The sequence below is a fragment of the Pseudoalteromonas shioyasakiensis genome, assembly GCF_001550135.1.
Taxonomy (GTDB): domain Bacteria; phylum Pseudomonadota; class Gammaproteobacteria; order Enterobacterales; family Alteromonadaceae; genus Pseudoalteromonas; species Pseudoalteromonas shioyasakiensis.
The window spans coordinates 57,672-115,342 of record NZ_LRUE01000014.1 but is presented as its reverse complement, the minus strand read 5'-3'; the positions used below and the strand labels follow the sequence as shown (position 1 = coordinate 115,342).

56 protein-coding genes and 1 tRNA gene (2 of these 57 cut by a window edge) are annotated in these 57,671 nt (G+C 41.1%); 24 read left to right on the top strand and 33 right to left on the bottom strand.

Features of this window, described 5'->3' with window-relative positions:
* Together PASHI_RS07800 and PASHI_RS07795 are read right to left on the bottom strand one after the other, a co-directional pair.
* On the bottom strand, window positions 1-1,417 hold the 5' portion of the coding sequence (locus tag PASHI_RS07800; RefSeq protein ID WP_062565176.1) for an ABC transporter permease. It extends 1,085 nt beyond the left edge of the window; only the first 1,417 of its 2,502 coding nucleotides appear in the window; the start codon lies at window positions 1,415-1,417; the stop codon falls past the left edge of the window.
* Window positions 1,407-2,126 carry an ABC transporter ATP-binding protein gene (locus PASHI_RS07795; protein WP_054553007.1) on the bottom strand — a complete coding sequence of 240 codons (720 nt, stop codon included), beginning with the start codon at window positions 2,124-2,126 and terminating at the stop codon, window positions 1,407-1,409. Before PASHI_RS07795 ends, PASHI_RS07800 begins: the two co-directional genes overlap by 11 nt.
* On the opposite strand from PASHI_RS07795, the gene PASHI_RS07790 reads away from it, so the two are divergent.
* The 3 genes from PASHI_RS07790 (at window position 2,127) to PASHI_RS07780 (ending at window position 3,719) form a co-directional block, all read left to right on the top strand.
* Window positions 2,127-2,744: an arylesterase gene (locus PASHI_RS07790; RefSeq protein WP_062565175.1), complete on the top strand. Its 618-nt coding sequence runs from the start codon at window positions 2,127-2,129 to the stop codon at window positions 2,742-2,744.
* A gap of 105 nt (window positions 2,745-2,849) precedes the next feature.
* Window positions 2,850-2,926 (top strand) — tRNA-Pro (locus tag PASHI_RS07785).
* 193 nt (window positions 2,927-3,119) lie between these two features.
* Window positions 3,120-3,719, top strand: a complete 600-nt coding sequence (locus PASHI_RS07780) for a hypothetical protein (protein WP_062565174.1) — start codon at window positions 3,120-3,122, stop codon at window positions 3,717-3,719.
* A gap of 538 nt (window positions 3,720-4,257) precedes the next feature.
* Here the strand turns inward: PASHI_RS07780 and PASHI_RS07775 are convergent.
* The 12 genes from PASHI_RS07775 to lrp all read right to left on the bottom strand — a co-directional run bounded on the left by PASHI_RS07775 (window position 4,258) and on the right by lrp (window position 18,787).
* The gene (locus PASHI_RS07775; protein ID WP_062565173.1) at window positions 4,258-5,010 is read right to left on the bottom strand and encodes a hypothetical protein; all 753 of its coding nucleotides are present in this window, start codon (window positions 5,008-5,010) and stop codon (window positions 4,258-4,260) included.
* 76 nt (window positions 5,011-5,086) lie between these two features.
* A complete protein-coding gene (locus tag PASHI_RS07770; protein WP_062565172.1) occupies window positions 5,087-5,560 on the bottom strand; it encodes a Mov34/MPN/PAD-1 family protein in 474 nt (157 codons plus the stop codon).
* Window positions 5,560-7,371 carry an E2/UBC family protein gene (locus PASHI_RS07765; protein WP_082710889.1) on the bottom strand — a complete coding sequence of 604 codons (1,812 nt, stop codon included), beginning with the start codon at window positions 7,369-7,371 and terminating at the stop codon, window positions 5,560-5,562. Before PASHI_RS07765 ends, PASHI_RS07770 begins: the two co-directional genes overlap by 1 nt.
* Entirely contained in the window at window positions 7,349-8,515 is a 1,167-nt protein-coding gene (locus PASHI_RS07760) for a ComEC/Rec2 family competence protein (RefSeq protein WP_062565170.1), read from the bottom strand. Before PASHI_RS07760 ends, PASHI_RS07765 begins: the two co-directional genes overlap by 23 nt.
* 278 nt (window positions 8,516-8,793) lie before the next feature.
* Entirely contained in the window at window positions 8,794-10,116 is a 1,323-nt protein-coding gene (locus PASHI_RS07755; RefSeq protein ID WP_062565169.1) for an ABC1 kinase family protein, read from the bottom strand.
* Window positions 10,117-10,295: 179 nt separating this feature from the next.
* Entirely contained in the window at window positions 10,296-11,840 is a 1,545-nt protein-coding gene (locus PASHI_RS07750; RefSeq protein ID WP_062565168.1) for an arylsulfatase, read from the bottom strand.
* Between the two features lie 173 nt (window positions 11,841-12,013).
* Window positions 12,014-13,318, bottom strand: a complete 1,305-nt coding sequence (gene serS / locus PASHI_RS07745) for a serine--tRNA ligase (protein ID WP_062565167.1) — start codon at window positions 13,316-13,318, stop codon at window positions 12,014-12,016.
* A gap of 9 nt (window positions 13,319-13,327) precedes the next feature.
* Window positions 13,328-13,714: a fluoride efflux transporter CrcB gene (gene crcB, locus PASHI_RS07740; protein ID WP_082389253.1), complete on the bottom strand. Its 387-nt coding sequence runs from the start codon at window positions 13,712-13,714 to the stop codon at window positions 13,328-13,330.
* Window positions 13,707-15,044: a replication-associated recombination protein A gene (locus PASHI_RS07735; RefSeq protein WP_062565166.1), complete on the bottom strand. Its 1,338-nt coding sequence runs from the start codon at window positions 15,042-15,044 to the stop codon at window positions 13,707-13,709. The genes crcB and PASHI_RS07735 overlap by 8 nt, the downstream gene beginning before the upstream one ends.
* Window positions 15,045-15,047: 3 nt before the next feature.
* Window positions 15,048-15,674 (bottom strand): outer membrane lipoprotein periplasmic chaperone LolA, encoded by a 627-nt coding sequence (gene lolA, locus PASHI_RS07730; protein ID WP_062565165.1) that lies wholly within the window; start codon window positions 15,672-15,674, stop codon window positions 15,048-15,050.
* Window positions 15,674-18,166, bottom strand: a complete 2,493-nt coding sequence (locus PASHI_RS07725; RefSeq protein ID WP_062565164.1) for a DNA translocase FtsK — start codon at window positions 18,164-18,166, stop codon at window positions 15,674-15,676. The genes lolA and PASHI_RS07725 overlap by 1 nt, the downstream gene beginning before the upstream one ends.
* A 141-nt stretch (window positions 18,167-18,307) precedes the next feature.
* The gene (lrp, locus tag PASHI_RS07720) at window positions 18,308-18,787 is read right to left on the bottom strand and encodes a leucine-responsive transcriptional regulator Lrp (RefSeq protein WP_054552971.1); all 480 of its coding nucleotides are present in this window, start codon (window positions 18,785-18,787) and stop codon (window positions 18,308-18,310) included.
* Window positions 18,788-18,929: 142 nt separating this feature from the next.
* Between lrp and ald the strand changes: the two genes are divergently transcribed.
* On the top strand, window positions 18,930-20,051 hold the full coding sequence (gene ald / locus PASHI_RS07715; protein ID WP_062565163.1) for an alanine dehydrogenase: 1,122 nt from the start codon (window positions 18,930-18,932) through the stop codon (window positions 20,049-20,051).
* A 95-nt stretch (window positions 20,052-20,146) separates the two neighbouring features.
* Here the strand turns inward: ald and rluB are convergent, their stop codons facing one another.
* The 4 genes from rluB to PASHI_RS07695 form a co-directional block, all read right to left on the bottom strand.
* Entirely contained in the window at window positions 20,147-21,019 is an 873-nt protein-coding gene (rluB, locus tag PASHI_RS07710) for a 23S rRNA pseudouridine(2605) synthase RluB (protein WP_055198703.1), read from the bottom strand.
* The gene (scpB, locus tag PASHI_RS07705) at window positions 21,016-21,606 is read right to left on the bottom strand and encodes an SMC-Scp complex subunit ScpB (protein WP_062565162.1); all 591 of its coding nucleotides are present in this window, start codon (window positions 21,604-21,606) and stop codon (window positions 21,016-21,018) included. The genes rluB and scpB overlap by 4 nt, the downstream gene beginning before the upstream one ends.
* A 130-nt stretch (window positions 21,607-21,736) precedes the next feature.
* The gene (locus PASHI_RS07700) at window positions 21,737-22,258 is read right to left on the bottom strand and encodes an EF-hand domain-containing protein (protein ID WP_062565161.1); all 522 of its coding nucleotides are present in this window, start codon (window positions 22,256-22,258) and stop codon (window positions 21,737-21,739) included.
* A 206-nt stretch (window positions 22,259-22,464) separates the two neighbouring features.
* Window positions 22,465-22,896: a hypothetical protein gene (locus tag PASHI_RS07695; protein ID WP_054561271.1), complete on the bottom strand. Its 432-nt coding sequence runs from the start codon at window positions 22,894-22,896 to the stop codon at window positions 22,465-22,467.
* A 243-nt stretch (window positions 22,897-23,139) separates the two neighbouring features.
* Between PASHI_RS07695 and xthA the strand changes: the two genes are divergently transcribed.
* The 3 genes from xthA to PASHI_RS07680 are packed head-to-tail and all read left to right on the top strand — an operon-like array spanning window position 23,140 to window position 25,390.
* Window positions 23,140-23,949 carry an exodeoxyribonuclease III gene (gene xthA, locus PASHI_RS07690; RefSeq protein ID WP_054552965.1) on the top strand — a complete coding sequence of 270 codons (810 nt, stop codon included), beginning with the start codon at window positions 23,140-23,142 and terminating at the stop codon, window positions 23,947-23,949.
* Window positions 23,946-24,596, top strand: a complete 651-nt coding sequence (locus PASHI_RS07685; protein ID WP_152996508.1) for an energy-coupling factor ABC transporter permease — start codon at window positions 23,946-23,948, stop codon at window positions 24,594-24,596. Before xthA ends, PASHI_RS07685 begins: the two co-directional genes overlap by 4 nt.
* Window positions 24,593-25,390 carry a putative RNA methyltransferase gene (locus PASHI_RS07680; protein WP_062565160.1) on the top strand — a complete coding sequence of 266 codons (798 nt, stop codon included), beginning with the start codon at window positions 24,593-24,595 and terminating at the stop codon, window positions 25,388-25,390. Before PASHI_RS07685 ends, PASHI_RS07680 begins: the two co-directional genes overlap by 4 nt.
* Here PASHI_RS07680 and yfbV read toward each other — a convergent pair.
* Window positions 25,387-25,833, bottom strand: coding sequence for a terminus macrodomain insulation protein YfbV (gene yfbV / locus PASHI_RS07675; protein ID WP_054552963.1), 447 nt, complete (start codon window positions 25,831-25,833; stop codon window positions 25,387-25,389). The genes PASHI_RS07680 and yfbV overlap by 4 nt on opposite strands.
* Before the next feature lie 290 nt (window positions 25,834-26,123).
* Between yfbV and PASHI_RS07670 the strand changes: the two genes are divergently transcribed.
* The 7 genes from PASHI_RS07670 to PASHI_RS07640 all read left to right on the top strand — a co-directional run bounded on the left by PASHI_RS07670 (window position 26,124) and on the right by PASHI_RS07640 (window position 32,759).
* Entirely contained in the window at window positions 26,124-27,338 is a 1,215-nt protein-coding gene (locus PASHI_RS07670) for an acetate kinase (RefSeq protein ID WP_062565159.1), read from the top strand.
* A 4-nt stretch (window positions 27,339-27,342) separates the two neighbouring features.
* Window positions 27,343-29,499 carry a phosphate acetyltransferase gene (gene pta, locus PASHI_RS07665; RefSeq protein ID WP_062565158.1) on the top strand — a complete coding sequence of 719 codons (2,157 nt, stop codon included), beginning with the start codon at window positions 27,343-27,345 and terminating at the stop codon, window positions 29,497-29,499.
* A 209-nt stretch (window positions 29,500-29,708) separates the two neighbouring features.
* Window positions 29,709-30,101: an ACT domain-containing protein gene (locus PASHI_RS07660; protein ID WP_054552960.1), complete on the top strand. Its 393-nt coding sequence runs from the start codon at window positions 29,709-29,711 to the stop codon at window positions 30,099-30,101.
* Between the two features lie 3 nt (window positions 30,102-30,104).
* Entirely contained in the window at window positions 30,105-30,602 is a 498-nt protein-coding gene (locus PASHI_RS07655; protein WP_062565157.1) for a PTS glucose transporter subunit IIA, read from the top strand.
* A 5-nt stretch (window positions 30,603-30,607) separates the two neighbouring features.
* Window positions 30,608-30,952, top strand: a complete 345-nt coding sequence (locus tag PASHI_RS07650) for an ArsC family reductase (RefSeq protein WP_062565156.1) — start codon at window positions 30,608-30,610, stop codon at window positions 30,950-30,952.
* On the top strand, window positions 30,952-32,082 hold the full coding sequence (gene dapE / locus PASHI_RS07645; protein ID WP_062565155.1) for a succinyl-diaminopimelate desuccinylase: 1,131 nt from the start codon (window positions 30,952-30,954) through the stop codon (window positions 32,080-32,082). The genes PASHI_RS07650 and dapE overlap by 1 nt, the downstream gene beginning before the upstream one ends.
* A complete protein-coding gene (locus tag PASHI_RS07640) occupies window positions 32,079-32,759 on the top strand; it encodes a M15 family metallopeptidase (RefSeq protein WP_062565154.1) in 681 nt (226 codons plus the stop codon). Before dapE ends, PASHI_RS07640 begins: the two co-directional genes overlap by 4 nt.
* Here PASHI_RS07640 and PASHI_RS07635 read toward each other — a convergent pair.
* Window positions 32,746-33,615 carry a DMT family transporter gene (locus PASHI_RS07635; RefSeq protein ID WP_062565369.1) on the bottom strand — a complete coding sequence of 290 codons (870 nt, stop codon included), beginning with the start codon at window positions 33,613-33,615 and terminating at the stop codon, window positions 32,746-32,748. The two genes, PASHI_RS07640 and PASHI_RS07635, sit on opposite strands and share 14 nt — an antisense overlap.
* A 137-nt stretch (window positions 33,616-33,752) precedes the next feature.
* On the opposite strand from PASHI_RS07635, the gene PASHI_RS07630 reads away from it, so the two are divergent.
* The 4 genes from PASHI_RS07630 to PASHI_RS07615 are packed head-to-tail and all read left to right on the top strand — an operon-like array spanning window position 33,753 to window position 36,653.
* Window positions 33,753-35,117 carry a COG3014 family protein gene (locus tag PASHI_RS07630; RefSeq protein ID WP_062565153.1) on the top strand — a complete coding sequence of 455 codons (1,365 nt, stop codon included), beginning with the start codon at window positions 33,753-33,755 and terminating at the stop codon, window positions 35,115-35,117.
* An 8-nt stretch (window positions 35,118-35,125) separates the two neighbouring features.
* On the top strand, window positions 35,126-35,551 hold the full coding sequence (locus tag PASHI_RS07625; protein WP_054552954.1) for a YcfL family putative periplasmic lipoprotein: 426 nt from the start codon (window positions 35,126-35,128) through the stop codon (window positions 35,549-35,551).
* A gap of 10 nt (window positions 35,552-35,561) precedes the next feature.
* On the top strand, window positions 35,562-36,173 hold the full coding sequence (lpoB, locus tag PASHI_RS07620) for a penicillin-binding protein activator LpoB (protein ID WP_054561262.1): 612 nt from the start codon (window positions 35,562-35,564) through the stop codon (window positions 36,171-36,173).
* Between the two features lie 12 nt (window positions 36,174-36,185).
* The gene (locus PASHI_RS07615) at window positions 36,186-36,653 is read left to right on the top strand and encodes an outer membrane lipoprotein (RefSeq protein ID WP_055021127.1); all 468 of its coding nucleotides are present in this window, start codon (window positions 36,186-36,188) and stop codon (window positions 36,651-36,653) included.
* 25 nt (window positions 36,654-36,678) lie between these two features.
* Here the strand turns inward: PASHI_RS07615 and PASHI_RS07610 are convergent, their stop codons facing one another.
* Both PASHI_RS07610 and PASHI_RS07605 read right to left on the bottom strand, forming a co-directional pair.
* Complete coding sequence (locus tag PASHI_RS07610) at window positions 36,679-37,896, bottom strand: pyridoxal phosphate-dependent aminotransferase (protein WP_062565152.1); 1,218 nt, start codon at window positions 37,894-37,896, stop codon at window positions 36,679-36,681.
* Window positions 37,897-37,989: 93 nt separating this feature from the next.
* Entirely contained in the window at window positions 37,990-38,334 is a 345-nt protein-coding gene (locus PASHI_RS07605) for an Hpt domain-containing protein (RefSeq protein ID WP_058584795.1), read from the bottom strand.
* A gap of 129 nt (window positions 38,335-38,463) precedes the next feature.
* Between PASHI_RS07605 and PASHI_RS07600 the strand changes: the two genes are divergently transcribed.
* Together PASHI_RS07600 and PASHI_RS07595 are read left to right on the top strand one after the other, a co-directional pair.
* Window positions 38,464-39,063, top strand: coding sequence for a tRNA-uridine aminocarboxypropyltransferase (locus PASHI_RS07600; protein WP_062565151.1), 600 nt, complete (start codon window positions 38,464-38,466; stop codon window positions 39,061-39,063).
* The gene (locus PASHI_RS07595) at window positions 39,063-39,839 is read left to right on the top strand and encodes a CLCA_X family protein (RefSeq protein WP_062565150.1); all 777 of its coding nucleotides are present in this window, start codon (window positions 39,063-39,065) and stop codon (window positions 39,837-39,839) included. Before PASHI_RS07600 ends, PASHI_RS07595 begins: the two co-directional genes overlap by 1 nt.
* Here PASHI_RS07595 and PASHI_RS07590 read toward each other — a convergent pair.
* On the bottom strand, window positions 39,805-42,141 hold the full coding sequence (locus PASHI_RS07590) for an EAL domain-containing protein (protein WP_167542016.1): 2,337 nt from the start codon (window positions 42,139-42,141) through the stop codon (window positions 39,805-39,807). The two genes, PASHI_RS07595 and PASHI_RS07590, sit on opposite strands and share 35 nt — an antisense overlap.
* Before the next feature lie 292 nt (window positions 42,142-42,433).
* The gene (dcd, locus tag PASHI_RS07585; RefSeq protein ID WP_062565148.1) at window positions 42,434-43,021 is read right to left on the bottom strand and encodes a dCTP deaminase; all 588 of its coding nucleotides are present in this window, start codon (window positions 43,019-43,021) and stop codon (window positions 42,434-42,436) included.
* Between the two features lie 281 nt (window positions 43,022-43,302).
* On the opposite strand from dcd, the gene PASHI_RS07580 reads away from it, so the two are divergent.
* Window positions 43,303-43,629 (top strand): hypothetical protein, encoded by a 327-nt coding sequence (locus PASHI_RS07580; protein WP_062565147.1) that lies wholly within the window; start codon window positions 43,303-43,305, stop codon window positions 43,627-43,629.
* Between the two features lie 73 nt (window positions 43,630-43,702).
* On the opposite strand, the gene PASHI_RS07575 is transcribed toward PASHI_RS07580, so the two are convergent.
* The 3 genes from PASHI_RS07575 to apbC all read right to left on the bottom strand — a co-directional run bounded on the left by PASHI_RS07575 (window position 43,703) and on the right by apbC (window position 50,782).
* On the bottom strand, window positions 43,703-46,654 hold the full coding sequence (locus PASHI_RS07575; protein WP_062565146.1) for a TonB-dependent receptor: 2,952 nt from the start codon (window positions 46,652-46,654) through the stop codon (window positions 43,703-43,705).
* A 78-nt stretch (window positions 46,655-46,732) separates the two neighbouring features.
* Window positions 46,733-49,384 (bottom strand): glycoside hydrolase family 16 protein, encoded by a 2,652-nt coding sequence (locus tag PASHI_RS07570; protein ID WP_062565368.1) that lies wholly within the window; start codon window positions 49,382-49,384, stop codon window positions 46,733-46,735.
* Window positions 49,385-49,702: 318 nt separating this feature from the next.
* Entirely contained in the window at window positions 49,703-50,782 is a 1,080-nt protein-coding gene (gene apbC / locus PASHI_RS07565; RefSeq protein WP_062565145.1) for an iron-sulfur cluster carrier protein ApbC, read from the bottom strand.
* Window positions 50,783-50,960: 178 nt separating this feature from the next.
* Here apbC and metG point away from each other — a divergent pair, with 178 nt between their 5' ends.
* Window positions 50,961-52,985, top strand: coding sequence for a methionine--tRNA ligase (metG, locus tag PASHI_RS07560; RefSeq protein WP_062565144.1), 2,025 nt, complete (start codon window positions 50,961-50,963; stop codon window positions 52,983-52,985).
* Between the two features lie 93 nt (window positions 52,986-53,078).
* Here the strand turns inward: metG and PASHI_RS07555 are convergent, their stop codons facing one another.
* Both PASHI_RS07555 and lepB read right to left on the bottom strand, forming a co-directional pair.
* Window positions 53,079-53,894, bottom strand: coding sequence for a hypothetical protein (locus PASHI_RS07555; RefSeq protein ID WP_062565143.1), 816 nt, complete (start codon window positions 53,892-53,894; stop codon window positions 53,079-53,081).
* Between the two features lie 83 nt (window positions 53,895-53,977).
* Window positions 53,978-54,637, bottom strand: a complete 660-nt coding sequence (lepB, locus tag PASHI_RS07550) for a signal peptidase I (protein ID WP_062565142.1) — start codon at window positions 54,635-54,637, stop codon at window positions 53,978-53,980.
* 184 nt (window positions 54,638-54,821) lie between these two features.
* Here lepB and PASHI_RS07545 point away from each other — a divergent pair, with 184 nt between their 5' ends.
* Together PASHI_RS07545 and PASHI_RS07540 are read left to right on the top strand one after the other, a co-directional pair.
* A complete protein-coding gene (locus PASHI_RS07545) occupies window positions 54,822-55,280 on the top strand; it encodes a hypothetical protein (RefSeq protein ID WP_062565141.1) in 459 nt (152 codons plus the stop codon).
* Complete coding sequence (locus tag PASHI_RS07540) at window positions 55,281-55,487, top strand: helix-turn-helix transcriptional regulator (RefSeq protein ID WP_054552938.1); 207 nt, start codon at window positions 55,281-55,283, stop codon at window positions 55,485-55,487.
* 58 nt (window positions 55,488-55,545) lie between these two features.
* On the opposite strand, the gene PASHI_RS07535 is transcribed toward PASHI_RS07540, so the two are convergent.
* The 4 genes in view from PASHI_RS07535 to aceK are tightly spaced (at most 53 nt apart) and all read right to left on the bottom strand, a layout consistent with a single transcriptional unit that may run on beyond the window.
* Window positions 55,546-55,806, bottom strand: a complete 261-nt coding sequence (locus PASHI_RS07535; RefSeq protein ID WP_062565140.1) for a DUF2999 family protein — start codon at window positions 55,804-55,806, stop codon at window positions 55,546-55,548.
* A gap of 53 nt (window positions 55,807-55,859) precedes the next feature.
* A complete protein-coding gene (locus PASHI_RS07530; protein ID WP_062565139.1) occupies window positions 55,860-56,822 on the bottom strand; it encodes a zinc-binding dehydrogenase in 963 nt (320 codons plus the stop codon).
* A gap of 8 nt (window positions 56,823-56,830) precedes the next feature.
* Entirely contained in the window at window positions 56,831-57,223 is a 393-nt protein-coding gene (locus PASHI_RS07525) for a hypothetical protein (RefSeq protein ID WP_062565367.1), read from the bottom strand.
* A gap of 52 nt (window positions 57,224-57,275) precedes the next feature.
* Window positions 57,276-57,671, bottom strand: the 3' portion of a protein-coding gene (aceK, locus tag PASHI_RS07520) for a bifunctional isocitrate dehydrogenase kinase/phosphatase (protein ID WP_062565138.1). 1,434 nt of this gene lie beyond the right edge of the window; the window shows 396 of its 1,830 coding nt (coding positions 1,435-1,830); its start codon lies off the right edge, out of view; the stop codon is at window positions 57,276-57,278.

Genomic DNA, 57,671 nt, shown 5'->3' with positions numbered 1-57,671 from the left:
AGCTAATTAATTGTACCGCATTCACATTGGCACGCTTTTGAATTGACGCAATCGCCAATGACCAACTGTTACCTGGGCTTAAACCGAGTTTGCGGCCACCACCAAAAATAACCTTTGATAAGCCAAATAACACCGCAATTAAAAATGCCGTCGAAAGGAACAAAATTGCACTAATTTTGATATTGTTACTAAATAACCACATCAGTAAAAACACAGTAAGTGCCGACATAGTAAGATGCACTTGACTTACCAATAAACGGTCGCCTAAGTTACGGCGAAGTACACGCAGCGGCGGAATATCAAATAAATCGAGTAGCGGTTTAATTGAAAACATAACTGCACAAATCACACCCGTGCTAATCGCAATGATCCAAGGTTTTGCCGATGCGCTCGGCAGTGCTGTGCCCATGGTTTGTGCTAAATAATCCGTCGCAACCGCTTGTAAACCATAACCAATCAGTAAACCGACAATCACCGACATTGAACATACAAGGCTCAAATGTAATAAATAGATTTTACGGATCATAGCGCGGCTACCGCCGAGCGTTTTCATCATCGCAACTGGGTCGTACTGACGCTCACAATAACGTTTCGCCGATACCGCAATAGCAACAGCAGCTAAAATAATGCCAAGCAAACCAGCTAGCAATAAATAGCTTTCGGCACGATTTAAACTATTAGAAATAGGTGACTGGCGGTCTTTAACACCATACCAACGCTGGTTTTCTTTCATCTGTGGTTTTAACCACGCATAAAAGCTATCTAAGTTGTCTTTGTCGCCAGCATAAAGTTGGCGGTAAAACACCCGGCTGCCCGGCTGAATTACCTCTGTAACAGCAATGTCTGCTTCATTAATTAAGATTCGCTGGCTGCTCGAGAACACATTAAACGGTGCATCTGGCTCTTCGGCTACAACATGACTAGCCGTAAACGTAGCAGCGCCAAGCTCTACTTTATCCCCCACCTTAATATTCAGCGCATAAAACACAGATTCACTTAACCACACTTCACCACGACTAGGGATGTCGTTTGTTACTTGTGGTTGGCCAGTCAGGCTGGTTTTTACTTTTAACTCACCTTTTAACGGATAAGTATTTGATACCGCTTTAACCGAGCCAAGTTGCATTTCGTCACCGGCAAATAACATGGTATCGAAGTAAGTTATTTTAGCGGTGCGTAAGTTATCTTGGTTGGCTTTATCTAAAAACTCAGCAGGTAAAGCATGGTTACTTGCTAAAACGCGATCAGCGGCAATAAAGGCACTGCTTTTTTCTTCAATACTTTGACCAATTCGGTCGGTAACCATAGACAGTGTTAAAACAGTGAGAACAGCTAAGGCTATTGCTGCACTGATCACTGTTAATTCGCCACGCTTAAACTCACGTGAAAACAGTTTTAGTGCTAATTTAGCCCACATTCGCTTGCACTCCTTCGTTTTCTTTTACAGTTACTAGCTGCCCTGCTTCAATATGTAAAATTTGCTGACACTTTTGTGCAAGCTGCTCATCATGGGTTACTAAAATGAGTGTCGTGCCGTGCTCTTTATTTAGTTCAAATAATAAAGACTCAATTAACTTACCGTTTTTGCTATCTAGGTTCGCAGATGGTTCATCGGCGAATAAAATTTTCGGTGTGCCAATAAATGCTCTCGCAATTGCTACACGTTGCTGCTCACCACCAGATAATTGCGAGGGGTAATGACCAACACGATGGCTTAAGCCTACTTTTTCGAGTAGCTCAAGTGCTTGCTGCTTAGCGTCTTTGCTACCCGCAAGCTCAGCGGGAAGCATTACGTTTTCAAGGGCTGTTAAACTTTGTACAAGCATGAAAGACTGAAACACAAAACCTACTTTTTCAGCGCGAAGTGCTGCCCGTGCTTCTTCATCTAATTCGTGTAATGCGGCTCCATCTAAATGGATACTACCACCGGTAGATTGGTCAAGGCCTGCTAATAAACTTAATAAAGTAGACTTACCCGAACCAGAGGTGCCTACCACTGCAACTGAGTCGCCCGACTTGACATTAAAGCTGATGTCACTGAGGATGGTCAGGTCGCCCTCAACCGTGGTGACCGTTTTAGAAAGTCCTTTAACTTGAATGATGTTTAATTGAGAAAGCGCTGACATATGATGCATCCAATCCTACGTTTTATATTCGTTTTACTGTTAGTAATCAAACCACTTACGGCAGCAGCTGACAACACAATTTTAATTCTAGGTGACAGTTTAAGCGCCGCTTACGGACTTAAACAAGAGCAAGGCTGGGTTAAATTGTTACAAGATAAGTACGATGAAAAAGACCAATCTGTATACCTAGTAAACGCCAGTATTAGCGGTGAAACCACAGGCGGTGCCCTTAGACGACTCGACGCGTTACTGAGCGAATTTGAACCCACTCATGTACTCATTGAGCTTGGCGGAAACGATGGTTTACGAGGTTTCCCTATTAAACGCCTGCAAGCTAACCTACGTGATTTAATAACAAAAAGCCAACAAATCGGGGCGAAAACCGCCGTAATGGAAGTGCAAATTCCACCTAACTATGGCCCGCGTTATACCAAACTTTTCACCGATAGCTTTAAAACCATTGCCGATGAAACAGATTCTGAGCTCATGCCCTTTTTCATGCTTAGTATTGCAGGCCGTCCAGAACTTATGCAAAACGATAACCTGCACCCTAATGCCGATGCTCAGCCATTAATACGCGACTTTATGTACAAAACGATCAACGATTGGCTAGATTAACCTCTAGCCCATTGATTTAATACCGATTGCCTGAACAATTAACAGGCAATCGAACTGCGGAGATATTGATTTTTATAAAAAAAGCCGTACTATGGCTTGCAACGTCGGCATATAGCGCAGCTTGGTAGCGCACTGTCATGGGGTGTCAGGGGTCGCAGGTTCAAATCCTGCTATGCCGACCATTTTTCTACTCCCTATTCAATAAGTTAATTAAATTTACTTTCCTGTAAGTTTATTTTACTTTTTAAAGTATGTTCTCTTCTACCTTGATGAAATTAAAGATCAAAGGTATTTTTCGAGTTAAAGAATTAATATTAAAGAGACATGTAACCTGTCATCGATAAGTGGAGCAATTAGCCTAAAAGGCTATTTTGAATGGAATCAATGAAACAAAATCTACATTGGCGTTATTATCTTTCGCTAGAATCAGATGTATATGCAATGTCACGTTACATCCATTTCACCAGTGATAACTTTAAAACATATTCCATTGAGCTAGCGAAGCTCTATCTAGCTATTTGTGCAGAGGTAGAAGTCGTTCTCAAAGAAATATGTAGTATTTGCCCCTCTAAAAAATCTAAAGAAGCAAACATAGCGATTTATCGTGATTATGTAGTTGAAAATCAAAAAGGGCTGATAACTGAAAAAGTACAATCTTTCGAATTCGAACTGCAATTTATTCCATGGGAAGATTTTAACGAAGGCAAGTCTCCTTCATGGTGGAGTGACTATAACTACTTAAAACATGAACGCAGAGAGCATTTTAATAAAGCAAATTTAGGTAACGTGTTACAAGCACTAGCAGGTCTGTATATAGCAAATTTATACTTAGGAAAGGTTCTATCAAACAGAGAACAGGATATTCATTTTATATTAGATATTGGAGAAGTTTACGCTATGTACCCTAAAGGTAAAAAGCTTTTCCAGCCAATTGGAATTCAATCTAGTGTTGAAAATCTTCATTCCACATTGTAAATGTGTAAATCAATTTTTGTAGGGTTTAATAGCAATAATAATTTAAACATCCCATAATGAGAGTCTTGTCTTTAACTCCATCAGAGTCATCTAAAATTAGTTACTACTAACTGAACTTCCAACATAGCCAAGCTCAAGCAGTCGAGTCTATGACGCATTCTTTAATTAAGCGTGATACTTTAATTTATCAAGTTAATACTTAAAACCGCAATTATTGAAAATGGTCGGAATCAATTTCAAAAGCATCTAATCCCACTTTGCTGTTTTCAACAGGTCACACGAGTTAAGTCAAAGCTATGCCCAAGAAAGGGTGGTTGAGCTGAAAAGATTAAGGCTTAAATATGAAACGGCTTTGGAGACCGTTTCACAGGAGATGGGGCATTTTAGTGCTGACATTACCGAGGTGTATTTATAAAAAATTTCCATTTTTCATTTAGAATTAAAAGAGAAAACTCTAGAAGAGAGTAAGTTGCGAGAAAAACCAGAAAAATTTAATGTTGACTTAAATCTTTATGCTCTTTCACTTTCACTCGTGTTCTTAATCTATTTTATCGCAAGCTGCAAGTAGTCTTTTACCATATGCAAATGCACGAACCCTGACCCAATTTTCATTAACAAGAAATAATGAATTGAAAAGTAACAATAATAAAAAAACGACCAATGCTGTTTGTTCGAAAGGAATCGTAAAAATTAGCTTTAAAGTAATGGCTTTATTTTCCAGGTGAGTTAAGTAAATTATCATCGATGAAACAATCAAGGAAGAGCTAGATATAACTACAGATAACCATTTAAACGCAAATGTATTACGGCTGTAACCATAAGTAATAAGCTCGCTAAATATCAAATTGTACTTTTGTTTATCCCTTGTATGTTCAAGAAGATACTTAATTGCACTTTCATATTTTCTTTCCGTAATCAAAGGGTTTGCAGCTTCTTCTTCAGGCGTAATAGCTTCATAGCCGGGAATATGTTTACTTAAAAATTTTTGATATCGTTGTTTTGTGTTTACATCGATCTCGTCATTGCTATATCTCAAAAGTATAGTTGATGGGCTGCCTCCCCACTTATTAAATAATCTTTTTTGTACTATATTTCCCTGGGTTGACATTTGATTTGCGGTATAACTCATAACTCCAAAAGACGTTAAAAAAGTAATAAGTACCCCCCCAGCTGTTCTAGCCGGCTCGTAAAATGTTATAATCGATAAAGCAATAGGTAAAACAATAAATGCAGCAGGTTTAATTCTTGCGCGCAACGAGTAAGTATCAAATAATTTAGCCAGTGTTCCCAAATTAGTATATCTCCTAAATTTCTATTTTTTATTTAATATTTCAAGATCAATAATTGCAAGCCCTAAAGGCATTAATTTAAGATGCTTTAACTTCACACCTATATACCATTCTTTCATTCGCAAAAGCTACGTAAGAATTTTTAAAGTCATTGGATTGACACAAAATCAATATAACTAGGAAAGTAAGATCATGTTTAGATTCTATAAATAATGACTTTATAGTCTTTAGATCTTGGGTTGATGGCGAAGGACATGACTCAGGGTGGGTGTGCCAATCTCCAATATAGTGGTAATTATTTTCAAAATTTTTGTCGATTATAGCTTGGGCTGAACGCTTATTAGGAATAAATTGAAAACGCCTACTTATATCTGAGTTCGATGGAGACGAAATCAAATCAATTTCTACAATATTAGAATTTACCGATGAGGAGAACAACATACCACCAGTTTCCAATTTAGAACCAGTTTGTCGATATTTTTGAAATTCCTGTATAATTTTGCAGGAAAATGATAACTCTAAGTCTAATTCTTCACTTCTAAAAACGATCATTATTGTTTAATCCAATGAGTCCCATCATAGGCAAACCTCTTTTGACATTTACCATCACCTGGGGAACCATACTCATTTATCCATGAGTCTGACCACTCTCCATTTAGTAGGTTTAATTTTTCCGTAGACTCAAACCAAACAGAATGTGTCGGTGGTAACAATTCTTTAGAGTTTAAATGTTCTAATATTGTCTCTACAAGCATAGATTGCGTATGTATCAGAGATACCACACCATAAGGTTGAAAAGACCCAGCACAAGCAGGTACCTTTCGAATAGTTGATTCTTGCCATTGAGTAGCAGGAACTATTAACTGCCCTACTCTGTTGGTGTCAACAATGTGCAAAGAGTTAAATGCATTTGAGCCTTCTGGATTGACTATAACATGTCCCGCCATTGCATGTGGCTCCACAAATGAAAATACAATCGGACCAAAGTTATGCTGTGTTTGCATGTCTATTAATGCTTGGTCTGTTAACCAATCAGCTGTGCAGCTTACAATTATTTCAGAATTTTCAAGTGCAGTAAAAGATACTCCCTGTTCATCATAAGCAGTCCATGCCTTGTAAGCATTTATTTTCGATAATGGGAAATCAGCGCGAAGTCTCTTCGCTAACTCTTCAGTTTTGCTTAGCCCCGCAGAAGAGCAGCCTAATAGGTGTCTAGAAGGGTTCTCTGTACCTAAAAGCTCACCATCAAAAAGGTTCAAATTCATAACACCAGACTGTAATAACAATCTAGCAGTTGCAGCACCAACAGAACCACATCCGATAATAGTTATAACTTCATCACTCAACCACATGGCTTCGGTGTTATGATCTCGCCCCATAATCCAGCTTTGATCATGCCTAGTTACGTTACGGCCAAAAATTTTAAAATTAGAAACTCGTGCTAAAAATGCCTCTACCGGCATTGTCTGGTTAAACCCATGCTTAGCTGTAACCTTGTGATACTGACTTTTTCGCTTGTTAATTGAGCTTTCAAACTCAATAGAAATTACACATGTATTATTTGGAGTATTAAATGACACTAGTAAGGATGGATAAGCTTGATTTACATTAATGGTGTTCAACAACTCTCTTTCAATATAACTCATTTTTTGATTTGAACTATCTGCTTTGACTAGCTGCAGTAGCTCTTGAATTGTATTCGGAAACTGCGATGGTAGCCAAGTATCGTTTAAGCATATCAATAAGCTCTTCTCGAGCGTGTAACCTGTAAAATCAATATTATTTGAGCTAATATTATTTAGAAATGAAATTAATATATTTTCATTATCCCCAAAGGTATGTTGCCCTTTGCTATAGTTTACAAAAATTCGCCTTGTTCTTTTACATTGCAGGTCACAAATACTACGCTTGAAGTTTCCTGTTTTATTATGGTAATTCCAATAACTAGTAAATTCATTATGAAAATCTTGGTCTAATGCTCCATTTAACCCATCTTTGATTAGTAATGCAGTATCTTCCAATAGCTCGACGATAAACGAGGGGTCTTTAGGGTTAACACATGTCATGTTGTCCCAAATACACAATTTACCATTGCTCTCTAAGTGAGGGAAAGACAGCTCCATTAGTTTAGGTCTTTTCAGGAAAATATCAGGTAAAACTGCCGGAAAAGAGTTTGGAAGAACCAAATCTATGATAACAGGTTCATTATCATGAATTATTTCTAGCTCTATTTCCCATCCAGAAAAATTACCACGATGACTATTCATCTCAACTGTTGATAATTTTCTAGCCCCAAAAGGGGCTAGAAGTGTATCAATTTCATCAGCTATATCAGTTAGGTTATGCATATCCGCCGCTACCATCGCGATTAACTTTACGTGGTGTGTGATTAGAGCAAGCAGACAAACTTGCTGCTGACTTTACCTTAGAGGTACTGCCATCAATGACTATAGTCAAAGGAACGTTTTCTTTTTTGCTGTTCTTATGGTCATCAACACATTTAAATGAACCTTTTACTCGATCAGCTATTTTCTCATATTCTTTTTTTGCTTTATAAGCGGGAGGATTATTATCATCATTTTTAATGTGATTACAGCTAGCAACTATAATTGCATTTTTTTCTGCTTCATCTAATGCATTTAATGCGCATTTAGATACTCTAGCTCTTGTTTGGTTTTTTTTGGCATCTTTTAAACTATCGTGACTTATTGAACGCCATGAGCAGTGATGTGGAACCTGCAAAATATTATAAGTTAAATCCTTTGTCGTTTTAGAGTCAGATTTACGTTTCCACAAAGCTTCATTGCAAACTACTTCAGCATCACCAAGAGTAAAAAATTTAGTAGAAAAACCATTAACTTTAATTTCATAGTTCATCATCACGCTAGATTCATTTGAACTAAGTTTGTCCTCATCTGTTTCTAACTCTGCAATAGGGCTTGGCCCTAATAAGATAGCAGACAAATCGTTTGTCATTTTTATCTCAGAGTCCAACTTATGTACAATATTTTGTATATCGTCAGTTTTACCTTTTTCGTCCTCACCAAGTACTTTGACTAAGTCACCACTTTTACCAATTTTTTTGTTCTTCTTGTATAAGTTTACACGGCGCTTCACTTCTTTATTAAACGCCTTTGCATCTTCACATAACGTTAAACTATTTTTCTTAGTGTTTTTTTCTGCACGCCTAAAAACAATAGGTGATGAATACACTTCATTTATAAATATTTTATCATCTTTTTCATTCCAACCTGATGGTTCACCTAGATGAAAATGTTTCTTGATTCCATTACAGTGATCTTTGTCAGGGTGAGTCCATACAAAAATATCGACGAATAAACGATTTTTACTATCTCTAGTCAGACACTCGCGGAGTTGCGTTACAACATCAGGGTACTCTTTGCCAGACCTTATATTACAGTCAATTAGAATATTTTTACCTGACGAAGTAGTAATAAGGGACATGTCGCCGTTACCGACTGGGAAAAACTTAATTGTAGCTGCCATATATACATCCTTGAACTTTAACGTTTTTGTGAAGCTATACTTTAAATGGAAAACAATACTTGTTTTTTGTTAAATGACTATCCTAAACATTCATAGTGCATTAAGGTATATGGGTATGAAAGTTATTTTTTCAACCTATTCAATGAGTGAGGTCTTGCATTTAAGTATAAGAAAAAGTCAAACTTCTCAAATAGACCACATATTTATTTAAAAAGAGATAGGCTAAGAGTAGAAGTATCTCTGATTGACACCATTTATCTCCACTTCACCCGACTCTATTATTTATCCCTCTTTACTTCAAACTCCTTAAAAATACTGTTCACATTCACTTTTGCGCCTAGCTTTGCAGCGATTAAAAAGAGGCCTGCTAGTTTTCTGTGAACGAACAAGGCATCTACGGGTGGTGCGTGCCAATGCTCTGAGGCGGTACTCATTTTTAGGCCGAGTTCTTTAATGCGTTTTGGTAAGTCGCTATTCGCAAAATCATATTCACCTTGGTGGCGCAGTGGTTCGCAAGCGAGAAGAAATATATCAACGACATTATCTATATATTCTTGAGCGAGCCCTTGTTGAAAATAGCCAATTTGCTGTGCTGCTGTTGCCACACCTGCTCTGTCGTTATTAATCGCGGCAGATAATAACTGTAAATAACCATCACTAATATGCTGAGGTAGTTCGCGGGTGGCGCCAAAATCAAAAAGTACTAAGCGTTGATTGTCGATTTGATATTGATAATTGGCAAAGTTTGGATCTGTTTGAACTAGTTTAAAGCTAAATAATTCGCGTAAAAATAAGCTGAGTAACTGTTCAACCGCTTTATTACGTAGCGCTTGCTCAGTGCTTGCCAACTCATCTAGCTCTTGTCCTTCAACAAAACTCATTACTAAAACTTGAGAAGAACTAAGCGAATCTACCACATTAGGAATAAGGTAATTGTCGTCACCTTTTAAACGCTCGCTGTAGCGTTTTAAATAATTAGCTTCTAACTCGTAGTCTGCTTCGTTTATAAGTTGTTGTTTTGCTTCATCGATAAGAGGCTGTATTTCTACCTCTTTGGGTAATAAGCCACTGAGCTTAAGAAGGTAAGCTAAGTTATCAACATCACTAGCAATGCCTTTTGCAATACCTGGGTATTGCACTTTAACTGCTAACTTTTCGCCCGATTCTCGATAAGCAATATGCACTTGCCCTATTGATGCCGCAGCAAATGGTCTGAGTTCAAAATGCGATAATTGCTCTAACCACGCATCACCCCAATGCTCACGCATTACTTTAACTAGCTGCTTTTGCGGCATAGGTGTCGCTTCTGAACGCAGCCTTGCTAAAATTGCAGATAGCTCAGGAGTAAGTAATTCGCCACTATCCATGGATAACAGCTGGCCCAATTTCATTGCGGCACCACGCAGGTTTGCAAGCTGTTCGGCAAAGCGCTGAATATTTTTGGGCTGTAACAGTAACTCTTGTCGTGATGTTTGCTTGCCCGTCGCCCATGCTTTTGTGCCTTCAAACAGCATATTACCCGCGACTTTACCAGCTAATGAGCCAAGCCGAGCAGCGCGTGAAAACCGTGATGTTGGAACAGACTTTTGTTTATTACTCATATTGCTTCACACTATTAACTTAATGCTTTGAATACGTTGATTGTTCAGCTTTAGATCCACTTTGAGCTTACTATACCCAGCCTTTTCGTCCCAAAAGCAAAAAGCCGCACGGTTAGCTTATTTGCTTCCCAATGCGGCTATTTATTTAAAAACAACTCAATAAATCGTTTTAGTGAGTGTTACTGCTTACCAGACATCAACTGTTCCATTAACTGACTAAAGTCGAAACTGGTCGCTTTTTGCAGTGGTGGATATTCAGATAGTGTCTTAATGTGCTCACCGAGTAAGTGTTGTACAGGCTCATTTAACCATTGCTTAGCTTGCACTATGTCTGAGCGATCTGTTAAGCCATCAAAGCTTTCAAACGGGTCCATACGTAAGTTATAGATAATCGGAAACTTTTGCTTTTCGTACTGAGCGTAATAGTTTTCGCTTGTTTCGAAATGAAGCTTCCACTGTTTGTAACGTACGGCTTTAATGCTTGATTCGTAATAATACAGAAAACTATCACGCGCACTTTCGTCTGTTTTACCTAACCAGTAATCTAAGTTGTTTACGCCATCAATCGGTTGCTTGTGTTCTTTAAGCGCTTTTTTCACGATATTTGGTTCACCCGCTGCTGCTGCAAGGGTTGTATAAATATCCATGTGTGACTGAATGCCATTTAATACGGTATTTGCTGGAACTTTACCTGGCCAACGAACAATCATAGGAACACGTACACCGCCTTCGTATGTTGTCATTTTTTCACCGCGGAACGGTGTTGTACCGCCATGTAATCGAGCGCTGTGCTCTGGGCCATTATCAGTAGAATAAATCACAATGGTGTTATCTAGGGCACCCATACCTTCCAGAGTAGCCATTAACTCACCCACTTGTTGGTCATGCTCAATCAAGCCACTGCCGTATAAATCATGCTCTGTAGTGTAGTCTGCTGCCAAATAACGGCTTTCATCACTTAAACGCGTGTACATGTGCATGCGGCTTGGGTTAAACCATACAAAGAAAGGTTTATCAGCTTTTTGCGCTCGTTTAATAAAGTCTATGCTTGCGTCCATAAACTCTTTATCAACGGTTTTCATTCGCTCACGAGAAAGCTGGCCAGTATCTTTAATTTTTTGCTTACCTACTTTACCAAAACGAGGATCAACAGTTTTGTCATCTACATTTGTGGCGTAAGTATGTAAAACACCTCGCGTACCATACTTTTTGAAAAATTCAGGATCTTTCGGGTAATCACGTTGCTCAAACTCTTCTTGAGTATTTAAGTGATATAAATTTCCGAAAAATTCATCAAAGCCATGAACTGTAGGTAGGTGCTCGTTGCGATCACCTAAGTGGTTTTTACCAAATTGTCCTGTTGCATAACCCTGCTCTTTTAAAACCTCAGCAAGGGTATAAGAGCCCGCTTTTAAACCAAGCTCTGCGCCAGGTCGTCCCACGGTAGTCATGCCACTACGAATTGGATATTGGCCTGTGATCAATGCAGCGCGCCCAGCTGTGCAAGATGGTTGCGCATAATGATCGGTAAACATGGTACCTTCATGGGCGAGTTTATCGATGTTTGGCGTTTTGTAACCCATGGTACCAAGCCCATAAGCACTTACGTTTTGCCAACCAACATCGTCGGGGAATATGATCAGAATATTAGGTTTGTCTTTAGCAAAAGCGACAGAGCTTGCTAAATATAAAGCAGCGGATGCTACGGCGAGTAGTTTTTTCATAACAGCAGTCCTTCGTGTATTGTAAAAAATACTATGTCGTTTAGTGATAAAACGAAAAGTACTTTTTTTAGTCTACTAAAACTGCTGTGTACCGCAATTAATTATTAACTTTAAACACAAAAAAACCGCATTTGTTTTCACAAATACGGTTTTTAACGTTATGAGCTTAAATGTTATTTAATAACTTCTAAGCCACCCATGTAAGGGCGTAATACTTCTGGTACAACAATTGAGCCATCAGCTTGTTGGTAGTTCTCTAAGATTGCTACCAGTGTACGACCAACCGCTAAACCTGAACCATTTAGTGTATGAAGTAGCTCTGGCTTTTTCTCGCCTTGACGACGGAAACGCGCTTGCATACGACGCGCTTGGAAATCAACCATGTTTGAACATGATGAGATTTCACGATAGGTGTTTTGTGCAGGTAACCATACTTCTAAATCGTAAGTTTTTGCTGCGCCAAAGCCCATATCACCCGTACATAAAATCACTTTACGGTATGGAAGTTCTAATGCTTGTAAGATTTGCTCAGCATGGCCTGTTAGCTCTTCTAGCGCTTGCATTGAATCTTCTGGTTTTACTAGTTGTACTAATTCAACTTTGTCGAATTGGTGCTGACGAATAAGACCACGTGTATCACGGCCATAGCTACCGGCTTCACTACGGAAACAAGGTGTATGTGCGGTTAAACGAATTGGTAAGTCGCTTTCGTCGTAAATTTCGTCACGAGCACTGTTCGTAAGTGGTACTTCAGCAGTAGGAATTAAGCTAAAACCTGGTTGTTGCTGACCGTCGTCATCTACTAAACCTAATGTGTGGAATAAGTCACCAGCAAACTTAGGTAATTGGCTTGTGCCGTATAAACTTGCACTATTAACTAGGTAAGGCACATACATTTCTATATAGCCGTTTTTCTCTGTGTGCGTATCAAGCATGAACTGCGTAAGAGCACGGTGCATACGTGCAACTTGACCACGCATAACAGTAAAACGTGCGCCACTGATTTTAACGCCCATTTCAAAGTCTAGGCCGTTTACGTCTTGACCAACATCAACGTGATCTTTTACTTCAAAGTCGTATGACTTAGGCGTACCCCAGGTTGAGATTTCAACGTTTTGATCTTCGTCTTCACCTACTGGAACAGACTCATCAGGTAGGTTTGGAATAGCAAGTGCAATTTGCTTAAGCTCTTCAAGTACTGCGTCTTGCTCTGCTTTAACGCTGTCTAGTTGATCGCCAAGATTACTTACTGAATCAAGCAGCTGTTGTGCTTTTCCGTGCTCGCCTTTCGCTTTTGCTTGGCCGATAGCTTTGGAACTTGCATTACGCTCGCTTTGAAGTTCTTGCGTTTTTACTTGTAATGTTTTGCGTTTTTCTTCAAGTGCAGTTACCGCTGCAGTATCAAGTTCGTAACCGCGTGACGCTAAACGTGCAGCCGCTTGTTCGATATCTTGACGTAAATATTTAGAATCTAACATGTTCGATTTTTAACCTTTTTGCATTACCAGCTGAAGGCCCAGCCAAGCCATAAATATACACACCACCACGTTTAAGGTGATATTGAGGGCCATTTTAAAAAAGTGACCTTGTTGCAAGAGCAACAACGAATCCATTGAGAATGTTGAAAAGGTGGTCAATGCACCTAAAAAGCCAATACCAATTAAGGTTTTAGCGGGGCTAACAGCGATTATTTCTTTTTCAATCAAGCCGTATAAAATGCCCATTAACAATGAACCAAGAATATTAACTGTCAACGTGCCAAAAGGGAATCCCCTACCGAGCAGTTTTAGCATGGTTTCGCTAAGAAAATAGCGTAAACATGCCCCTGAAGCGCCACCCATTGCAATCATCATGTAAAGTTTCAAACTATTCATAACGTTTAATATCACTTTGCTCGTTGCGCTGAGTTAAATAGTCCAGCTTTTGTTTTATTTTTTGTTCAAGCCCGCGGTCGGTTGGGAAGTAATACTGGCGATCATTAATTGCCTCAGGGAAATACTTCTCACCTGCTGCAAACGCACCTTCCTCATTATGTGCATACCGATATTCAGCGCCATAACCTAAGTCTTTCATTAAGCTAGTTGGCGCATTGCGTAAATGCTCTGGCACCGGATGGCTCGGCTCATTTTTAGCATCTTGCATAGCTTGATTAAACGCCATATAAACAGCGTTACTTTTCGGGGCACTGGCTAAATAAATGGTGGCTTGTGCAATAGCGCGCTCTCCTTCACTAGGACCTACACGTTGAAAAATATTCCACGCATTGAGTGCGACTTCCATTGCTCGCGGGTCGGCATTGCCAATATCTTCTGTAGCAATCGCTAATAAGCGCCTTGCCACATAAAGTGGGTCGCCGCCACCTGCTAAAATACGGCAGTACCAATACAAAGCACCATCAGGTGAACTACCTCGCACTGACTTATGAAACGCTGAAATCAAGTCGTAAAACTCATCACCGCCTTTGTCGTACTTGGCTAAGTGTGTTGGCAGCACTTGGCTTAAAACATGTTGGTCAACAAGGTATTTACCCTGCTGCTCCGAGGTTAAATCAACAGCTTGTTCTAACAGGTTAAGTACTTTTCGTGCATCGCCATCACTTGCTTGGCAAAGCGCTTGCTTAGCGTTTTCGGCAATGTCTATGTGTTTTTGGCTAAGCTCTACGTCTTCACGTAAGGCGCGTTCAATTACGTTAAATAAATCGGCTTGCTCAAGTGCTTTTAAAACATACACACGGGCACGAGACAATATCGCGTTATTAAGTGCAAATGATGGGTTTTCGGTGGTCGCGCCAACAAAAATAAAAGTACCATCTTCAATATGTGGTAAAAATGCATCTTGCTGAGATTTATTAAAGCGATGCACTTCGTCAACAAACAATAAGGTGCGCTGCCCTCGACCAGCAAGATTTGCTTTTGCTTCGCTTACGGCCTCACGAATATCTTTTACACCTGCTGTGACTGCCGACATTTGAATAAGGCTGGCATCGGCATGGTTTGCAATAATCTGCGCTAAGGTGGTTTTACCAACGCCTGGCGGCCCCCACAAAATGAGGCTGTGGCATCGACCAGCAAGAATGGCTTGGTAAAGAGGTTTATCGGGGCTTAAAAGGTGCTGCTGACCTATGTAGTCATTAAGTGTTTCGGGTCGCATGCGCGCCGCAAGTGGGCGCACATCAGGACCAAAATTAAATCCGAGATTACTCAAGCCTTAATCACCTTGGCTTTGGTCGTCAACTTCAACGCCTTCTGGAATGGTAAATTCAAAGGTTTGAGTTGCAAGTGCTTCGTTTACTTTAGCATCTTTAAAGGTAAATAAAGACTGCTGACCAGAGGTATCTAATACTGTCAGTGATGCTAGGCCTTGCTCTTTAGCATTAAAGCTAATATCTAACTTTTCAACTTGGCTCTCAACGCCTTTGTTTGGCGTGACACTAAAGCCTGCATCAGTTGCCACAACTTGGTATTTAGCCCACTGCTCTGGATCTTTTGACGTCAACAATACAAACGGTGTTGAATCAATCAGGCTGTGGGTATTCATAATCGTTACTTGCTCAGCAAAGCTGTCGAAATAATACGTTTTGTCGCCATTTGATACAAACAAGGTATCGTCTGGGCTTTGTTGCTGCCAGCGGATCATCATAGGTTGCTGAAGGGCAATATTCCCCTCACCTTGCATGATAGCTTCGCCTTGCGAATCGGTAACCTGCTGTGAAAACTCTGCTTTAAAACTTTTAATCGCAGCCAGTTGTTGTTGCAACGCTTCGCTGTCGTCTGCAAAACTTTGACCGCTTAATAAACAACCCATAATTAGGGCTAGGTATTTAATTTTTTTCATTAATTTGCTCCACCATTTGGCACTAAGACTTCGCGGGCACCGTTATGTCCTGGTGCGCTAACAATGCCTGATGTTTCCATTTGTTCAACTAAGCGTGCTGCGCGGTTATAACCTACACGGAGCTTACGCTGTACACTCGATACCGACACTTTGCCGGTTTCAATTACAAATGATACTGCTTCATCGTAAAGCGGATCTGACTCTTCATCACCGTCTTCACTGGTTTCTCCTGGTAGTAAAATTTCTTCTGTGGCATCGCCACTTAAAATTTCATCAATATAATTTGGTTTGCCACGTTTTTTCCAATCGTCTACAACCGCATGTACTTCGTGGTCGTCAACAAACGCACCATGCACACGCACTGGTACACTAGTACCCGGCGGTAAATAAAGCATGTCACCCATACCAAGTAAGTTTTCAGCACCTTGCTGATCTAAAATGGTACGCGAGTCAATTTTACTTGAAACTTGGAACGCCATACGGGTTGGAATATTCGCTTTAATCAAACCTGTAATTACGTCAACCGATGGGCGTTGTGTTGCTAGCACTAAGTGAATACCTGCAGCACGTGCTTTTTGCGCGATACGTGCAATCAGCTCTTCCACTTTTTTACCCACGATCATCATCATGTCGGCAAATTCGTCGATGACCACCACAATACTTGGCAGTTTATCTAGCTCTTCAGGGCCATCGGCCATGCCGTCGGTGTCTTTAAACAGTGGATCTAGAATCGGTTGACCCGCTTCTTTGGCATCCAACACTTTTTGGTTGTAACCTTTTAAGTTACGCACCCCTAGTGCCGACATTAGCTTATAACGACGTTCCATTTCGCCTACACACCAACGCAATGCATTGGCTGCTTCTTTCATGTCGGTAACAACTTCACATAATAAATGTGGGATGCCTTCGTACACAGAAAGTTCAAGCATTTTCGGGTCGATCATGATCATACGAACATCATCAGGGCCCGATTTGTACAGTAAGCTTAATATCATTACATTAACGCCCACTGACTTACCTGAACCTGTGGTACCCGCAACAAGTAAATGTGGCATTTTGCCAAGGTCAGCACACACTGGCTCGCCAGCAATGTCTTTACCTAACACCATAGTCAGTGGTGATGGGTTTGATTCGAACTTAGGCGCGTTAATAACTTCACTTAAACGCACTATTTCACGGTGTTTGTTTGGCAGCTCTAAACCCACATAGGTTTTACCCGGAATAACTTCTACTACACGCACGCTTACAGCAGACAGTGAACGTGCTAAATCTTTCGCTAGGCCAGTGATTTTAGCTACTTTAATACCCGGCGCTAAATCAAGCTCAAAACGCGTTACAACCGGACCTGGGTAAACACCCACAACCGCAGCTTGAATGTTAAAATCAAGTAATTTGGTTTCAACTAGACGCGAGATTCCATCAAGCTCTTCTTGAGATAATGGGTTTTTCGCTTTATCTGGGCGGTCTAATAAATCAAGTGATGGTAGCGGGTTTGTAGGCGGCTGCTCTTCAAGCAGTGCTTCAAACTTTTCTTTTGCCGTTGGCGGTGGCTCAAATGCAGGTTTTGGTTTAGGCATAGGGCGCGCAGGCGAAACAACCGTTGTGACAGGTTTTTCAGGCTCAACAACTGGGCTCTGATCAAGCGCATTCAGTGCCGATACGGTATCGAATGATTCATCATCAAGGGCACTAAAACCAATTTCTTGGTCAAGAATATCGTCTAGTTCATCAAAGCCTTTAAAGTCATCATCGGCTTTTTCAGCAGGCTTTTGCTTAGCCTTAGTAGGCTTTGGTTCTTCTTCATCTGCATCATTAAAGCTAATAGCTGGCTCGTTTTCTGGCTCTACAAAGTTAGCGTCTGGCTCTGTAGTGGCGATATCTTTAACAGCTTCTTTTTCACGATGTAACCAAGCAGAAAATTGCTCACGTAAAAAGTAGAATGCTTTCATTACCCACTTGCCGACAAAATCGACAAATTGCACCCACGAAATACCGGTTAATAGGGTTAAACCAGCAAAGAAAAAACAAAGTAGTAAAATTGAGGTGCCGGTAAAATTAAAGGTTGGCATCATTGCTGTAGCAATAACATCCCCCACTACCCCACCAGATGAGAAATTATAAATATCATCAAAATTAATGCTGCTGATTGCCGTCGCTGAAGTAATAAACAGCGCAAAACCAATAACACGTAAGGCAAGCGTGGTGTAATCTAGCTGGAAAATACGGTGTGGCTGTTTAAACAATAAATAACCGAACAATTGAATGGCAACAGGCACTAAATAAGCAAGCCAGCCAAAAGTGAGTAATAGGATATCTGCAACCCAAGATCCCGCTGTGCCGGTAATATTCTTAACATTAACAAATTCACCGGTTTGCGACCATGAAGGGTCCGCAGGATCAAAACTGATTAATGCACATAAAATAAATACTGCAGCAAAGGTGCTGATGATTAGCCCCGTTTCTAACAGTCTTTGAACACCATTTAGGCGCATAGCTCCCTATTCCTTATTATTCTTTACTGATCGATTAGCAGTGAAATACCTTAGCAGGAAATGCCGTTTGATGCACTTTATCTTAGCCTTGATGGACTGATAATGAACAAGTTTTTGTTACTCAATATGTATTTTAACAGTTTAGGCAATATATGGGCGAATAATGACCCCTTCTTCACCTTTTACTTCTTCCATTACCACATAAGTTCGGCTTTCACTGACATTTGGTAGTTTTAGTAGAATATCACCCAGTACATTTCGATATTCCGACATATCATTTACACGTGTTTTTAATAAAAAGTCGAAATTACCCGATACTAGATGGCACTCAATTATTTCGTCGTGCTTTTTAACTGCAGCGTTAAACTCTTCGAAAACATCTGGTGAGGTTTTAGTGATGGTTACTTCTACATAAACCGACAAACCTTGGCCAAGTTTAGCAGGATCCACTACTGCTTTATATCCGAGTATATAACCCTCTCTTTCGAGCTTTTTTACCCGCTCCAAACAGGGGGTGGCACTTAGCCCTACACGCCTTGCCAGCTCTACGTTAGAGATCCGACCATCGAGCTGTAATTCCATTAAAATTTTACGGTCTATTCTGTCGAGTAATTGATGCATAAGCCAAACCAGAGTTTTGCACTGTTTAAAATTTATTTTCAGATTATATCACTAGAATACCACTTAAAAAAGGTGAGACACACTGGCTGGTCATGAATATAATAGTCAAAAATTTTATCCCGTTCTATTAAGGCGAAAAACTATGATTATTGGTGTACCTAAAGAAATCAAAAACCATGAATACCGTGTAGGTATGGTTCCTGCGAGTGTTCGTGAACTAGTAAACCATGGCCACCAAGTGTTTGTTGAAACTGATGCTGGTATGGGCATTGGCTTCACTAACGAAGATTATGTTGCAGCTGGTGCTGAAATTTTACCAACAGCAGCAGACGTTTTTGCTAAAGCTGAAATGATCGTTAAAGTAAAAGAGCCACAAGCTGTTGAGCGTGCAATGTTACGCGAAGACCAAATTCTATTTACTTACCTTCACTTAGCACCGGATCTTCCACAAACTGAAGACCTAGTTAAAAGTGGTGCAATCTGTATCGCTTACGAAACAGTAACTGATTCACGTGGCGGTTTACCTCTTCTTGCTCCTATGAGTGAAGTTGCAGGTCGTATGTCTATCCAAGCTGGTGCACAAGCGCTTGAAAAATCAAACCACGGCCGTGGTATGTTACTTGGTGGTGTACCAGGTGTTGAGCCAGCTAAAGTTGTTGTTATCGGCGGCGGCATGGTTGGTCGTAGCGCAGCGCAAATGGCTGTTGGCCTAGGTGCTGATGTTGTTGTTCTTGACCGTAACATCGACGTACTACGTGCATTAGACGCACAGTTTGGTAATAAAGTTAAAGCTATCTACTCTACTGCTGACGCACTAGAAAAACACGTACTAGAAGCTGACCTTGTGATCGGTGGCGTACTAATCCCAGGTGCAGCAGCGCCTAAACTAGTAACAGCTGAGCACATCAAAGCAATGAAGCCTGGTTCTGCAATCGTTGACGTTGCAATCGACCAAGGTGGTTGTATCGCAACTTCTAAAGCGACAACTCACGCTGATCCTACTTACATCGTTGATGACGTTGTTCACTACTGTGTTGCTAACATGCCAGGTGCTGTACCACGTACTTCTACGTTCGCACTTAACAACGCGACATTACCGTTCATCATCAACCTTGCTAACAAAGGCTACAAGAAAGCGCTTCTTGACGATGCAAACTTCTTAAAAGGCTTAAACGTGATCAAAGGTAAAGTTACTTATAAAGAAGTAGCTGAAGCTTTCAACATGGAATATGTTGACCCACGTACAGCAGTTGAAAATGCTTAATTAGCATTATGAAACAAAAAAAGCAGCGATATCGCTGCTTTTTTTATGCCTGTTTGCAAATAAATTAGTTTATCTGCAAACAATTATATTTCTGATTAACGACGCTTAGTTTGTTTAGCGCGTTGATTGTGCTTTTTAACCGCCTTACGGATTTGGTTAATTTTGGCACGTTTGTCTTTACGCTTTTCAGGAATAACCGACAGCTTAGTTTGCGTTTCGCGGCCTAGTTGTACTGTTTTACGTAAATAGTTAACCGTGTCTAAATCAAGCTCAGCCCAACCACCTTGTGGCAAGCGCTTATCAAGCTCTAACTTACCGTAACGAATACGGATAAGACGCGATACTTCAACATCTTGTGATTGCCATAAACGACGTACTTCGCGGTTACGACCTTCTGTTAAAGTGACATTGAACCAACGGTTGATACCTTCACCGCCCATAGGTTTGATGTTTAAGAATTTTGCAGGACCATCTTCAAGCTCAACGCCTTTTGTTAAAGTGCGTAGCGTTTCGTTAGTCACTTCACCAAACACACGAGCTGAGTACTCACGCTCTACTTCGTAGCTTGGGTGCATTAAACGGTTAGCAAGTTCACCATCGTTAGTAAACAGCATTAAACCAGCGGTATTTATATCTAGTCGGCCAACTGCAATCCAACGTTCGCCATCAACACGTGGTAAACGATCAAATACCGTACGACGACCTTCAGGGTCTTTACGTGTACATAACTCGCCTTCAGGTTTGTTATACATAAGTACACGACAAATACGGTCGGCTTTGTCTTCAATTTTTACTACGTGACCGTCAACTCGAATTACATCGGTTGCTTCAACACGGTCGCCTAAACGTGCCACTTTACCATTCACGCTCACACGGTTGGCATCGATGTATTTTTCCATCTCACGACGTGAACCCACGCCAGCACGGGCTAATACTTTTTGTAACTTTTCAGTTTCTACATTACTCATTCAGATAGTTCTCTCACAGAAGGATCGCTCAATAGCTGGTTGATTTTACTCTCCTGAAGTTCAGGTAACGGCGGTAATTCATCTAAACCAGCTAATGAAAAATAATCTAAGAAAGCGGATGTTGTGGCATACAACGCTGGGCGCCCAGGCACCTCTTTGTGGCCAACAACTCTGACCCACTCTCTTTCTAATAAGGTTTTAATAATTCCTGAGCCAACAGCAACCCCCCGTACTTGTTCAATTTCACCACGGGTAATAGGTTGTCTATAGGCAATCAAGGATAAAGTTTCTAGTAGTGCTCGTGAGTATTTAGGTGCGCGCTCTTGCCATAAGTTTGCCAGCCAAGGCGCTAAACTAGCGCAGGCTTGAAACCTGTAACCGCTGCCTACTGCAACAAGCTTAATGCCTCGGGTTTGATAATGCGTTTGAATTTGTTCAATTGCATTATTAATGCGCGGCATAGATACGCTTAAATCAGCTAATACTGTCTCTTTTAAATGACGTTTAGATACAGGTTTTCCAGCAACAAAAATCGCGGCTTCTATGATTTCGATTAACTGTTCATCACTGATACGTTTTGTGGCCATCGCTACTAAAGGTCATTTTAAATCACTAACGCTCTATTATGACAGAAGTCGGCCAAGGTTGGAAAAATTATTGTAAAAAAGCCAGTGTAAAACACTGGCTTTGGGGGATATTTATGAATGGATATTGAAATTAGCTATTTTTAACCATTTCAAGGGCATCATCTTCGGCAACGTCGCTGCCATATTTGCTAATGTAATTAATAAACTCAGTACGGCTTACACGCTTATCTTTGTTGCTATCCATATAGCCAAAGTGATTTGCGATATCGTCGTCATCGGCTTCTTCAATAGAAACATAACCATTTTTGTCGTTATCTAACGATTTAAAGTCATTTTCGATTGGGTCAAATTTAGCGATTTCAGCTTTAAATGCTGATTCAGATACCTCACTATCAGTTGCTACCTTGCCTGTATTTAACTGCATATATGCATTAAATTCAGTACGGCTGATTTGCTCATCCATATTGGTATCGATATTTGAAAAATGATCCCAAATTGCATCATCGTCAGCTTCTACCTTAGAGATATAACCGTCATTGTCATTATCTAGGCTGCCAAAATCGCTGTCGATTTTTGCTAAAGAGTTACTTGCAGAACATGCTGAAAGACTTAGTGCTGCTAAAATTGTTGATGCTAAAGTTAACTTGTTCATAAGACATTTCCTTGTAGTCGATTAGATTCACTTCGACTGTTACAAGTTGAATGCCAAAATGCCTTATTGGCTAAAATCAAGCACTTACAGCCTGGTTAAGTTGAGGTTAAGCCTATGATTTAGCAAGCTTTTCATGGATTACTGTAATTTTTTCATAAAAAAAGCGCTCCGAAGAGCGCTTTTTACAAATAACAAAAATGCCGCTATTAGATAGCTGCGTTTTGGTAACGCTTAACGAAGTCTGTTACTGCTTCGCCATTACATTTTAACGTATTTAAGTTACCAATTTTTTCACGCACAGGTGTTAAACCTTTTTTAAGTGCAGTGATGCAAAGTTGAGTTTCTTTTTGCTCATTTTTAGCAAACACTTCAACAGCTGCTTTTGCTGCTTCTTGTGATTGTGCTTTTTTAGCAATCTCACGGATGTCAGTACCGTTACATAAAATGCTTTTTGAAAAACGTGACATTGAAATGCCATGCTTTGCTGCTTCTTTACGTGCAGCGGTAAACCCTTCGTTCGCACTTAAGCTACATAACTTTGATTCAATACGGTTATCAGCTGAAAAGTAGTGCGGGTTGCTTGCTAATGAGCCAAATGAGATACATGCAAGAGAAAGCATCACTAATTGTTTTTTCATGGTTTACCTTTAAATAGTACATAATATGAACGGATGGTTTGCGCGCATTATATAAACAAAAATCAGTAGATCAACTGAATTATTTATTTAATTTAATAATTAATAGTGAGTTAACAATGTTTTTAAATTAAGCAGCAATTGATCAACATTTACCCAATTTGATTTTCGTAATTAGCTCATGAATAAGCCCTAGTTTGATGATAGAATTGCGCTAAACACTGAAACAAAAATAATAGGTGCACCATGAAGGTAATCTCATTTAACATTAACGGCCTGCGCGCTCGTTTACACCAATTGCAAGCCGTAATTGATAAACATCAACCAGATATTATTGGCTTACAAGAAATCAAAGTACATGATGAGGCCTTCCCTCTCGAAGACGTGCAAAAAATGGGTTATCACGTTTATTTTCACGGTCAAAAAGCGCATTACGGCGTGGCTATGTTATGTAAACAAGAGCCAAAATCAGTTGTTAAAGGCTTTGCAACCGATACCGACGAATCACAGCGTCGTATGATCAGTGTTACCGTGACACAAGAAAATGGTCGTGACCTAACGGTGATGAATGGCTACTTCCCGCAAGGGGATAATATTGCCCACGAAACCAAATTCCCTTATAAGCGTCAATTCTATAAAGATTTAATGACTCACTTAGAAGATAACCACACGCCAGAGCAAGATGTTATTGTGATGGGCGACATTAATATTTCACCGACCGATCTCGACATTGGTATTGGTGAACCAAACCGTAAGCGCTGGTTAAAAACAGGTAAGTGTTCGTTCCAACCTGAAGAGCGTGAATGGTTAAGCACTTTATTAAACTGGGGCTTTAAAGATACCTTCCGTGAACTTTACCCAGAAAAAACTGAGCAATACTCGTGGTTTGATTACCGCTCAAAAGGTTTTGATGACAACCGCGGTCTGCGTATTGATGTGATCTTAGCAACCCCTGCTCTTGCTGAGCGTTGTGTTGAGTCTGGTATCGATTACGAATTACGTGGTATCGAAAAACCATCTGATCATGCGCCAATTTGGTCAACATTTAACGCATGATAGACACACTGCAATGGCAGCTCCCTTTGTGGAGCTGTGTGGCTCTAATACTTTGGCTCAGCTTTGATAAGCAAAGCGCATCACAATTATTGGCAACGCCAATAAGACAAGTTGGTGTGCTCGCATGTGCTTTAGTACTTGCGGTACTGTGGCGCATTAAAGCGGGGATATTGCCTGGCCTCGAATTGCATATTTTAGGGGTCACTGCAGTGACCCTAATTTTAGGCTGGCGACTGGCTATTTTTGCAAGCCTTCTTGCAAGTTTACTCTTGGTATTAGTCGCTCAGTTGCCAGTATCAATACTGCCAGTGCATTTATTGTTTACTGCTTTTTTACCAATTACATTGAGCTATTTGTGTTTTGTGCTTTGCTATAGCTACCTGCCGAGACACTTTTTTATTTATATCTTTTTATGCGCGTTTTTAACCGCTGCTGTTATCGCCTGTATTAAAATACTTACCAGCGGTGTGTTTTATTACTTGCTTGGTGATTACAGTTTTATTGAGATTTCAGAAAACTATCTGATCCTGTGTGCCATAATTTGGTTTCCTGAAGCAATGCTCAATGGCATGGCCATTACCTTGATGATCACCTATCGCCCTCATTGGGTTAAAACCTTTTATGATAAGGACTATTTAGACTCATGAGTCTTCACTATCACTGCCCGCTTTGCAAACTTGAACTTACTCTAAACGACAAAACTTACCGTTGTGACAACAACCACAGTTTTGATATCGCCAAAGAGGGTTATGTCAATTTACTTCCCGTGCAAAATAAAAAGTCTAAACAACCAGGCGATAATCTTGAAATGGTGCAAGCTCGCCGCGCTTTTTTAAGTGCCGGACACTATTTGTTTTTACAGCAAGCTTTAGCAGAGCTAGTGGCATCTCTCGAACCAAGTTCAGTTATTGATTTAGGCTGTGGTGAAGGCTTTTACACTCAAGCAATTGCAGCGCAGTCGAGTGCCGATGTATATGGTGTTGATATTTCTAAGCCCGCGGTAAAATACGCCGCTAAGCGTTACGAAAATGCGCATTTTAGTGTCGCGTCGATTAGCCAAGCCCCTTTTGCAGATGCGCAGGCTGATGTGCTTGTTAGTGTGTTTGCCCCTTTATTTGCACAAGAACTTGCTCGCCTTGCCAAACCGCAAGCTAGTTTAATTGTTGCAAGCCCTGGCCCTTGGCACCTTAAAGAGTTAAAAGCGTTTATTTATGCCGATGTAAAACCGCATACAGAGATAGAATCACCAGCAGGCTTCAGCAAAGAGTCGATAAACTTGTTAGAGCAACAGGTGCTGTTGTCGGTCGATGAGATAAAACATTTAATTATGATGACGCCGTTTGCGTGGAAGTTTCGTCCAGAGCACTGGCAACAGATAGAGCAACAAGGCCCACAAAAAGTAACTTTATCGTTTTATGTGAGCCAGTTTGTTCGCGATTAGAAGTGTTCTTTAGTGAAGGCTTTATCCATTTTTTCGAACATATCTTTTAATAATTGAGCTAAATCGGTGTAGCGTGGTTTTTCAGTCGTTAATTGTGACTGATAACCATGCGCCTTCATTTTACTGTGCAGCTCGGTATACCAACTTAGCATTGCTGGCTCTAAACGGGTTTCTGCACGGCGGCCTAGCCACAACAAACCTTGAAGTGGTAGTGATAAAAAGAAAAGCGCGATAGTGATAGCTTGTGGAAAATAATCACTACCTAAGTAATTAACTTGCATAAATACGGTCAGCATTGCCAATATTGGCATCACTGTAATTGCCAGATCAGTGGCCTTGATCACTCTAAATTCGGCAAACAATGGAGCGAGCTCTTGTCGCATCGGCCATTTTTTAGCGTACTGACGACCTGTTTGCACTTGTGACATGACACCTTTTTGCATCATCACTCCTAGGGTTTTCAACTTGTTTCACAACCGAGTGTAACACACTCCCGGATACAATCCCTGCAAAACCTGTCCTAGTTTTAATACCAAATTAATGGTTAGGAGACTAACGTTTAAAGTCTAAATGAGATAAAATGTTATCGGCTTAAGTCAACCAGACTTTAGTATAATTACAGCCTAGCTTTGTTAAGTGTAGCAACAAAATACTTATTTACTATACTGGCAAAGAATTCTAATTATCAAGCCTTAATATACACTGACTGATATCGTACTTTTAGGACCTAGCTATGTCGACGCCCCTTTGCTCACCACAACATGTTTTAGTACTGAACTGTGGTAGTTCAAGTTTAAAATTTGCCATTTTAGATGCCGCCACTTCTGACGAAGTTATTTCTGGTTTAGCTGAGCGCCTTGGCTCAGACACGCCTTCAATCAAATATAAATATAATGGTGAAAAACAACTTATTGAGCTTGCAAAGGGCCAAGCCCACGATGCAGCAATTGCTGAGCTTGTGAAGCTAGTTAATGAGTTAGGCCTTGCAGATAATTTAATTGCTGTGGGTCATCGTGTTGTGCATGGTGGTGAGCATTTCACTGAATCTGTGCTTATCGACGATGATGTACTTGCAGCTATCGAAAAAACAGCCGCACTTGCTCCACTTCATAACCCAGCCAACTTATTGGGCATTCGCACTGCACAGCAAGCGTTCTCAGCGCTGCCACAAATTGCTGTGTTTGATACGGCATTTCACCAAAGCATGCCAAATATTGCTTACTTATACGCCCTACCTTACTCGCTTTATAAAGAGCACGGCGTAAGACGCTATGGTTTCCATGGCACGAGCCATTATTATGTTGCAGGTGAAGCGGCAAAATTATTAGGCAAAGAGCGCGAACAAACCAATGTGATCAGTGCGCATTTAGGTAATGGTTGTTCGGTATGTGCGATTAAAGATGGTAAGAGTGTTGATACCAGTATGGGCCTTACACCGCTTGAAGGCTTAGTGATGGGTACCCGCAGTGGTAGTATCGACCCGGGTTTATTCACGTTTTTAACTCAGCAACTAAATTATTCAGTGCAAGAAATTGATGACTTACTTAATAAGCAAAGTGGCTTGTTAGGTATTAGTGAATTATCAAATGACTGTCGCACTATTGAAGAAGCCGCCGTTGAGGGCCACCCACAAGCGAACCTTGCACTCGATATTTTCTGCTACCGCTTAGCAAAACAAATCGCCGCATTCTTGGTGCCAGTACAACGCCTTGATGCACTTATTTTCACCGGTGGTATTGGTGAAAACTCAGATATCATTCGTGACAAAGTAATCACTCAATTAGGCTTTTTAGGCCTTGAGTGTGACGAAGCTGCAAACTTAGCGGCACGTTTTGGTAAAGAAGGCTTAATTTCAAAAGGCCAATCGCATGCTAAAGCGTTTGTGATCCCGACTAACGAAGAATGGGTTATTGCTAACGATGCAGCCCGCATTGCAAAGGAGGGTTAAGTAAATGGCACGTAGAATTATGTTGATCCCTATTTCGACTGGGGTTGGTTTAACATCTGTTTCTGTTGGTTTAGTGCGCGCACTTGAGCAAAAAGCGCTTAAAGTGAACTTTTTCAAACCAATTGCGCAGCCGCGCTCTGGCGATACAGGACCTGAAAAGTCGACGCAAATTGTCACCCATGGCTCGCCAATTAATCCGCCGACACCATTTGAGCTTAGCTATGCAGAGCAAATGATAGGTGATGGTAAAGGCGACGATTTACTAGAAGAAATCGTAGAGCGCTTTGAAAGCACCATTAAAGAAGACGAAATTGCTATTATTGAAGGTATGGTGCCAACACGTCGTCAGCCTTATGCTGGCCGTGTAAACCGTGAAATCGCGCAAACACTGGGTGCTGATATTGTTTTTGTTTTAACACCTAGTAACGATAGCAACGACCAAATTGAAGACCGTTTAGAAATTGCCTCAGGCAACTATGGCGGTGTTAACCACCCTCGCGTGCTAGGTTGTATTTTCAATAAAGTTAATGCACCTTTAGATGACGAAGGTCGCGCACGTGCAGACCTTGTTGAAGCCCATGAGCCTGAGCAACTTGAAAACGAATTAAACCGTTTAGCATCATTGCCTATTTTCAGAAAACACCCATTTAAATTATTAGGTTCAATCCCGTGGGATTTCGACCTAGTAGCGCCACGTGTGCGTGATTTATGTGAATACCTAAAGGCTGAAGTTATTAATGAAGGCGACATGGCTCACCGTCGTTTACGTCGCGTTACTTTCTGTGCTCGTACTGTATCGAATATTTTAAGCCACTTTACACCGGGTGCATTACTAGTTACTCCGGGCGATCGCTCTGATGTACTCGTTGCCGCTTGTTTGTCAGCCATGAATGGTACCAAGCTTGGGGCTATTTTATTAACCGGTGGCTTTAAACCTGAAGAACGCATCATGAAATTGTGCGAACAAGCTATGAATACCGGCCTACCAATCCTGGCAACACAAGAAGATACATGGCGCACATCTTTATTACTGCACAACTTCAATATGGAAGTACCGTGTGATGATGACCAACGTATCGATAAAGTAAAAGATCACAACGCTAGTAACATTGACTCTGACTGGTTAGACAGCCTTGCAAAAAGTGTTGGTCGTACTCGTAAAATGTCTCCACCAGCGTTTCGCTTCTTACTGACAGACAAAGCTCGTCAAGCGAATAAAACGGTTGTTTTACCTGAAGGTAATGAGCCGCGCACAATTAAAGCTGCAGCAATTTGTGGTCAACGTGGCATTGCAAAAACAATCTTACTTGGTGACAAAGAAGAGATTTTACGTATCGCTGAGCAACAAGGTGTTGAGCTTAACGATAATGTAACCATTGTTGAGCCAGGTGATGTGATCAACGATTACGTTGCGCCTATGGTCGAAATTCGTAAAAACAAAGGCTTAACAGAAGTGGTTGCCCAAGAACAATTACTGGATAACGTCGTGCTTGGTACTATGATGCTTGAGCAAGGCAAAGTAGATGGCCTAGTGTCAGGTGCTGTTAACACTACAGCGAATACGATTCGCCCACCGCTACAGTTAATTAAAACTGCACCAGGTTCATCGTTGGTATCATCAGTGTTCTTTATGTTGTTACCTGATCAAGTTCTGGTATACGGTGACTGTGCTATCAACCCAGACCCAACAGCAGAGCAACTGGCCGATATCGCGATTCAATCAGCGGATTCAGCGGCTGCTTTTGGTATTGAACCGCGTGTTGCAATGATCAGCTACAGTACGGGTACTTCGGGTTCAGGTGCTGATGTAGAAAAAGTCCGCGAAGCCACTAAGCTTGCCCAGCAAAAGCGCCCTGATTTAGTGATTGATGGCCCGCTTCAGTACGACGCTGCAATTATGGAAAACGTAGCACTTAAAAAAGCACCAGACAGCCCGGTTGCAGGTAAAGCAACAGTGTTTGTATTCCCAGATTTAAATACCGGTAATACAACTTATAAAGCCGTACAACGTAGTGCCGATTTAATTAGTATTGGCCCTATGCTGCAAGGTATGCGTAAGCCGGTAAATGACTTGAGCCGTGGTGCATTAGTAGACGATATTGTTTACACCATTGCCCTTACAGCGATTCAAGCTAAGCAAGTTGAAAGCTTAGAAAATTAACCCTTCAAAATTTAGGCTAATTTATAAAACCTTTATAAATTAGCCTATTAGCTTCTTTATACTGACCTATTCCCATATTTATCCACAGATTCTGTGGACAACCTCAACAGCGATATTGAGTAAAACCTCAGCAATCAAAATTATTGCGCTTTATCTTAACTTTGTTTACCTATACTATAAATTCAAAGGCTTCAAAGATAGGATCGCAGATGTCAAAACAAACGTTACAACTTCATAGTGAAGAACTTACCATTCATAGTTTAGATGTCGATGCGACGATTGATCCTGCCTTACTCCAACAAGCTATTTTCTTTATTGCAAAAACGGCTGATGAGCTGTCTATTGTCTGCCCAAGTAGTTTCCAGCTCGACAGTCTTGATCAAGAAACCGACTGGCAAGCACTGGAAGTAATTGGCCCACTTGGTTTTTCGTTAACTGGTATTATGGCGAACATTTCTGGCGTGCTAGCAAAAGCGTCGATTTCGATTTTTGCTTTATCAACCTACGATACCGATTATGTATTGGTGAAAAAGCAAAGTATGGCAAAAGCTATTACAGCCCTGAAAAAAGACGGTTACCATGTGCTAGGTGATGTTAAATAAGTCATGACTAACGAAGTTCAATACTTACCCGAACGCAGCCTCAGAAAAGCGCGCTGCATGGCCATTAAAAGCCCATTTACCGGGCGTGTAAAAAGCATTAACGAGCATCCTGAGCCATTTTTTCGTTTTGCTACCCTTGGCCCAGGAATTAGTGTTGAACTAACTAGCCACAACATCATCGCGCCATTCGATGGCACCCTATTACAAGTTAAAAATGCCGGTAAAGAATACATTTTACAGGCAAAAAACGGTTTAAAAGTTTTATTAAACTTATCGTTTTCATCGGTTGAAGAACATATCAATCACACCAATATTGCTAAATTAAATGGCAGTAAAATTAGCAAAGGTGAACGATTAGCCTATTTTGATTTACGCGAGCTGAGCAGTCCTATGCTTGGCACACTATGCGTTCTCAATAGCCAACACCTTGGACCCCTATATTATTCACTATCTCAGGTCACTGCTGGGGTAGACACATTACTCACTGTAACTAAAAAGTAGAATTTATGACTATCATGTACGGTATCAGCAACTGCGATACAATCAAAAAAGCCAAGAAATATTTAACTGATAACAATCAAGAATTTACTTTCCATGATTACCGTAAAGACGGCATTAGTGCTGAGCTAGTTAACAAATTTGCAGCGCATATTGATTGGCAAGATTTAGTTAATAAACGCGGCACAACTTACCGCCAATTATCTGATGAGCAAAAGCAAAACCTAGATAAAGAATCTGCATTAGCATTGCTGGTTGAGCAACCTGCGATGATCAAGCGCCCGGTACTTGTGCACAACGGCCAATACCACTTAGGCTTTAAAGCAGCTCAATACGATGAGATCTTTGCCTAATGACTCACCCTGTTATTGAACTTGCTCAAGCGCTTATTCAGCGTGAATCAGTAACGCCTGAAGATGCTGGTTGCCAAGCGTTAATGAACGAACGCCTTGAAAAACTAGGCTTTAATATTGAATCACTGTTTTTCACTGATACCTTGAATACTTGGGCTCGTAAGGGAGATGCGTCACCGCATTTTTGTTTTGCTGGTCACACAGATATTGTACCAACAGGTCCTGCAAAAAATTGGCAGCACCCGCCTTTTTCTGCACTGGTAAAAGACGGTATGTTACATGGTCGCGGCGCAGCCGATATGAAAGGTTCACTGGCTGCCATGGTGGTTGCCACCGAGCGTTTTGTGGCTAAGCACCCAGATCATAAAGGGTCAATTTCGTTTTTAATTACGTCTGATGAAGAAGGCCCGTTTATCAACGGCACAACCCGTGTTATCGACACTCTTGAAGCACGAGGCGAAAAAATTGATTTATGCCTAGTTGGCGAACCCTCTTCACGTGATGTACTTGGTGATGTAGTAAAAAATGGTCGTCGCGGTTCTTTAACTGGCTTTTTAACTGTAAAAGGTGTGCAAGGCCATGTTGCTTACCCGCATTTAGCGCAAAACCCAATTCATTTAGCTGCTCCTGCGTTAACTGAGCTGAGTCAAACCGAGTGGGATCAAGGTAACGAATTTTTCCCTGCAACGAGCTTTCAAGTTTCGAATATTAACGGTGGCACTGGTGCCGGTAATGTGATCCCAGGTGAACTTGAAATTCAATTTAACTTTCGCTTTAGCACCGAAGTAACTCACCAACAGCTACAGCAGCGAGTGGTTGATATTGTTGAGAAACACAACCTGAATTACGAGCTAAATTGGATTGTCAATGGACTACCGTTTTTAACCGACCATGGCCCGTTAGTTGATGCCACCGTGCACGCTATTAAGCAAGTGACTGGACGCGACACCGCACTTGAAACCACCGGCGGTACTTCTGATGGTCGCTTTATCGCACAAACGGGTGCCAAAGTCATTGAGCTTGGTCCTCGTAATGAAACTATTCATAAAGTAGATGAATGTGTTAGCACGGATGAGTTAATTCAACTAGCTGATATTTACGAAGTCATTTTAGAGCAACTGCTTACATGAACCAAACCGAGCTTAAACAATGCGCCACGGGGTTAAGTAGCTCACATTTAGTTGAGCTACAAAATCATCGCTTGCATCGTGATATTGTTAATGATTTTTTAGCTCTGCAGCAGGGAGCAAAAGAAGCAGGTATTGATCTGACAATTGCCTCAAGCTTTCGTGACTTTCATCGTCAAAGTGCTATTTGGAATGCTAAATTTCAGGGCCTTCGACCGGTTTACACCCTTGAGCAACAAACGGTAGATTTAGAAAGCCTAAGTGATACTGAAAAGTGCCACGCTATTATGCTTTACTCGGCACTTCCAGGGGCAAGCAGACACCACTTTGGTACCGACCTCGACATTTACGATACCCGCCCTATTGACGATGATTACCAGCTGCAATTAACGCCTGATGAGTATTCACCCACAGGGCCCTTTGCCAAGCTTGCTGCATGGCTTGACGATAACCTAGAAAAGTATGGTTTTTATCGCCCTTATAAAGAGTACAAAGGTGGGGTTGCCCCTGAGCCTTGGCATATCAGCCATATTGGTGTATCTGCAAAGATGATGGAGTATTTGTCAGTTGCAACATTACAGCAATCTATTGCACAAAGTGAGCTGAGCGGCAAGCAAGCGATACTAGCTGAACTTAACACTCTGTATGAACGCTACGTATTAAATATTAATACGCCCTAATTTTAGCCATTAAAAACACCAGTACAGCGCCAAGAATTAAGGCGCTGGCTAAAACTAAACGCGCTGTTAATTGCTCATTTAAAACCACCACCCCAGCTAATGTGGCAAGCACAGGCACGGTTAGCTGCACCACCCCTGCTTGGCTACTTTTAAGCCTAGGTAATGCTATGTACCAAATGCTATAGCCAAGCCCGGATGCAAGCGCTCCAGAGGCTATCGCTAAATAAACCCCACTCGCAGTAATACCTTGCCAATCAGCCACGGCTAGAAACACTAAAATTGGTACAAGTATTAAACTTCTTAGAAAGTTAAAGCTGGTTGCTTGCAACGGTGAGCTGCATGATTTTCCGCGAATACTGTAAACACCCCATGCCACGCCACTTAACGTCATAAGCATTGCTGGCATGAAAGAAGGCACTGTGGCTGAGGGCAGCATTAAGTAAATAAAACCCGCAAAAGCGGTAAACAAAGCCCCCCACTGCACTTTACTGAGTGGTTCTTTATTTAAAACACTATGACCTATCATGGTTAACTGCACTGCCGAAAATAAGATAAGTGCGCCTGTGCCTGTGTTTAAATCAACATAGGCAACTGAAAAGCACAGCGCGTAAACAAATAAACTAAGGGCACTGATATTGTTACCTTTATCGGTTAAAGGTTGTGCTGATTGTGATTTTGATCTCAATAAAGTTGTTTGCCATAAAAGTAAGCCAAGCAACATAAACGCCCCACTGGCTAAACGAATAGCAGTAAAACTTAACGGATCAATATCACCACTTTGTAATGCCATCCGGCACAGCAAAGAGTTAGCTGCAAACGCACAAAGTGCAATCAAGGTATACAGTATGGTGCTCAACAAATGAGTTATCCTTTTGGTTTTAAAAAAGATAAGACCTAAAATTAGACAATTAACTTACGATTTTTTACATAATTTATCATAGAAGGTTAAGCCGCGTATGCTAATCTCAGTACATTGTTTAAAAGGAGTGTTCAGTGCATCGACGTTTATTTATTGGAGCTGCTCTACTGTTATCTGGTTGCAGTACCATAGGTATTACTGATCTATTCCAAGATTATGCGACGCAGCTAAGACCTGTGCGCCAAGCTGTTTCTCAGAATAACATAGCAAGTGCGCAGCAACTTTTGCCAAGTAACAGCCGAGGCCATAGTAACTATTTGTTAAATCAGCTTGAAACGGCCCGTCTTGATTTTTTGGCTAAACAAAATTCTCAGGCCAATGAGACCTTTGAAGCTGTTTATCAAAATATGGAAAAAAAGCGTCAAGCAGCCAAAGTACAGCTAAGTGCAGGCCTTGAGCAAACAAATTCATTATTAACTAATGACTCAGTGATTGGTTATGAGCCAGCAGCCTATGAAATGACCATGCTGCATAGCTACAAAGCACTGAGTTATGTATTTAATAAACAACTTGAATCTGCATTAGTTGAAGTTAGGCGTGCTAATAAAGTGCAAGAAGATGCACTAAAAGACAACCAAGCCGTACCTGATGAACAAGCAGAAAAGGCCGCTGAAGGTTACCCAGATATGGCTGAGCTAATTGGTAATGTCAAAAATGGCTTTCAAAATGCCTTTACGTTTTATTTGTCTGGCCTACTTTATGAGGCAGATAAACAGTTTGATGATGCCTATATCGATTATAAAAAAGCACTCGAAATAAATAGCGAAAATAGCTACTTACAGCAAACAGTGTTACGCCTTGCCAAAAAACAAGGGTTTGATCAGGACTTTGAAGAATTTAGCAAACGCTTTGGCAAGCTAAAACAGACTCAAGCAAACACGGGCCAAGTAATTGTAATTGCAGAGCAAGGTTTGATACCAGCAAGGCAAGAGTTTCATTTACGATTACCCATTTATACCTCCCGTGGTGATGCACGCTTTTACAGTATTGCGATGCCAGTTTATCGCGATGCGCCCTATGCGGGCAGTGATAAAACCGTGAGTCTCAGTGGCGAAAATTTGCCACTTACGCCCATTGTTAGGCTTGAAGCGTTGGCAGCAAAAACTTTGAAAGATCAAAGTGCTGGTAGAATAACCCGCCAAGTTATGCGTTTGGTTGCGAAAGAAAAGATGCGCGCAGAATTGGCAAGAAGCGGCGGCGATGTCGGTAATATTTTAGCGAATATTTATAACATTGCATCAGAGCAGGCTGATACGCGAAGTTGGTCTACTTTACCTAGTCAACTGAGTATTGCGCAGCACGCGATGCCAGCAGGTCAGCACGTTTTAAGCGTGCCAGGGCACGGCGAAATAGACTTTACGGTTAGTAAGCAAGGGTTAACCTTGATTTTTCTAACCTCTATAAATAACTACTACGACACACATGTCGTACAACTCTAGGAGCAATGATGAAATACTTAGTGCCACTATTAACCATTTTACTTGTTGCGGCTTGCTCCTCACGCCCTACCACTTCTGGCATTGGTGTTGAGCAGGCATCACAACAGTATAACCAACAACTGATTGTTAATAACCCTGAACTTGGCAAGAAATTAGCCATTACAGATGTAAAAACACGCCAAACAAATGGCTTAACAGATGTTGTTGTGACACTGGCAAGCCAGTATAAAAAGTCTCAATACTTACAGTATCAATTTACTTGGTATGACGCTGATGGCTTTGTTATTCGCGGCAACCACTCACCTTGGCAACCTATTACATTATTTGGATTTGCCAAGACCCAATTACCGGGCCTAGCCCCGACAGCAAATGCTGTCACCTTCTCGCTTGCAGTGCGTGAAGTGTCAACAGAAGCACAAGAATTTGAAGATTAAGGATACTACAATGAAATTACTTTCTGTTAAGTCGGCTGCGGCCGTTGCAATGACAAGCGCTTTATTGCTGTCTGGTTGTGCTAATAAAGCCGTTGTTAGCTATGGTGATGCGCAAGCCGTAGAAACCACAGATATCAACTTTGGTTCAACAGATCTACAAAAAGTAGCAAGCCAAATGACTGACTCGTTACTTGCTTCACCTGTGGTAGGTACCATGACAGCAAATACCCGCCCTATCGTGTTTGTTGAGCGTATTAAAAACAAAACGAGCGAGCATATTGATACTGAATCTATTACTGATTCAATCTCAACACAGTTATTACGCAGTGGTAAGTTCCGCTTTGTTGATATGACCCGCGTTGAAGCTGTGCGCGAGCAACTTAATTTCCAAAACGTTGACCCACTTGTAAACCCAAATACCGCTATTGCTTTTGGCCAGCAAGTTGGTGCGCAATATATGTTATACGGCAACTTATCGAGCATTGTTAAATCAAATGCTGACAAGGCTGATGTGTATTATAAATTCACTATGCGTTTAATGGATTTAAAAAGCGGCCTAGTTGAGTGGGCTGATGAAACTGAAATCCGTAAAACACGTGAGAAATCAACTTTTGGCTGGTAGTCAGGAGGGTTTATGAAATACCTAGTAGCAATCCTAGCAAGCTGTTTATTACTGAGCTCGCCAAGTTATGCTGACTATCAGCGTAACAAAGCAGTACCTGTACAACAGGTGTTGTTTGGCTCAGTACAGTCAGTGCGAACCATTACTGAACAAGAGCTGGTCAGAGATAAAACCAACGGCTGGGAAACGTTTGGTGGTGCGCTAATTGGCGGTGTTATCGGTAATCAGTTTGGTGGCGGCAGTGGCCGCACTGTAGCAACCATTTTAGGTTCGATGATTGGTGGCTCTGTTGCCCACAACCGCCAACAAAACAGTCGCGTTATACAGTATCAGCTCGTTGAATTGATGATCAAAGTAGAAAGCGGCGAACAATTTATGGTTGTGCAAGATAAAGACAACCAAATGCTGTTCAACCAAGGTGATAAAGTACGTTTGGTCTACCTCACCGATAATACGGTGCGTGTTGATAAAGCTTATTAAAAAAGCGAGCCTCGGCTCGCTTTTTTTAGCTTTGTCGATAATCAGCGAAGAATCGCTGCATCTTACTCATGGCTTCTGTTAAATCATCTTTGTTTGGTAAAAATACTAATCTGAAATGATCAGGATCAGGCCAATTAAATGCGCGACCATGCACTAATAAGATTTTCTCAGCTTTGAGTAAATCTAAAATCATGCGCTCATCATCTTTAATGTTAAAGTGCGCCGTATCCACTTTCGCAAATGCGTAAAGTGCCCCTTTAGGCTTTTTACAGCTAATACCATCAATGGCATTTAAGCCACGCCATGCAATATCACGCTGAACGTAAAGTCGACCACCTGGGTTTATCAAGTTATCGATTGACTGCACACCACCTAAAGCTTGTTGAATAGCATACTGAGCAGGCACATTGGCACATAAACGCATTGATGCCAGCATATCAAGGCCACGGCTTAAGTCGTCCATCATGCTAGTGCGGCCGCTTAACACCATCCAGCCCATTCGCAAACCCGCAGCGCGGTACGTTTTGGCTAAGCCATTAAAGGTGATAATTGGTACATCATCACACAGTGCGCCAATCGAGCTGTGGCTGACACCGTCGTACAAGATTTTCTCGTAAATTTCATCGCTTAATAACAACAGTTTGTGTTCACGAGCAATATTGATAAGATCCATCAACAGATCATCGCTATACACTGCACCAGTTGGGTTATTTGGGTTAATAAGCACCAACGCTTTGGTCTTTGAGGTGATCTTCGATTTAATATCAGCAATATCAGGGAACCAATCTTGTTCTTCATCACATAGATAATGCACAGGGTTACCCCCTGCTAATTTAACCGATGCAGTCCATAGCGGGTAATCCGGTGCAGGAATAAGCACTTCATCGTCATTATCAAGTAATGCTTGTGTGGTCATTTGAATTAATTCGCTGACCCCATTGCCGATATAAATATTATCGACATCAAGATTAAATAATCCGCGTTGCTGATAGTGTTGATAGACAGCCACACGGGCTGAGTAGAGGCCTTTAGAGTCACAGTAGCCTTGGGCTGAATACAAATTACGGATGATATCTTTGTGCATATCTTCAGGCATATCAAAGCCAAAGGCAGCTGGGTTGCCAATGTTTAGCTTTAATACTTTTTGCCCTTCGTCTTCCATTTTTCGAGCTTGTGCAAGCACAGGCCCACGTATGTCATAACAGACACCGTCTAGTTTGTGACTCTTTTTGATTTGTGACATGGTTACCTCTACTAATTAGCCTTAAGACTAACCCAGTAAGGGGCCACCACGCCAGAGGATTATTGCGGTTATAACTGAAATAAATTCAAGTTTTTAGCGAGTAGCGAACCAAGCTTGTAATTTTTCTACAGAACCTGAAACTTGTTCATCAAGGGTTTGTGATTTTTCTTGTGCAGTGGCTACATCACCTTGGTTTAAGGTCAGTTCAATTTCTTGCGCAAGCGATGATAAACTTGCAGCACCAAATTGAGCTGCATTTGATTTTAAACTGTGTGCATGCCTTGCAGCTGCTTCGTTATCTGAACCAAGATTTGCAAGTACTTCAGAGCCTAGACGCTGAAATTCACTACAACAAAAGGTCAAGGTGTCGGCAAATTGGTCACCTAAAAGTGATTCCATCCCTTCAAGTGCACTCTCATCAATTGTGATTGTCGTCATCTTTATCCCTTAATCAAAAACGTAATTATATAAATCGCAACTTTAGCCGTTCATAGCTAAAAAGCAAACCTGCTTTGCGAGTTAAGCTCATGTATACTAGGCATAGTTTTGATTTACACCTGAGTTCGTATGGCTAGAGAATTGTGCTCACATTGTGGCTTTTCAGTTAAAACCTGTTTATGTGATTCAATAAGCATAATCAAAAATAAACTAAAAATCATTATATTACGCCACCCTAGTGAGGAAAAAGTTACTAAGAACACCGCTAATTTACTGAATTTAGGCTTAGATAACTGCCAAATCATTGCAGGTGAGTCAGAACAAGACTTTTTACAGCTCGCAACATTGCCAAAAGCAACAACTGCGGTACTCTATCCTGCTGATAATGCATTATGTTTAGATGAACACACTGCCACTACTGATGCTTTCAAACAGTCTTTAACTCATTTAATTGTGATTGATGGTACGTGGAAAAAAGCCTACAAAATGCTGCAATTAACTCCAAGCCTTCAGGGGTTTCAGGCTGTGAGTTTTAAGCAAATACCACAAAACAAATACGTCATTCGTAAAGCACCACGCGCAGATAGTTTATCAACTTTAGAAGCAGTGGCTCATAGCCTTAAACTGATTGAAGGCCTTGATGTAACACCGCTATACAGATTATTAGCAGCACTGGTCGATAAGCAAACCCAACATATGCCAGATGATGTTAAGGCACGCTATTTATAATGCGTGTATCAAAACGGCTTAGTGCCGGTTTTCACCGTCAGGGACCAGATTATCGCTTTGATGATCAGGTCGATTTTGTCGATATTCGCGATACCTTTGGTTTTCGTACCATGGTGGTTGGCAATTGGGTTAATAAGCAAGAGCGGCTATTAGCGGCGAATTTAATTTACGATGCCTTAGCTGATCTTGCACAAATCCTGGCTTTACCCCCAACAGCAATTGGCCTTAGGGGTAAGCTTAATTTTGCCTTTGGTCATGGTGGGCAAAAAGGTGTGCAGGCTCATTACAATGCCCACAGCCAAACCCTTGCGCTTGCAAAAAATGCCGGCGGAGGCGCTCTCGCCCATGAATGGTTTCATGCGTTTGATCATCATATTTGTCAGCATTTATTTAAGAGCAGAAAGAGCATGCAATTTTGCTCAGCACTGTGGCTCGAACAGTCACCAGATTTGAGTCATCCACTTAATCAACACTTAAATGAGTTTTACCATCAGGTATTTTTAGACACCTCAGGTGAAAATCCAAATGCGTTCGTGAAGCAATCTATCGCTTTTGATAGGCAAGTAAAGCAACTTTATATGAGTATGCCTGAAGAACTAGCGGCTCGCTGTTTTGAAAAGTGTATTGCCATGCACCCTGATATAAAAAATAGCTTTTTAGTGAGTGGGTTATCGACAAGTGGCTTAATCTACCCGGATGAGCAGCATACAATGCGCTGCTTTTCAGCACTGCTGAATTACTTTAATCAGTTAGGTTCGCTGTTGCATCAAGGCTAATTTCAACTTTCTGCACCTCGCTTATCCAAGTTAAGTAATCATCTGCACAAAGCGGTTTTGAAAAATAATACCCTTGTCCAAATTGGCAGCCATAACTTTGCAGCATTGCTAGGCTTTGCTCATCTTCAATACCCTCAGCAACAACATGTGCACCCAAAGTAGTGGCGATGTCACAGGTTGCCCGGCAGATACTCTGATCGTTCAATGAAAATGGCAGGTTTAACACAAATTGTTTATCTATTTTCACCTCATCAAAGCCTAGCTGGCTCAGATATGCAAGCGATGAGTAGCCAGTACCAAAATCATCAATTGCAAGCTTTAAGCCGATTAAACGGTAGTCATCAAGTGTTGCTTTAATCTTTTTACTTTCTTCTAAAGTGGCTGATTCTGTAAGCTCTAACATCACAGATTCAGCCGCTACTTTTTGCTCATTTAAAATAGTAATTAACAGCACGGGTAAGTCTTTATTTAATAAATCTTTTGCTGAAATATTAATAGAAATAACGTGATCGGGTATCAGTTTGCAAAACTTCGCTTGCCACTCAATGCCTCTTTCAACAACCCATTCAGTTAACTGATTGATCACCCCTGCTGACTCTGCAATTGGAATAAACACATCTGGGCTTACTGCACCAAATACGGGATGCTGCCATCGCAGCAATGCTTCACAGCCCACTACTTTGCCTGTTTTCAAACATATCTGCGGCTGAAAGTGTAAGCTGAGTTGGTTCTCATCAATCGCAATTTTAAGTGCAGCAGCAATCGATAACCTTTGCTCAGAAAGGCGCGCAGTTTCTGAATCGAACATGCGCCAACGTTCACCTTGTAAACGCTTTTCAGACATTGCTTGTATCGCACATTGAAAAATTTGCTTCGCGGTATTACCGTGCATTGGGTAATAAGCAACGCCAATATCAACACTGTCGACTAAATTAATATCTTCATGGGTGAGCCCTTCTTCAAACACACCATGGATCAAACATGCAAACTGCTCTATGTGGCTTAGTTCAAGCTCTCCCATTATTAGGCAACCGAATGTGCTGTCATCAACATGTGCAAGCCAAGCACTTCTGCTTGCTTGAATCTCAAGCTTTAGTGCACTCATACTCTGCAACTGAGTATTTAAGATACTTAATCTTTCATTGATACAAATATTGGCCTGTTCAAAGCCAAAGGTAGAACGGGCATTTGAAAGTACATGAGGTTTAAATAATAAAACTGAGAAGTGTTGTTTTTTCGAAACTTTTTTCACAATCTGCGCGAGCAAAAATTGCTTATTTGGCAGTTTAGTATCTGCATCATGCAGCATCGAATAATTAAATGCTGAAATTTGCTGACGATCTTTTAACAATAGAACGGAACATATCGCCAGTGATGTGATAAGTAAGATGGTGTTATGGACCCCATGGTAACCAATGCCAAAGCCATTCCAAATAAATAGACTAAGCACCTGAATAACAATAGTTAAAAGCATAAAAACACGCAGGTGGGTTCGGCTATTTTTACGCTTAATCAAACTATAAAAGATTACAGAAGCAAAGCACAAAAAGCCCAAACAGCTGACTATAAAAAGCCACTGACGATTAAACTGAGGCAATATTGATGACAACACAGCTGCGCTTAGTAAACAAACCATCATAGCTTGCCAAGCCTTTTTAAACTTAACTGTATAGGTATGGATCGCTAGAAAGTGATATAAAAAATAGCTTACAAAACATAATGCAAACTCATTAACAGGCCATTTTGCTTCCCAATCTAAACCATTAACAAGATAGCTTATTAACCCGTTATCAATCAAAAATCCGATACAAACCAACACGAAGTACGCATCCAGTACCAAGTATTTTGGTTGCTGTGATACAAAAAAATAAACAGCACACACAAACATACATAAAATTAGCACGCCTAAAATAGCGCCATAGCTTAAAATTATTTGATGTAAATTGGTTTCAAATATCTTGGCTGAAATCACCCCAACTTCAATTGTCAGTGCCCTATCGTGCTCAAAGTTAACTAACGCCCAGCGATGCCCCTGACTATGCTCAATCAACCAATGAGGACGAACATTTGATAAACTTTCTAGTGAAGCGAGTCGCTGATTATTGGTAGCCTGATAGTTTTCATCTAAAAGGTAAAATTTAGCCCAGGTTAAATTAGGCTCACCAAGATATACAACATAATTTCTATTGTCGGGAAGTTGGAATAAATCGATTATTAACCAATGAGATGTTTGCGGGGCAAGGCGAATAGAACTACTTTCGAGTGCATTTAGCTTTTCAGCATTTTGTAGTGATTGTTCCAAGGATTCACTTAATTTGGCAAGTGGCTCAGCGGAGTCAAGCAGCCAAACTGACGCACTATCACTGGCAGCAAAAGTACTTACGCTGTGTAACAACACACAACAGAGAAATACGAGCAATTTTTTTATAACCCGTTGGACTTGCTTGCCAATAAAGTGCATTTTAGCTCCGTGCTTTAAACACCAGCTAAAAGTATGGGAGGAATACGCTTAAATTGCCAATTATGCAGGCTTTAATTAGGTAAAAAGTTCAGTAACAAAATGTTATGTGGCCCGAAAGCCACACAAACTCTAATTATTTATTATCATCACTGATACGACTTGCAACCGCCGAATTTTGATCTTTATATTTTGCGTCTTTACGAACGTTGTATGGGTTTTCTGCAGGGCTTGTCATGGTTTCAAAGCTCATAGCACCAATTTTCATCATTGGGCGTAAAGCTAATGGCAATTTACCTGAATTGTAAAACTCTAACACGATATTACCCGACCAGCCTGGATCAATACGATGTGCTGTTACATGAACCATCAAACCAAGACGTGCTAAAGATGAGCGACCGTCTAACCAACCAACAATATCTGCTGGTAATGTAACTTTTTCATGGGTGATAGCCAGTGCCAGTTCACCTGGGTGGAGGAAAAATGCTTCTTCTTCAGCAAGCACAATCTCATCACTCATGATTGATTCCATCGCCTTGTTAAGCTGATCTTTTGGACCACTTAAGTCAACATAGGCTGCGGTATGATCTTGGAAAACTCTAAACTTGTTGCCCAAACGCAAGTCCACCGTCACACCTGAAATCATTTCTTTGCTCGGTGTTGGCTCAATAACAATGCGGCCTTCGTCAATAAACTGCTGAATATGGGTATCTGATAATCTCATTTATTATTCTACCTAATACAACTTAAACATATGATTTTAAGCTGAAAAAACACGCTAAGCTCTAGTTGAAACACAACAAAAGTCGAGTGTGTATCAGTAAAGCCAAATGGGGTGGATATAGTGTGACATATATTACACAAATCAACAGCGTGTTGCGCGAATAATTCTCAACAAAATAAGATAAGCCATCTCAGCTAATAAGATCAGTGTTTTCTGATTTATCTAAAGTACTGGGTTTTGTTTTAATTACGCGATTACAAGGAAAATGAGGATAAGTTGTTATGGATTACGTTATTTTATCCGTAATAACATTGCCAGCATGCGTTGTCGCAATTTTAATAGCCAAACACTATGCTAAAAAGCACGATTTATGGCATGGCTTTCTCGTTTTTGTCGGTTCACTACTATTAACTAGCTGGTCGGTAGTGGGCTTAGTTGCTAACGAAACTTTCTTTTTCCCGCTACCTTCATTACTCACTATTGCCTTTTACTTCTACTGTTTTGGTGAAACCGATATTGTGTTCATGCCTAATTTATTAATTAATCCTGGTATTGCTATTTTTTGCTATTTTTTAGGCTATTTACTTTATCGCAAGAAGCCTCTTTAAAAACGTCTTAATTATCAGATTAAAATAAAAAAAGCCGCTCATTGAGCGGCTTTTGTTCCATCGGGATCACATATTAAAAGCTATAACGGGCACCAATTGTGTAACGAGGTCCGTATTGACGAGCAAATAAGAACTGCTCTTCGTAACGACCGTAGCCACGCTCAGTTTCGTTATTAAGGTTTATACCTTCAAAGAAAACAGTCATGTTTTCGTTGATGTCGTAGTTAACACTTAAGTCCCATTGACCGTAGGTATCGCCAAACTGTGGCGGAGCATCAGACGAGCCTTGCGCTTGACCAACACCAATTAAGTAAGAGTCACGCCATGCGTAGGTTACTTTTACTGATAAGCCGTCTTTATCGTAAAAAGCTTGGAAGTTAGCTGAATCACTTAAGCCAGATAAAGGAGCTTGTTGAGTCAAACTTGCTACATCAAATTCAACATCACCATCAACAAACGTAGCATTAACCCCTAAACCAAAGCCACTTTCACCAAATAAGTGTTGAACAGCAAGTTCAAAGCCATCAACTGATTTGCTATCAGTATTTTGTGGCTGAGAAATGTTCCATACCATCAGTGGATCTGAACTCGTTGGCTCAATGGCACCATCCGCATTACCATAACCTAATGCCAGCATTTCATTGAACACAGCGTCACTCGTTGCCTGCTCGCCACGTGCTTCTACAGATGCAACAGCTTCAAGGTAACGAGGACCATTTAAGATATCGTATAAACCTTCAATGGTTGTTTCAGTGATTTGCGTTTGAATAAAGTTATCTACGTCTTTTTTGAAGTAACCAACCGACGCGTAGCTACCTTCACCGTAGTAGTACTCAAGTGATAAATCGAGGTTAGTTGATTCAAATGGCAACAGATTAGTATTGCCTTGGCTACCTGTACGCGAACCTGGTTTCGGGCTACCCGTCAAGCTTCGGCCACCAGCCAAATTACCCAGCGGCGCACGTGCCATGGTTTTACCCCACGAAACACGACCAACAAGCTCGTCTGTAATTTCAACTTTTACGTCGATATTTGGTAACCAGATATCGTAGTTACCTTCTTCTTGGTAAAAGTTATCTGTACCGCCAGTTTCGTACTGCATGATCCACTCAGATGCACTCACCCAGTTAACTTGGCTTTCAACACGTTGACGAACCGTACTGGTCACATCTGTTTCTTCATAACGAAGACCTGCGTTGATTTGAACAAAGTAATCAGACAATTCAAATTCCCACAAGCTATTCACATAGAAGCTTTGTGTTTTTTCTTCTACGTAGCTTTCACTGTCGATACCATCAAAGAATGGGTCAATTGAATATTGATTATCGCCTAATAAATCTTCGTTTAAATAAGCAAGTTGACGGGCTAACGCTTCTTCAAAGCTATAGGTGTAATAGTAATTTGGTTCAAGGGCACTACCACCACCAGCAAACTGATCTAGCATGTCGCCAGTATCATTATAAGTGAACATACCATCAGGGAAAATTTCGGTGAATGATGGATTAAAACCAGGGCCGCCACGCAGGCCACTCCAAGCAGTAAAACCACCCATAGTTTGTTTAGTATTTGCTGCACCGAATTTTACTTTAACAAGTGGAATTTCAAAGCTTTCATTGAACCAGGTTGCATGAAGCTGAGCTTGCTCAACATTAGACTCACCTGGCGAGTAAATAAACTGACTGAAGTTCGAATCTATCTCACTTGGATCTAGCACTGTTGAGCCATTGTTCCAATTAACGTAGGCATGTGGAACCTCACCAGTGCGATAGTCATATACTTTGCTCTGTAACTGGTCAGAGCCAAGAATAATTTGACCATCAGAACCTAAGCCATCATCTGCGCCGTTATCTGTTTCGTTTTTTGAATCATGATAATCGAACTCAACTTCCCACTGGTCATTGATTTGCCATTCTAGGTTTAAACCAATTGAACGTGCTTTAACTTCTGTAGTGGCGCGGCTTGCTGTAAATGAACCATCATTACCACTTATATCGGCATAAAGCGCTGTACCATTTTCATCAAGCTCATAACTATTGATGTTACTGCCAAACTCATTCCAAATACCCCAACCTGCAGTTTCAACACCGGTGATTGCACGACTTGCTGTGTAATCAACCGTTGCAGTAAAGCTTTCAATTGGCGAGTACTGCAAAGTTACTTGGCCATTAGTACGCTCACGTTCAACATCAGCAATACTGTAGTTCATGTCTTTCGGGAAGAAATGATTACCGACACGGTTGCCTTCGCTATCGACTGCACGTGGGTCAATGTAGTCACCTTCATCAAGGGTTGGTAAATCAACATTTGCTTGCCAACCTTGAATATTGGCACTTTGCTGTTGAAAATCACGTTCTTGATGAGAGAATGATGCCGCAAAACCAAATGTATCATCAGCATAGGTATTGCTGTACATCGCTGAAAACTCTGGCGTTACATCATCACCCGCTTCATTTGACGAGTCATGAATAGCTTTAATAGACGAGCTAAACTTTTCGCCTGGGCTATTTAATGGGCGAGTTGTAATAATATTTACAGTAGCGCCTAGACCACCACTTGGTACATCAGCTTGACCTGATTTTGCAACTTCAAGTGCACTTACACCATCAGCGGCAATATTCTCAAGGGCATAAGAACGAGTATAACCCGTGCCTGGCATTTGACGGCCATTCAGCATTACTAGGTTAAACTCAGGGCCAAAACCACGTACCGTAATTTCACTACCTTCGCCGTTTGAACGACTCACTGATACACCGGTAATACGCTGTAATGATTCAGCTAAGTTAGTATCTGGGAACTTACCCATCTCTTCTGCTGAAATCGCATCTACAACACCTGTTGCATCACGTTTCATATCCATGGCGCGAATCATACTGCCACGAATACCTTTAATTTCGATAACTTCAATATCGTTATCAGCTTTCTCTTGCTCATCCTGTGCATAGGCAGACATAGTGCCTAGCCCTGCGGTTAAAATCATCGCAACTGACGCTGCAAGAGGTGTTTTAATAAATTTTGTGCTTTTCATGATATACCTGCTTTTGCAATATGTTGTCATGGATACTGGGTGCTGTAATCAGCACCCATCACTTGTTGCCAATGTTAATTACGGGTTTGCAATAACTGCATTATCAATACGGTAAACCGCACCTTCACCCATCCCCCATGACGGGAACACCATAACAACGTCGATTGCACTAATATCAAGACCTGCACTTAGTAAGTCAGCAAGTGTATAAGTATACGTTTGCCACTCACCAACCACCGGCTCGACACCTTCTTGACTTGCACTTAATGCAAGCTCCACAGCTTGACCTGCATCGTTTGATTCAATCTTGAATAACCACTGAGCATCTTGGTCGCTGGCGTTTGAAACTATCTTCATTTCAAAACGAACCACACCTTCAGATAATAAGTGCGATGCATCAAAGCTCACGCCATCATCAGCTAAAAAGCCCATTACCGTAGCGGTAGAACCAATTTGAAATTCTGCCACAGAGCCATGAGTTTCATCGTCAGTTTCGACTGTTGGCGTGCTACCAGCACAACAATCCCAAATGCTCCACTGATCTGCCACGTTTTCAGCAAACAGCGTCAGCTCTGATGCTGCCGATTCTTGCTCTGGTGCATAAATGCGAGCATTGTCGACACGGTAAACTGCACCTTCACCTTGACCCCATGCAGGGAAAATCATGATTACATCAATAGCACTTACATCTAAACCTGCGTTTAATAAAGTACTGATTGGGAACGTGTATGTTTGCCATTCACCAGCAACAGGGTCAACACCTTCTGAGCTTGTGTTAAGGTTAACTTCTACTGCTGTTGCACCTTCATTAGACTCAACTTTTAATAGCCAAGGCGCATCTGGTGTTGATGATAAAGAGGTGATCTTCATCTCAAACTGCAGCATGCCATCATCAACCAATGCTGATGCATCAAACTGCGTACCACTACCACCTGATGAAGTACGGTTAATAAAGCCCATTACCGTAGGAGTTGCACCAATAGAGAACTCTGCAGTAACACCATGTTCTTCGTCGTCGACTACTTCAACAGGTGTTGAACCACCACAACAATCCCATAGCGGCCAATCAAGATTAGTTTCATCAGTGAATAAAGTTAATGAAGGTAATGTTGTTGTGCCGCCATTGGTAATTTCAACATTATCAACACGGTAAACAGCACCCTCACCTTGACCCCATGCAGGGAAAATCATGATTACATCAATTAGCGATACATTTAAACCTGCGTCAGCTAATGTTTGCAGTGGGAAGGTATATGTTTGCCATTCACCAGCAACTGGGCTAACACCTTCAGTACTATCACTTAGGTTGAGCTCAACGGCTGTCGCGCCTTCATCACTTTCGATTTTAAATAACCAAGGTGCATCTGGTGTAGCGGGCAGCGAAGTCACTTGCATATCAAAAGTTACATAGCCGTCTTCTAACATTGCACTTGCATCATAAGGTGACGCTTCACCGTTTTCATCGGTAATAAAGGCATCACGGCTAATAAAGCCATTTACTGTAGGCTCTGCACCCACACTAAATTCAACTACATTACCACGGTCTGCATCTTCAACTAACCCTGGCGTTGTGCCACCACAACAGTCCCATGCAGGCCAGTTAGGGTTAAAGCTGCTATCAAAGATAGTAAGCGGTGTTACAGTGCCATCACTTGGTGGTGTTGGAGCAGGAGCTGCGCCTTGCACAAGTGCATCTTCTAAATTGTCATAACCTGGGCGAACTGTTTCACAGCCTTTACCTGTGTCTGGGTCTTGAGCACATTCATAAACACGTACATAGTCAACTTCAAAAGTTTGACCATTTTCGAATGCAGTTGCATCAATACCAAGGGCATTAACATTTTCAGGCCAATCACCGCCAACAGCAAAGTTTAAGATTAAATAAAACTCTTGGTTATATGGCGCTGCATCCCAGAAAGTTGTTAACTCACCAGTTGTTTGATCAAAGTACTCTGTGTACCAACCCTTATGTTTAAGAGCCAGTGCCTCACCGTCAGCGTTATAAAGTAATTCTGATTGGCGCTGTGTTGCATATAAATAGTCATCTACGTACCAACGAATTTCACCCTCTTGCCATTCAATAGCATAAGTATGGAAATCATCAGCAGGATTAGAATCTTGCGCGAAGGTATAGGCTTTGCCACTACTATCATTATTTGGCCATGCTTGACCATAATGTAATGTGCCGTAGATATTTGACTCTAGACCATCATCATTTTCGACTTTTAGGTTCACCGACTCAACAATGTCGATTTCACCAGAACGAGGCCATTCACCGTATACTTCGTCGGTTGGCATCATCCAAAACGCAGGCCAAGAGCCTTGCCCACTAGGTAGCTTTGCGCGTACTTCAAAGCGACCATATTTAAAATCAGCTTTATAGCGAGTATTGATACGTGCAGATGTATATGGTTTTGCTGCACCCTCTTCTGCAGGTAATGCAACAATATTAAGAATACCGTCTGCAACGAAAGCGTTTTCTTCACTGTCGGTATAACATTGTTTTTCGTTATTACCGCCACCCGCACAGTCTATTTCGAAATTCCATTTGTTGTCATCAATGGCATCGCCGTCAAAGTTATCTTCCCAAACCATCACCCAATCTGAAACTGGTTCAGTTGGATCGACAGTGTCTATTTTTGTATCTGTGGCAGAGCCACCGCAGCCAGCTAAAGTCGCTACAGAAAGCGCCATTGCTAGTTGTGTTAAGTGTGTTTTGAATTTGTTCATTGCATTGAACCCTAACATTATGTGTTTGTTAGTACTCAACTGATATATATAGAGTATAGTTTTAATCAGTCAATTGTAAGCGCTTACATTGGAGGTCAAATAAAAAGCCCTTTTAATGTAAGCGCTTTCATTAGAGTATGACACGGTTACTAAAACGTCAATAAAATATTAACATTTACTGCGAAATTGTTTTTAGTCTAAGTGATTAACAAGGCAATACGTGAACAAAAAATGAGGAAGTACCCTCACAGCAAGACAAATTCACTAATAACAACTTTATTAATTGAAAAAGTCTCGCTGTAAAAATATTTGCTGCGATCAGTCTTCGGTAATGATGATTTCAACAGAACTTGACTGCGCCTGTTGGTAATACAAGCTACTAGCAAGCACACGGGCAGCGGTTTTGTATGTTTCACTTATTTGAGCCGCGTTGTCTTTGGCAATTAAGTCGCCCTGCTCTGAGCTTTCGCGAATTTCAATAGCCAGCGGAATATTAGCAAGCACAGGCACGCCATGACGATGCGCTAATGTCACAGCGCCATCTTTACCAAATACATGATTGGGCTCACCACAATGTCCACACAAGAAATAACTCATGTTTTCAATTAAACCAAGCACAGGCACGTTCACTTTATTGAACATAGCAATGCCCTTTTGTGCATCGGCTAAGGCCAAATCTTGAGGCGTGGTAATGATCACAGCGCCACTTGCTGGTACTTTTTGGCTCATGGTTAATTGAATGTCACCGGTGCCTGGAGGCATATCAACAATTAGGTAATCAAGCTCACCCCAGGCGGTTTCGTTCATTAACTGATTAAGCGCTCCCGATGCCATTGGTCCGCGCCAAACGGTTGCATCATCGCTAGGTACTAAAAAGCCGATCGACTGCGCTTTGAGGTTGTGCGCTTCAAAAGGAAGTAAGTTTTTATCATCGGCTGCTTTCGGCTCAGCACCTTGTAGGCCAAGAAGCAGCGGAATAGACGGGCCATAAATATCGGCATCGAGAATACCCACTTGGGCACCCTCTTGCTCTAAAGCTGAGGCAAGATTCACCGCCGTAGTTGATTTTCCGACGCCGCCCTTACCTGATGCAACGAGCACAATATGTTTAATTTGCTTAAAACTATATGTGCTAGGTAATTTCACTTTAGCGCTAATTGACACAGGCACTGATAGTTTATCAGCGACAAATTTTTCAATCTCGTTGATTTCGCCACAGCCAGCAAAAGGTAGGCTAAGTTTTACCTGCCAGCTTTTATCGCTGTTTTGATTAAGCTCTTCGAGCCAGTCTTGCTCAATGCCAATGACAAATGCGCTACTACGGTAGGCGGCTAAGGCAGCAATGATAGGTGCTTTTTCAGCCGATTTACTTGAGAATAGTTTTGACAGTCCAAACATAGCAATAAATTAGCGTTTCTTTGATGAAAAGTGCTGCGGAATTATGTAACATTCATGGCATTAAAACCAGACAATTAGATAATATCATTGCTTTAGGTTGTATATAAGCAACTCACAATGAATTAAATAATGATATTCGAGCATATTTGCATCGAACTAATCTCAATTCGGAATGATTATGGCACAGCGAAAGATCCTGATTACTAGCGCATTACCTTATGCCAATGGCCCGACTCACTTAGGTCATTTACTAGAATATATCCAAACTGATATTTGGGCGCGTTTCCAAAAACAACAAGGTCATGAAACCTACTACGTTTGCGCGGATGATGCTCACGGCACACCAATTATGCTTAATGCGCAAAAGCAAGGGATCACGCCAGAAGAGATGGTTAAAAACGTGAGTGTTGAACGTCAACGTGACTTTGCTGATTTCAATATTGAGTTTGATAACTATCACAGCACGCACAGTGAAGAAAACCGCTATTTCAGCGAGCTAATCTACAACCGTTTAAATGAAGCGGGTCACATTAAAAAGCACACTATTTCTCAACTTTTCGACCCAGAGAAAGGTATCTTCTTACCAGATCGCTTTGTAACAGGTACTTGCCCAACGTGTAAGTCTGAAGATCAAAACGGTGACAGCTGTGATTCTTGCGGTGCAACTTACAGCCCAACTGAGCTTATCAACCCACGCTCTGTTATGTCGGGTGCTGAGCCAATCTTAAAAGATTCTGAGCATTACTTCTTCGACCTACCTGCTTTTGAAGACATGCTTAAAGAGTGGTTACACTCAGGTACGATTCAACAAGAAATGGCGAACAAGCTTGATGAATGGTTTGCAGATGGCCTACAGCAGTGGGATATCAGCCGTGACGCACCTTACTTTGGTTTTGAAATCCCTGGTGCACCGGGTAAATATTTCTACGTGTGGCTCGATGCACCAATCGGCTACATGGCAAGCTTTAAAAACCTGTGTGATAAAAAAGGGATTGATTTTGATGCATTCTGGAGCGAAGACTCAGATGCAGAGCTTTACCACTTCATTGGTAAAGATATCATCTATTTCCACAGCTTATTCTGGCCTGCAATGTTAGATGGCGCAAAATTCAGAAAGCCAACAAATGTATTTGCCCACGGTTTTGTAACTGTGAATGGCGCGAAGATGTCTAAATCAAAAGGCACTTTTGTTAAGGCACGTACTTACCTTGATAACCTAGATCCTGAATATCTTCGTTATTACTACGCAGCAAAACTAAACAACGGCATCACTGACCTTGATTTAAACCTTGAAGACTTTGCACTACGTGTAAACTCAGACTTAGTAGGTAAAGTGGTTAATATCGCAAGTCGTTGTGCAAGCTTCATCACCAAGAAGTTTGACGGCAAGCTTAGCGACACCGTAATGGACGAAGCGCTATTAGGTGAGTTCCAAGCAGCTGCTGCAAGCATCGCAAACCACTATGAAAACCGTGATTACAGCCGTGCAATTCGTGAAATCATGGCCCTTGCTGATAAAGCAAACCAATTCATCGACGCTAAGGCACCTTGGGTATTGATTAAAGACGAAACAAAACAACAAGAAGCACACGATGTATGCTCACTTGGTTTAAATATGTTCCGTGTACTTATCACCTACTTAAAACCTGTTCTTCCAGGTATGGCTGCAAACGTTGAAGCCTTCTTAAACGACGGTTTAACATGGCAAGGCGCGCAAAAAGCGCTTGTTGGTCACGCAATTAATAAGTTCAAACCGTTAATGCAACGTGTTGAAATGGATAAAGTAAACAAAATGATTGAAGAGTCAAAAGAAAGTCTAGTTGCTGAAAAAGACAAGATTGATCCAAACAGCCCACTAGCAAAAGAACCTATCAGCCCAGAAATCGAATTTGATGATTTTGCGAAAGTTGATTTACGCGTAGCAAAAATTGCTAAAGCAGAACACGTTGAAGGCGCAGATAAGTTATTAAAACTAACTTTAGATTTAGGTGGCGAAACGCGCCAAGTATTCGCAGGCATTAAATCTGCGTATGCACCAGAAGACATTGAAGGCAAGCTAACGGTAATGGTAGCGAACCTTAAGCCTCGTAAGATGCGTTTCGGTATGTCTGAAGGCATGGTATTAGCTGCAGGCCCTGGCGGTAAAGAAATTTATATTCTTAATCCAGATGAAGGCTCAGAGCCTGGCATGCGTGTAATGTAATTACACAATTGCTAGTTAATATAAAGAACCGTTGTGTTTCAGACACAACGGTTTTTTTGTATTTAATGAATGCTTTAGATTAATGTTGTTAGCTTATGAGCTTGGGCATGCAGGATACTCAGTCAGTACTTGAGTAATTATTTGCCCAAACTGCTGGTGTTGTTGTTCGGTAATCGCAAAAGCAGCATTGTAAGCTAGGGTATCTGCAAGCTCACCTGTTATAACTTCATAAAAAGTCATCGCGGTCAGTAAGTGCCCTGCATCTGAAGCATGATTTCCATCTGCACTGTAAAAATTAAGCTCCGGTAATGCGGCGATTGCTTTGTCCCAAACTAAGCCGATTGGTGCTACACAGCTTGCCTCTTTTTCACTAATCGACAAATGCAATTGATAGACAAGCTCTCCTTCTTTGCTGTCACCTTGCTGTGGATGCTCTGGAAACAAAATAGGTGTAATTTCCAGCTCTTTTGCACTGGCAATTAATCGCTCAGTCTCACTTGTAGAATAATTAACAGAGCCAGACTGAGAATACTTTTGACCTTGAAAAATAGCATGGCTCCAATTGGCTTGCTGTAGCTTTTCAACATTGCCCGATGTGTTCACTATTTCATCTAAAAAGCGACCACTGACGGTAAGAGTTGAAACTTGAGCGTTGGTTAACTCACTGGAAATAAGCTGTTCAAGCAAATCCCCTAATCTAGCGCTATGGCTATTGCCATAAATAATAATATGATAGTCAGCACTGCCACTGTTATCGACAAGCTGAGCACCTGTATCTGGTGTTGAGCTGTTAGTGTCATCAACTTTTGTAGATTCGTTTTTTGAGCTCGAACCACATGCAACTAGGCTAATCAAAAAGACGAGTAACAAATAATATCGAATTAATCTAGTAAACTTATCATTTATCATACTTTACCTTTTGGCTTATTATTTTTATGTCGTTAATATTGAAACACAAAATTATAAATTGCCAATTTTTGTACGATTTTTATCTAGGGTGCTAAGTACAAATCATGCAAGAGTCGCTCTTTTCGAGGTAAGTAATAATCATCATAATCAAGTGACACTATGACTCTTTTAGCTTTACCTAATAACTCACTGCGAGGCACTAGCCCAATCACTCGTGAGTCTGCACTATTATCACGGTTATCGCCCATCGCTAGATACATATCTTTGGGAATAACGACAGGTGCAAAATGCTGCATCACCGAGGGCGTTTTTGATACCTGAATAGCGTGCTGAACACCGGCAAGGTTTTCAATGAGTATCTGCTGCTCTTGCTTATCATCAGTTAATGCGTAATCAAGTGCTTTACCGTTAATGATCAATCTATTATCTACTAATGTCACTGTATCGCCAGGCACGCCAACGACACGCTTTATTAAGCGATTATTTGCAGCTTTAGAGTCAAATACAATGATATCACCGGCTTTTGGCTCATCTGTGCGCATTAGCGAAATATGACTAAATGGCACACGCAGATCATAAGCCATTTTATCCGTTAAAATTCGATCCCCTTCAACGATGGTCGGGTTCATTGAACCTGTTGGCACTTCATACCAATCAGCCACCGCACTTCTAAAAACACTCATCAAGCAGATAAATAAAATCAAAGAGCGGTTATTTTTCCATACTTTCAAAAGCCAGTTCATATTCGTTCCTTATTTGTTGTTTGTTTTCATAAGAGCCTGTGCGGTACAAATTAGTTCTTAACTAAATGTAACGAAATACGTCAATGATAAAAATACCATACATGATGTTAAAAATATTTGACACAGCAAGCAATGAGTAGTTTACTTAACACCAAGTCAAATATTTTTTACATAGGGTGAAAAAATGAGCTACAAAGAAATGACAATTTGGGGCACCTTGGTGGTAACCATAGGCCTTTTAAGCTATTACCTGTTAGGTATTAATTCACTACAAGCCGCGGGGGCTCTAAGCCAAGAGACCATGGTGTCTTATTTGTATAAGGTTGTTGTAGTAGCGGTGATCCTAGAGATCATTATGCAATCTGTGCTTGCGGGTATTAAACACAAAGAAGCAGACTTAGGAGATGATGAGCGCGATAAGCTCATCGAGCTAAAAAGCACCAAACTTGGTCATTGGTTTTGCTCTGCAATTATCTTAATGTGTGTATTTTTAACAACGCAAATTGAGCGTGTGTCTGGACGTATGCTGTTACCTGAGGTCTCTGATCTATATAATATTATGCACTTTCTTATTATTGGTTTTTTAGTGAGTGAAATTATTACTATTGCCAGCAAAGCATATTTATATCGAAGAGACAGCTAAATGACAAAACAGCTCAGTAATACTATTCGGGAACTTCGATTTCATCACAATGAAATGACTCAGCAAGCATTAGCAGAGGCTGTTGGTGTTTCAAGGCAAACTATAGTAGCGATTGAAAAAGGTAAATATTCCCCCTCTCTTGAGGTGGCTTTTAAGATTGCTCAACTGTTTGATAAAAAACTAGACGACGTGTTTTCGTATCAATAATACCAACAAAAAAGGTTAGCCAAATAGCTAACCTTTTTTACATTCGTATCATTTAATTTTATGACTGCTGATTTTTAAACTGCGCTTTGGCTTGCTCAACTTCATCATCACTGATACCCACTGATTCAGCCGCTTCTTTAATAAGGTGTGGCTGCGTCATCACTAATGCCATCAATTGTTGAAGCTTTTCTGGTGGGATACCTAACTGTTGGACCAGACCCATTGCCATCATTGGGTTTTCCATAAACGCTTGAAACAGCTCACGCACTCTCTCGTCACTTACATTGTGCTCTTTGAGCATTGCAATAATAGGGTTCATATTAACCTTTACTTTTAACTACTAATAAAACCAATAATATGGGCAAATTGATGTTATTCAACTAACATCACCACTTTTCCCGAGTTTTCGTTGTTATCTAAAATGCGGTGCGCCTCATTTGCCTCTTGCCAATTTAAGGTTTTATAGATATTGCAATCGAACAGGCCGTTGGCCAAGTCATCATAAAAACGCAAAATAAACTGCTCTTTTAAATCACGTTTAAATTCAATTGAACGGTTACGCAAGGTTGATGCATGAAAGGAAATACGTTTGCTAAGCAGCCTTGCAAAGTCAACCTCAGCAAAGCGGGCATCTAAAAACGCTAACATTACAATTTGGCAATCCATTGCTGCAACGGCAGCATTTTTATTTAAATAGCTTCCTGAGACAGGATCAACAATGGTATTTGCCTGTAAATTATTGGCTTTGAAATACTCTACAAAGTCGGTGGTTTTATAATTAATGGTGTGGTCTGCACCAAGCTGTTTGGCATGCTCACACTTTTCATCGCTGCCTGCGGTTATCACTACTTGAGCACCCGCGCGTTTTGCCATTTGAATTGCCGCCCCTCCGACACCACTAGCTCCCGCATGGATCAGTGCCGTTTGCCCCGCTTTGAGCTGACCAAATTGAAATAAGGCAGAGAAAGCCGTTAAGTATACTTCACTGATAGCAGCGCCCTCTGCCATTGTCATTTCATCTGGTAACGGCATCACTTGCGCAGCATCAACGGCAACATACTCGCTGTAAGCACCGCCCGCACACAAGGCAAAAACGCGTTTATTAAGCCAATCTCCCGATACTGCACTGCCTTGCTCAACAATGGTACCGGCGCATTCTAACCCTAGAATTTCACTGTCACCTTTGGGCGCAGGATATTTGCCCTGTCGCTGTAAACAATCTGCCCGATTAACGCCGATTGCTGCAACAGCAATAAGAACTTCGTTATCTTTTAGGGCTGGTTTATCTGTTTGCGCAAAATGTAACTCTGAGTCTTCGTGCTTAATATAACGCATATCACCTTCTATTTAATTCGTTGCCAGATCTCAGCTTCGACTAATTTGCCATTTTCATACAAGGTGTGGTGCCACAAGTCACCTTCTATTTTGTAATCAAATGACATGGTCTTACCAAGTAGTGAAGGTACATTACCATAGGAAAAAGTTTCGATAAATTGCTGGTCTTGCAAAACATATTTGCCGCCACTAGCATAATGAAAGTTGCCTTGCTTTTGGGTGATATAGCTAAAATGACTGGGTGTAATCAGTTTAACAGAGGTAATTTCTGGCGCTTTTGCCGTCACATAGCCGTCATTGGTTGCATATTTGCCTTCAACAAATTGCCAGCTACCTAATAACGGATTGGCGCTTACCATAGACGAAATAAATAAACTCGATAATAACAGTGTGTTTTTCATAGTGCGTTCCTTAGCAATTTTTTCAATAGCATACGCTAACACTATGTTCCTATTAAACAGTTATAGGTTGAGATTTTTTCATTTGAGCTCTCATCGACGAAAAGCGCCAAGACTGCTTATAAGGATAAACATCAAGCAATTGCCCATCGTTTATGGCAGTTTGTAATTGCTGCCACATCGTGGCAGTGAAAATATCTTGATGTGCAGCATTGAAGTGATCAAACGCTCGCTTATTAGCGCTAAAAAATACTTTAAACTGGCTCGGAAATACGTCGTTTTCGGCAATATCAAAGTAGCTTTCGCTACTGAGTTCATCCAATGAGTCATCGGTTTTTGGCAGTTCTCTAAATTGACACTCTGTCATCGGGCAAATTTCATCGTAATCGTAGAACACCACTCTTCCCCAACGAGTTACACCAAAGTTTTTCATCAGCATATCACCGGGGAA

Bases quoted from the DNA above. Each gene is read 5' to 3' on its own strand.
- pta (WP_062565158.1), top strand. From the start codon at position 27,343: ATGGCACGTAGAATTATGTTGATCCCTATTTCGACTGGGGTTGGTTTA.
- PASHI_RS07755 (WP_062565169.1), bottom strand. From the start codon at position 10,116: ATGAGTAATAAACAAAAGTCTGTTCCAACATCACGGTTTTCACGCGCT.
- PASHI_RS07780 (WP_062565174.1), top strand. From the start codon at position 3,120: ATGGAATCAATGAAACAAAATCTACATTGGCGTTATTATCTTTCGCTA.
- PASHI_RS07650 (WP_062565156.1), top strand. From the start codon at position 30,608: ATGACTATCATGTACGGTATCAGCAACTGCGATACAATCAAAAAAGCC.
- lepB (WP_062565142.1), bottom strand. From the start codon at position 54,637: ATGAACTGGCTTTTGAAAGTATGGAAAAATAACCGCTCTTTGATTTTA.
- apbC (WP_062565145.1), bottom strand. From the start codon at position 50,782: ATGTTTGGACTGTCAAAACTATTCTCAAGTAAATCGGCTGAAAAAGCA.
- dapE (WP_062565155.1), top strand. From the start codon at position 30,952: ATGACTCACCCTGTTATTGAACTTGCTCAAGCGCTTATTCAGCGTGAA.
- PASHI_RS07580 (WP_062565147.1), top strand. From the start codon at position 43,303: ATGGATTACGTTATTTTATCCGTAATAACATTGCCAGCATGCGTTGTC.
- dcd (WP_062565148.1), bottom strand. From the start codon at position 43,021: ATGAGATTATCAGATACCCATATTCAGCAGTTTATTGACGAAGGCCGC.
- PASHI_RS07615 (WP_055021127.1), top strand. From the start codon at position 36,186: ATGAAATACCTAGTAGCAATCCTAGCAAGCTGTTTATTACTGAGCTCG.
- PASHI_RS07655 (WP_062565157.1), top strand. From the start codon at position 30,105: ATGACTAACGAAGTTCAATACTTACCCGAACGCAGCCTCAGAAAAGCG.
- crcB (WP_082389253.1), bottom strand. From the start codon at position 13,714: ATGAATAGTTTGAAACTTTACATGATGATTGCAATGGGTGGCGCTTCA.
- PASHI_RS07790 (WP_062565175.1), top strand. From the start codon at position 2,127: ATGATGCATCCAATCCTACGTTTTATATTCGTTTTACTGTTAGTAATC.
- PASHI_RS07525 (WP_062565367.1), bottom strand. From the start codon at position 57,223: ATGAAAAACACACTGTTATTATCGAGTTTATTTATTTCGTCTATGGTA.
- xthA (WP_054552965.1), top strand. From the start codon at position 23,140: ATGAAGGTAATCTCATTTAACATTAACGGCCTGCGCGCTCGTTTACAC.
- PASHI_RS07750 (WP_062565168.1), bottom strand. From the start codon at position 11,840: ATGAAAAAACTACTCGCCGTAGCATCCGCTGCTTTATATTTAGCAAGC.
- PASHI_RS07595 (WP_062565150.1), top strand. From the start codon at position 39,063: ATGCGTGTATCAAAACGGCTTAGTGCCGGTTTTCACCGTCAGGGACCA.
- serS (WP_062565167.1), bottom strand. From the start codon at position 13,318: ATGTTAGATTCTAAATATTTACGTCAAGATATCGAACAAGCGGCTGCA.
- lrp (WP_054552971.1), bottom strand. From the start codon at position 18,787: ATGCATCAATTACTCGACAGAATAGACCGTAAAATTTTAATGGAATTA.
- PASHI_RS07530 (WP_062565139.1), bottom strand. From the start codon at position 56,822: ATGCGTTATATTAAGCACGAAGACTCAGAGTTACATTTTGCGCAAACA.
- PASHI_RS07795 (WP_054553007.1), bottom strand. From the start codon at position 2,126: ATGTCAGCGCTTTCTCAATTAAACATCATTCAAGTTAAAGGACTTTCT.
- PASHI_RS07680 (WP_062565160.1), top strand. From the start codon at position 24,593: ATGAGTCTTCACTATCACTGCCCGCTTTGCAAACTTGAACTTACTCTA.
- PASHI_RS07545 (WP_062565141.1), top strand. From the start codon at position 54,822: ATGAGCTACAAAGAAATGACAATTTGGGGCACCTTGGTGGTAACCATA.
- ald (WP_062565163.1), top strand. From the start codon at position 18,930: ATGATTATTGGTGTACCTAAAGAAATCAAAAACCATGAATACCGTGTA.
- PASHI_RS07570 (WP_062565368.1), bottom strand. From the start codon at position 49,384: ATGAACAAATTCAAAACACACTTAACACAACTAGCAATGGCGCTTTCT.
- PASHI_RS07625 (WP_054552954.1), top strand. From the start codon at position 35,126: ATGAAATACTTAGTGCCACTATTAACCATTTTACTTGTTGCGGCTTGC.
- PASHI_RS07575 (WP_062565146.1), bottom strand. From the start codon at position 46,654: ATGAAAAGCACAAAATTTATTAAAACACCTCTTGCAGCGTCAGTTGCG.
- PASHI_RS07535 (WP_062565140.1), bottom strand. From the start codon at position 55,806: ATGAACCCTATTATTGCAATGCTCAAAGAGCACAATGTAAGTGACGAG.
- yfbV (WP_054552963.1), bottom strand. From the start codon at position 25,833: ATGCAAAAAGGTGTCATGTCACAAGTGCAAACAGGTCGTCAGTACGCT.
- PASHI_RS07765 (WP_082710889.1), bottom strand. From the start codon at position 7,371: ATGGTAGCGGCGGATATGCATAACCTAACTGATATAGCTGATGAAATT.
- PASHI_RS07600 (WP_062565151.1), top strand. From the start codon at position 38,464: ATGGCTAGAGAATTGTGCTCACATTGTGGCTTTTCAGTTAAAACCTGT.
- metG (WP_062565144.1), top strand. From the start codon at position 50,961: ATGGCACAGCGAAAGATCCTGATTACTAGCGCATTACCTTATGCCAAT.
- PASHI_RS07555 (WP_062565143.1), bottom strand. From the start codon at position 53,894: ATGATAAATGATAAGTTTACTAGATTAATTCGATATTATTTGTTACTC.
- PASHI_RS07685 (WP_152996508.1), top strand. From the start codon at position 23,946: ATGATAGACACACTGCAATGGCAGCTCCCTTTGTGGAGCTGTGTGGCT.
- PASHI_RS07640 (WP_062565154.1), top strand. From the start codon at position 32,079: ATGAACCAAACCGAGCTTAAACAATGCGCCACGGGGTTAAGTAGCTCA.
- PASHI_RS07770 (WP_062565172.1), bottom strand. From the start codon at position 5,560: ATGATCGTTTTTAGAAGTGAAGAATTAGACTTAGAGTTATCATTTTCC.
- PASHI_RS07700 (WP_062565161.1), bottom strand. From the start codon at position 22,258: ATGAACAAGTTAACTTTAGCATCAACAATTTTAGCAGCACTAAGTCTT.
- PASHI_RS07605 (WP_058584795.1), bottom strand. From the start codon at position 38,334: ATGACGACAATCACAATTGATGAGAGTGCACTTGAAGGGATGGAATCA.
- lolA (WP_062565165.1), bottom strand. From the start codon at position 15,674: ATGAAAAAAATTAAATACCTAGCCCTAATTATGGGTTGTTTATTAAGC.
- PASHI_RS07660 (WP_054552960.1), top strand. From the start codon at position 29,709: ATGTCAAAACAAACGTTACAACTTCATAGTGAAGAACTTACCATTCAT.
- PASHI_RS07695 (WP_054561271.1), bottom strand. From the start codon at position 22,896: ATGAAAAAACAATTAGTGATGCTTTCTCTTGCATGTATCTCATTTGGC.
- PASHI_RS07725 (WP_062565164.1), bottom strand. From the start codon at position 18,166: ATGCGCCTAAATGGTGTTCAAAGACTGTTAGAAACGGGGCTAATCATC.
- PASHI_RS07670 (WP_062565159.1), top strand. From the start codon at position 26,124: ATGTCGACGCCCCTTTGCTCACCACAACATGTTTTAGTACTGAACTGT.
- rluB (WP_055198703.1), bottom strand. From the start codon at position 21,019: ATGAGTAATGTAGAAACTGAAAAGTTACAAAAAGTATTAGCCCGTGCT.
- PASHI_RS07760 (WP_062565170.1), bottom strand. From the start codon at position 8,515: ATGGCAGCTACAATTAAGTTTTTCCCAGTCGGTAACGGCGACATGTCC.
- lpoB (WP_054561262.1), top strand. From the start codon at position 35,562: ATGAAATTACTTTCTGTTAAGTCGGCTGCGGCCGTTGCAATGACAAGC.
- PASHI_RS07610 (WP_062565152.1), bottom strand. From the start codon at position 37,896: ATGTCACAAATCAAAAAGAGTCACAAACTAGACGGTGTCTGTTATGAC.
- PASHI_RS07540 (WP_054552938.1), top strand. From the start codon at position 55,281: ATGACAAAACAGCTCAGTAATACTATTCGGGAACTTCGATTTCATCAC.
- scpB (WP_062565162.1), bottom strand. From the start codon at position 21,606: ATGGCCACAAAACGTATCAGTGATGAACAGTTAATCGAAATCATAGAA.